The organism is Desulfatibacillum aliphaticivorans DSM 15576 (assembly GCF_000429905.1).
GTDB lineage: Bacteria > Desulfobacterota > Desulfobacteria > Desulfobacterales > Desulfatibacillaceae > Desulfatibacillum > Desulfatibacillum aliphaticivorans.
In genome coordinates this window covers 396,851-454,521 of the sequence record NZ_AUCT01000001.1, presented here as the reverse complement: position 1 = coordinate 454,521, position 57,671 = coordinate 396,851, and the positions used below count along the sequence as shown (strand labels likewise).

The following is a 57,671-nucleotide window of genomic DNA, read 5'->3' as shown; positions in this document are numbered from 1 at the left end:
TACATTTTATTCGTGGGGTTCCGGTTCTATAAGGTTGGGCCGAAAAAAAAGGCCAGGTTCCTGGCTCTGGCGCTTTTCATAATGTTTTCGTGCGTGACCAGCGATATCTTTGTGTCCCTTGGCATGTCCCCGCTTCCGTACACCTTGGAGTATGGATTTCTGGCCATTACTGCCTTCATGACCGGCTATGCGGTGGATCAGGTCGTAAAGGCCTCCTTCGCCCAGGAGCAGCTCAAGCAAAACGAGGAAAGATATCAGGTGCTGGCGGATAACGCAGGCTTTATCATGTGGACGGCGGACCTGGACCTGCGCCTCACCCACATCAGCCCTTCCGTTGAAACCTTGACGGGCTTTACGCCGGAAGAGGCTTTGGCCATGGGCTTTGATGAAATTCTCACGCCGGATTCAGCGTCCCTGGGCATGACCGTTTTGAGAACCCAGCAAGCCCTGGATTTGGAAGATCCGGGAAAAACTCCCGCCTCCGTTCAGTTTGAAGTGCAGATCAAACGCAAAAACGGGCCTCCTTTTTGGGCGGAAAACACCGGCGCTTTTCTGCGCGACGGTTCCGGCGTCCCTATAGGCGTTGTGGGCCTGACCCGGGACATTTCCTCGCAAAAGGCCGCTGAGGAGGAACGCCTTTTTATCCAGAGGGCCGTGGAAAGCTCTTCCGACGCCATCGCCATGTGCGATGCAAAATTCGTCCATTTTTATCACAACGAGGCCTTTGCCAATCTTTTCGGATACCGCTGGCCAAAGGACCTGGTGGAGGCCGGGGGGCTGCTATCGGTTTTTGCGGAACCCAGGCAGGGCGATGAAGTGGCGTCCGGCCTGATAGAACAAGGCTCCTGGACCGGAGAAGTCATGACCCGCTCCAATAAGGGCCGGCACATTCTGACGGACTTGCGCGCCAATGTGGTCTCCGACAAGTTCGGAAACCTTCTGGGCCTGATCGGCATTTATACGGACATCACCGAGAAAATCGCTGTAACCAAGGCCCTGAAAGGCAGCGAGGAGCGTTACCGGCTGGTGGCCGAAAACACCAACGACGTTATCTGGACCACGGACCTGAACCTAAAATGGACCTATGTCAGCCCCTCCGTTTTTCGCATGCGCGGTTACACGCCCGAAGAAGTTCTGCAGCAGGATTTTTCCGAAGTCCTTACCCGGGAGTCCACCCAGGACGTCCTGCATATTTTTACGGAGGAGTTGGAAAAAGAACTGACGGACCCGGAGCCTGAACCCAGGAGCATCGTCCTGGACATGGAGTTTCTGAAAAGAGACGGCGGAACGGTCTGGAGTGAGTCCGCATGCTCTTTTATGCGGGACGACGACGGCCAGGTTTTCGGCATCCTGGGCATCTCCCGCGATATTACCGAACGCCGCAAGGCCGAGGAGGACAGGCTCAAGCTGGAAGAGCGCCTGCAACAGGCCCAAAAGCTGGAGGCCATGGGCACCCTGGCCGGGGGCGTGGCCCATGATTTCAATAACCTGCTCATGGGCATCCAGGGCAACCTGAGCCTTATGCTCCTTAAACTGGAGCCCTCCAACCCCTTGTACGGCCGCATCAAGAACATCGAGCAGCACATAAAAAACGCCACGGGCCTGACAAGGCAGCTGCTCGGATTCGCCCGAAGCGGCAAATACCAGGTCACGGCCGCCAATCTGAACGACCTGGTGTCCCGCACTTCCTCCATGTTCGGCAGGACGCGCAAGGAAATCCGCATCAAGGAGAATCTCCAGGCTGACGCCTGGCCCGTTGAGGTGGACCACGGCCAGATAGAGCAGGTTCTGCTTAACCTTTTGGTTAACGCGTGGCAGGCCATGTCCGGCGGAGGCATTATTTACATCCGTTCCGAAAACGTGGTCCTGGACCAAAGATTCGCCTCATCCTACGGCATACCGCCTGGAAAATACGTCAGGCTTTCGGTCACGGACACTGGCTCCGGGATGAGCCCTGAGGTCCGGAAAAGGGTTTTCGACCCCTTCTTCACCACCAAGGAAATTTCCCGGGGAACCGGGCTGGGCCTGGCCTCGGCTTACGGCATCATTCAAAACCACGTCGGGATCATTAACGTATACAGCCAGGAAGGGCAGGGCGCCACATTCAACATCTATCTGCCCGCGTCCTCCAAGGATGTGATGGAGGAAATCGAGCCGGAAGCCAAGGTGGTCCACGGGACGGAAACCATCCTTCTGATAGACGATGAGGAAGTCATCATAACAACCGGGGAGGAAATCCTCCGCGCCTTGGGATACCAGGTGTTTGTCGCCCGGTCCCCCCATGAAGCCCTTGAAATTTTTCGGGATCAAGCCCCAAAAATCGACCTGGTCATCATGGATATGATCATGCCCGAAATGCAGGGCATTGAACTATACGACCACTTAACGGAAATCCGGCCAGACGTCAGGGTTTTGCTTTCCAGCGGCTATTCGCTCAACGGTCAGGCCTCATCCATCATAGAAAAGGGCTGCGACGGCTTTATCCAAAAACCGTTCAACCTGGAAGAACTTTCGCAAAAAATCAGAGAAATCCTGGATTAGGAATTCAATGAACCGGTATATCCGATTCGTGCTGAATCATCGATTGATTGTGGTTTTGCTCTTTGCGCTGGTTACTGCGTTTTTGGGACGGCATCTCTTTGACGCAGCCATTTCCTCCAGCGTGGGGGAGCTTTTTTTCTCCCACAATCCCCACTATGAACGGTATATCCAAAAAAATCTGGAATTCGGCGGGGACAACCTCATCCTGGCCGCCTACGCCGAAAAGGACGCCCTGACTCCGGCCGGCATTGCCAGGCTGCGCAAGGCCGTGGCTGACATAGAGTCCCAGCCAGGCGTCGTAAAAGTGGACAGCATCATCTCCGCCCAGCACATTGAATCGGTTGGGGACGATTTGATTATCGAGGATTACGCCGATTTGATGGAGGAGCACCCGGAAAGGCTGCAAGAGGTCGTCCTTACCCTGATCAACGATCCCATTACCAAGGACTGGCTGCTGAGCCGCGACGCCGGAACCGTGCTGGTTGTTGTGGAGTTCGCCTCGGAGGACCAGGGCCTTGAAAAAGCCCCTCAAATGTTTCATGGGGTTATGGACGCTTTTGAAAAACAGGGCTTTGGCGTGGAAAATTTTCACCGCGGCGGCCTGATGGCGGTTTTTTCCTATATCTATGAGGAATCCCTGTTTTCCGTCCGGACCATCCTTCCTTTTTCAGCTCTCATCCTCCTTTTTTTCGTGTATCTTATGTTCCGGCGTTTGTGGCCCGTCTGCATCACTCTGGCCATTACCTTTTTATCCATTATCTGGACCATGGGGCTGGCCGTTCGCCTTTACGGACACTTGAACATCTTCACCACCATGGTTCCCACCCTGGTGCTCATAACCTGTTTTGGAGACGTCGTTCACCTGTGCAGCGCCTATTTGCTGGAATTGGCAAAGGGCCTGGACAAAAACGAAGCCATTTTGCGCTCCGGCGAGGAAGTGGGCGTGGCCTGCGCCTATACCTCCGGCACCACCTTTCTGGGCTTTGCGTCCATGACCCTGGTTCCTTCCCCGGTGTTCAAGCAGGTGGGGCTGCTCATGGGCTTTGGCGTGGCAGCCGCCCTGTTTACGGCGCTGACCCTGGTTCCCATCTTTTTTTCCATAATCCCCCGGCCCAAGGAATGGAGAAAAGGCTCCGTCTCAAAGGTGCAAGGCCTGCTGGACGGCGCCCTGGACGCCTGCTTTTTGGTGAGCACGCGGTATTCCCGCTCGGTGGTGTTTGCGTTTTTTGTGCTCATGGCCGTTTCCGTTTACGGACTCACCCAGGTTCATTTCGAAACCCAGTTTTCCAAACGCTTTTCCAAAGACCATCCTCTGCAAACCTCGCTAAGATATTTTGAGGAAAAATTTCCTGGGGTGATTCCCTTGAACATCTATGTGGAAACCGATGAGGCGGAAGGGCTTTTGAACCCGGAGACCTTCGCCGAAATCGCCGGCTTTGAGATCTGGATCGAAAACCTGGAGCCTGTGAACAACGTGGTTTCCGTGGTGGATCTGGTGAGAAAGCTGTACCGGGAGATAAACCCCGAAATGGCGGCGGAGCATCCCCTGCCTCCCACCAGGGAGGGGCTGGCGCAATTGCTTTTGCTGTTTGAAATGCAAGGCGGACGGGATCTGGAACGATTCATCAACTACGAACACACAAGCATGGTCCTTAAAGCGCGATTGGCGGACAACGGGGTTATCGCCGCGTCGGAGACGGGCCGGGCCATCGCCCGCGAAGGAAAGGCCCGTTTCGGCGATAGTCTGACAGTGGATCCTCTGGGCCTGGATTTTCTCCTGGGCGACTGGGTGGACGACATCCTGGCCGGCCAGAGAAAAGGCCTGGCTTTCGCCCTGGGGACTATTGCCGTCATGATGGTTCTGGCCCTGAGAAAAATCGGCGCAGGCCTCCTGTCCATGCTCCCGAATATCTTGCCTTTACTAGTCCTGCTCGGGTACGTGGGCCTTTTCTGGGATATAGTAGACACGGATACTCTCAGCGTGTTAATGGTTGCTCTAGGCATTGGAGTAGACGACACCATACATTTCTTGTTGCGTTTACGTTTGGAAGCCGTTAAAATGGCTAATCCCCTGGAAGCAATAAGAAATACTTTGCATTATTCCGGCCGGGCCATCATCATGTCATCGGTGATTTTGGCGGCCGGTTTCTCGGTTTTTTCTTTCGCAAGCTATTTCAGCGTGCAGATTTTCGGAACCCTGCTGCCTTTGTGCCTGATCGCGGCCCTGGCGGCAGACGTCCTGCTCGTTCCTGCAATGGTCAACTTAGGTTGGTTTCGTTTTTTTAAGGCAGTATAATTTGGTTGTCTCCGGGCATCAGCCAGGCCAAGGAGAAAAACATGCCGGGTAAGCCGACTTACGAAGAACTGGAAGCCCAGGTTCAAAGCCTGCAGCAGCAAGTTGCAGACCTGGAGGACGAACTTCACCGGGCCCAATGGGACGGGGAGTTTTTTTCCAGAAGCATGCTGGAAAATCTTCCGTTTGATTTCTGGGTGCAGGATCTCCAGGACCAGATCATCCTGCAAAGCAATCTTTCCAGAAGGCATTGGGGCGAAGCCTTGAAAGGCTCGGACATCACCAAAGGACTTCCCGAGTCCGGCGTAAAGCTGCTTAAAGAAAATAAATCCAAGGTTGTCAAAGGCCAGACCGTCGCCTGGGAGATGCAAACCGGGGATGGGGATTTGGACGCAAGGATTTTTTACAATATCCTGTCCCCCGTGTACTCCCGCGGCGTACTCAGGGGGATGCTGGGCATCTTTTTTGACGTGACCGACCAAAGGATAGCCCAGGAAGCCCTTAACGATTCCCGGCTTCGCCTGCGCGTCCTGTTGGCGCAAATGCCCGGCGCCATGATGTGGACCACGGACGTGAATCTGCGCAACACCCTGTCCCTGGGCGCCGCCTTGGGCAGTATAGGCCTGGAATCCACCCAGACGCCCGGTATGAGCCTGGAGGATTTTTTCGCTATTTCCACTCCCGATTTTCCCCCCATCAGGGCCCACCAGGCGGCCCTGAAAGGCATATCCAGCGCTTACGAAATCGTCTGGTCCCAAAGGACTTTTCAGGCCCATACGGAGCCCCTCAGAAAGCAAAACGGAGAAATTGCCGGCGTGATCAGCGTGGCCATTGACGTCACCGAACGCAAGAATATAGAAACCGCCCTGCGTGAAAGCAACGAAATGGCCCGGGCTCTGCTTAACGCCTCCACGGATTCGGTGGTGCTTTTGGACCGGCAGGGGGCCATCCTGGCCCTTAATCAGACCTGCGCATCCAATTTACGGAGCTCCGTGGACGACGCTTTAAGCGAATGCGTTTGGGACCTGCCTCAAAAATACATGCCCAGTCTGGAGCAGGCGCAAATTCAGGCGGTTTTGGATACAGGCAAATCCCTCCGCTACTCGGATGAAAGAAACAACCGGTTTTACGACGTTTTGGTTTACCCCATACACGACCAGGAAGACCATGTGGACCGCGTGGCCGTGTTCGCCAGGGACGTCACCGCCCAAAAACAGGCGGAAGAGGAAAAGCTCCGCCTGGAGTCCCAATTGCAGCAGGCCCAAAAAGCGGAGGCCATCGGCACCCTGGCAAGCGGCATAGCCCACGATTTCAATAATATCCTTTCGGCCATCATGGGATACACGGAAATGTGCACCATGGAAATCCCGGAAGGCTCCATGGCCCACAACAACCTGCTGCAGGTCCTGAAAGCCTCGCATCGGGCCAAGGATCTTGTGGGACAGATTTTGACCTTCTCCCGTCAAAAGGGGCAGGAGCAAAAACCCGTCCAAATGGATCTGGTGGTCAACGAGGCCCTCAAGCTCCTGCGCGCCTCCCTGCCTTCCACCATTACCTTCCGCCGTTACATAAAAAAGGAGATGGGCAAGGTGCTGGCCGACCCCACGGCCCTGCACCAAGTGCTCATGAACCTTTGCACCAACGCCTTTCACGCCATGCGCAACGCCGGCGGCGTTTTGGAAGTGCGCTTGGAAAACAAAGCCTTCGAGCCGGATGAGCCTCTGCCGGACCCGGGAATGGCCCCTGGACGGTATTTGCGCCTGACCGTATCGGATACCGGACATGGCATGGACGCCCAAACCATGGAACGGATTTTCGACCCTTATTTTACCACCAAGGGAATGGGCGAGGGCGCCGGCCTGGGCCTGGCCGTGGTCCAGGGGATCGTCAATAGCCATGGAGGCGTTATTACAGTAAAAAGCACGCTGGGCGAGGGCTCCTCCTTTCGGGTCTATTTGCCGGAAACCGATACTTGCGACGTGGATGACCAAGACGAAATCCTTCCTGCGCCCCGCGGCCAGGAACGCATTCTTTTCGTCGACGACGAGCCCGACCTCCTTCAGTTGGGCAAGCAAATGCTGGAGCACCTGGGGTATCAAGTCGTCACCTTTCTCAATCCCAACGAAGCCCTGCAGGAGTTCACACAAAACCCCGGCGCCTTTGATTGCGTCGTCACGGATCAGACCATGCCTTATATGACGGGCGGCGTGTTGGCCCAAAAGATTTTGGAAATAAAACCCGATACCCCCATTGTGCTTTGCACCGGATACAGCGAGATCATATCCGAGGAAAAGGCGAAAACGCTGGGCATCCGGGGGTATATGATGAAACCGCTTGAATTGTTTCGTTTTTCCAGCATCGTCAGGGAAGCCTTGGACGCCTCGGTTTAATCCCGCATAAAAGCAATTATTTACCCCGTAAGTTAAAAAACCTCTTTACCCGGCCTTGAACAGCGGTTGCGACCGTGATAAAGCTCCTTGCCAGATTTACCCGGTGTCGCATTTTGTCAAAAGGGAGACGTCATGGAACAGGAAAAATTGAAGCCCGCGGTTCATGAAACCGCGTTTATAGCAGACGGGGCCAGATTGCGGGGAGACGTGGTTATCGCCCAGGGCTCCGGGGTGTGGTACAATGCGGTGATGCGCGGCGACGAAGGCCGGATTTCCGTGGGCGAAGGAACCAATATCCAGGACTGCGTGGTGGTTCATTCCGATCTCGGCATGGGAGCTGATATTGGAAACGGCTGCACCGTCGGCCACGGCGCCGTCATCCGGGGCGCCAAAATCGGCGATAACGTCATGGTCGGCATGAACTCCACCATAATGACGGGAGTTGAAATCGGCCGGGACAGCATCGTTGCAGCCAATGCTTTGGTTTCCTACAATAAAAAGTTCCCGCCCAGATCCCTGATACAAGGCGTGCCTGCGCGGTTCGTCCGGGAGTTGACGGATGATGAGGTGGAATCCAACGTCATGGCCGCCAAACTGTATATTGAATTGGCAAGACGCTACTCCTCCGGCCAGGTCGCCGGACTGGAAGACTGAAAGGAATAAAAAAATGAGTCAGTGCCCCTGCGGGTCCGAAAAAGAATATGCACAATGCTGCGAGCCCTTTATCAAGGGCGGCGATTATGCAAAAACCGCCGAGCAATTGATGCGCTCCAGATATACGGCCTACACCCTGGCTGAAATAGACTACATCAGGGACACCATCGACCCTGATAACAACGATGACTTTGACGAGAACAGCGCCAGGGATTGGGCTGAAAACTCCGAATGGCACAGCCTGGAAATCGTCTCCACCTTCAAGGGCGGCGAAGACGACGAAGCCGGCCAGGTGGAGTTTATCGCCGATTACAGCCAGAAAAACGCCAGGACGAAACACCACGAACTGGCTGACTTCCGCAAGATTGACGGCAAATGGTATTTTGTGGACGGCGAGGCCGTGGCGCCCAAGCCGGTCAAGCGGGATAAGCCCAAGGTCGGCCGCAACGATCCCTGCCCTTGCGGAAGCGGAAAAAAATATAAAAAATGCTGCGGATAAGCCGGAGTATACCGGATCACCCAATCATCGGAGGCACAAATAATGAGCGATCAAGGCTTGGACATCGATTTCACTGTAGACGAAAGCAACCTGTACCGGGAAGAGTCCATTACGGACATGAAGGTGGCGTCTATCAGGAGATTGGTCCCTATTAAAACGGACGGGTCCGAAGACCCGGACAGGAAAACCATCTTCATCGGCCACACCCAGCTTATGTCTTCCCAGGGCCCTGTGCCCATCCAGGAAACCCTGGAAGTGGAAACCCTGGAAGAGGCCATCAAGGCCTTTCCCGCCGCCATGGAAAAGTCCCTCAAAGAAATGGTGGACAGAATTCAGCAAATGCAGCGCGAGCAGGAAATCATGCAGCGCGAGGAATCCCGGATTATCGTTCCCGGCCGTTAATTATTCGGCTGTCTGCAAATCTGCGCCGCTTTTCCGGCCCCTGGTGAAAACCAGGGCGCCGGCGAGCGCGGTGAACGGCGCCACCGTAATCAGTCCAAAACTGCCCACCAGGGTGTTTAAAATCTCCGCAGACACATAGTTCAGGTTAAACAGGTTTCCCAAGGCGACGCCCTGGGCCATGAACACCATCAACAGGGTGATGTATCCCCCCGAATAGGCGAAAAGCAGGGTGGTGGTCATGGTTCCCACAACAGCCCTGCCCACGGCCAGGCCTGATCTGAGGGATTCCCAAAAGTCCATGTCCGGCCTTTTGAGGGCCAGCTCGTTCATGGCCGAAGCCACGTCCATGGCCAGATCCATGACCGCTCCGGACGAGGCGATAAACACGGAAGCCAGAAAAACCTGGGTAAGGGATATATCGGCGAAGCCGCAATAAAGGAGGGTTTCGCTGAACGGCCTCACCGCGCCGTGCAGCTTAAAGGCGCCTCCGAAAGCCAGGGCCAGCACACAGGTGGTGACCACTCCGGCCACAGCCCCGGCAAAAGCGACAAATCCCTGCTTGCTCAATCCCCCCACAAGAAAAATCACCGCCGCGCTCACCACCGTCACCACGGCCACGGCCGTCACAATGGGATTGTAACCCTTGAGGAACATGGGGACCATGATCTGCCAGATGACCGCCGCTGAAAAGATAAACGATAATATGGCCTTGGCGCCGGTCCAGCCTCCGAACAATATCAGCAGCAAAAAAAACAAGGATAAAAGCACCAACTCCACGTCCAGCCGGTAGTGGTCCATGGCATTGGCGTAGGCCACGGCCCCGTCCTTAGTCGTCAAGACCATGTAGGCTTTGTCGCCGGGCAGGAAAATTTTGTCGATGTCCATCTTGCCGGTCACATGATTTTCAGCGGAAACGATTTCCCCCTTAAACGGCCCGTTCAAGAGCTCGACCTCCAGGGATTGGGCGCCCATGCGCACGATGCCGTATTGGCGCAGCAGGGAGTTGTCCGTCTCAAGCACTTTCCCTTTGCACCGGACCGCCTTGGCGTCTCCCCGGTCCGAAAATCCCGTGGGCAAAGCCATGACAACCAGGGTCATGACCACGAAAAACAGGGTGAGAATCAGGTCTCGTTTCACAAAAGCCCCCTCATTTGGCAGATGGTAATTTATGAGCTTATAATAAAACCGCCGGGAAAGGCGCATCATCGCCCAACCCGGCGGATTTGTAAAGAAGCCGCTGCCTCAAATCAGTACGGGACTATGCGCCCCGCACTGAAATTTATACTTCGTCCCAATTAGAGCTCCACACCCATGATGGAGGCGATTTTCTTGGGAATGTCCGTGTTGTCGTAAAAGCCGTTGAAGATTTCGCATCCAAGGCCCATGGCGGAGGTGGTGATGGGCACGCCGGTATGGGAGTAGGACGTCCAGCCGATGCCGGCTTTCTGGTTCAGGATGTGGGTGACCTTCATGGTCAGGGGATCGTAGGAGCCGTAAAGCAGGTATTCCTGGGTTCCGGCCTTGATCTTGTCGCCCTTCATGGTCTGCTGGAAAGCCTTATTCAGTTCCGCCAGTTCGAAATCCTTGAGGACCATGGGGCCTTCGCCCTGGGTTTCCAGGCCGAAGTAGTAGCTCAACATGGGAACGATGTCGTTGAAGTCGCCGCCGTCTTTGGCGTGTTCTTTCTTGTATTTGTCCACAATGTGATCGGTGAAAGCCTGGAAGGACAAGCGCTGCTTGCTCAGCACGTCAAACTGGGTGGAGTACACGGTTCCTGCAAAGCCCAGGGTCATGCCGCCGCACTCATGGTCGCCGGTGACGATGATCAGGGTGTTTTTGGGGTGTTCCTTGTAGAAGTCCAGGGCGGCTTTGATGGAGTTGTCAAAAGCCAAGGTGTCTTGAATTGCGGAAACCGCGTCGTTGGCGTGGCAGGCCCAGTCGATTTTGCCGCCTTCCACCATCAGGAAAAATCCATTTTTGTTCTTGCTCAGGATGTCGATGCCTTTTTGGGTGAATTCCTCCAGGTTGATGTCCAGGGCGGAGTTGTCAATGGCGTAGGGCAGGGCCTTTCCGTCAGGAAGCCTGTTATTGTAGGCAATCAGCTTGTCGCCGTCATAATTCATGAATTCAGTTTTGTCCGTGATGATGGTGTAGCCGCGCCTTTTGGCGATTTCCAGAGCGTCGCCCTGGGGGGCTTTGGATTTTTTTCCCGTGGGGTCTACAAATCCGCCGCCGCCGAAGTAATCAAAACCGCTCTCAGCCAGGTCCACGTCGATTTCGTGATACATCTTGCGGGTGGGCTGATGCGCGTAAAAAGCGGCCGGGGTGGCGTGGTCAATGGAAACGCTGGAGACGATGCCCACGGACATGCCTTTTTCCTTGGCGACTTCGGCGATGGTGGGGACGGGATTCAACTCAGGATCCACGCCGATGAAGTTGATGTTGGTCTTGACGCCGCATGCCATGGCGGTGGCGGAAGCCGCGGAGCCGGTGATGAAACGGTTGTTGGCGTGGGTGGTGGTGACGCCCTGGGCGGGAAATTGATTCATGGCCAGCAATTTCTGGCTTCCGCCGTTGGCTTCGTCGGAAAGATACACCTCAGCGGCCGAGCGCTGGGGCATGCCCATGCCGTCTCCGATGAACAGGAACACGTATTTCGCCTTTCTGAAGCCCTTGTACATCTCCGCTTCCGCGCAAACCGGGCCTGCAGCCATAATAAAAAGGGCCGCCGCCATAAGCAAACAGCCTGCAATTCTTCCAAATCCTGATCTTGGTTTCATCTCGTTCTCCTTAGCACATAATATGGTCGGGTTTTATTTGGAAAACGCCCAAAGGGCTGAGACGAGATTGCCTCAGTTGTGTTGGAATTATGTTTGGCTCTTGTTAAATTCGTATTGATTCGCCCCGCGCCGAAATTGTTCCTTCGTCTCTTTTAAAATTCCACGTTTATGGTGGAGGCGATTTTTTTTGGGGATGTCCGTGTTGTCGTATAAGCCTTTGAAGATTTCGCATCCCCCCCCCCCATGGCGGAGGCGGCGACGGGCACGCCGGTATGGGAGTAGGACGTCCAGCCGATGCCGATAAAAAGGAACACGCACCTGGCTTTTGGGGCGCCCTTACAAAGCTCCGACTGGGCGCCGGCGGGGCTTGCAGCCATGACAAACAAAATCGCCGCAACCAGCATGCAGCTGGCGATTTTCCCCAATACCGCGCTTGGTTTTATCTCGCTGCCCTCAAAGCAATACATGGTTAGGTACGGGCGGGAAAACCGGGAAAAAAAGAGGCTCTTGCCTATAGGATTGCTTTTTCCGGACTATGCTGGCAGAATAAGTTCTTTTATTTTGGACAAAAAAGGTCTTTCAGCATGTTTTTCCGCTTCGCCTTAGCCACATATTGCCGCTTTCTGCTCAACGTGTCACGGCGTTTCGCCTATCCATTCGCTCCGGTCCTGGCCAGAGGGCTGGGCGTCCCCCTGACTGCAATCAGCTCTATTTTGGCATTGAACCAGTTTACCACATTATCCGGCGTGGCCATAGGGCCGGCCGCGGATCGGGTCGGGTACAAGCCCATGATGCTGCTGGCCATGGGCATGCTGTCCCTGGTGCTTCTGGCCGGAGGCCTGGTTCCCCAATACGGCATGGTCATGGCCGCCCTGTTGCTGGTGGGCCTGGGAAAGAGCATTTTCGATCCTGCGCTGCAGGCTTATGTGGGCAAGCATATCCCCTTTGAAAAACGAGGCATGGTCGTGGGCCTGCTGGAGGTGGCCTGGGCCGCCAGCATGCTTATCGGCATACCACTCATAGGCTACGCCATTGAAAAATGGGGCTGGCGTTCTCCTTTCATTATTTTAGGCTGCCTGTGCCTGGGCGGGATGGTTCTGCTGTTTTTTTTCATCCCCGGAGAAAAAGCGCCGACTGCTTCCGGCAAGGGCGTGGGGTACAAGACCGCCTGGAAAGCCCTGGTGCGGGAGCGTTCATGCCTGGGCATCCTGGGCTTTTCGTTTTTCCTTTGCGCGGGCAACGATTGCCTGTTCATAGCCAGCGGCGCCTGGATGGAGGAATCCTTCGGCCTGGGAATCGCCGCCCTTGGCATGGGCGCGGGAATCATCGGACTGGCCGAGCTTTGCGGAGAAGGCCTGACCGCCAGCCTGTCCGACAAGATCGGGCTGCCCCGGGCCATCATGCTGGGCGGAATCTGCTGCGCAGCCAGCTACTGCCTGCTGCCGGTCCTCAGCTTTTCCCTGCCTTCGGCGTTATCCGGAATATTCCTGGTTTTCATGGCCTTTGAGTTCACCATCGTCTCCACCCTGGCCTTAAGCACTGAACTGCTGCCGGCCTACCGGGCCACGCTCATGAGCGGATTGTTGTCCTTTGCAGGCCTGGGCAGGTCCTTCGGCACCCTCATGGGCGGCTTTTTGTGGGAAAGGATGGGCATCCCGGGCATTGGCGTGTTTTCCGCGGTCATGACCCTCTCCGCGGTTTTGTTTCTGGCCTGGAGCCTCAAGGGCTGGAAAAAGGGATGATTTTTTAGGCGGCCTAAACCCGCATCGATCAAATAAAATGGCGCCAAAAACAATGTCCCGGCGCCATGCGGAATCTTTAAAAAATGATGAGTTTGCTCAATCCTGCCAAATCATGCGGTTTCGGCCGGATTCCTTGGCCTGATACATGGCTTCGTCCAGGCGGATGAAAAGATCGTTGGTGTCTTTATCCGCCTCCCTGACCTTGGTTCCTCCCACGGAAATGGTGACGTTCACCTTTTCCCCGTCGTAGACGAAGTTGGCCTTTTCCACTTTCTTGCGCAGCTTTTCTCCGGCCATGACCGCGCCTTCCCTGGTTGTGTCCGGCAGGATGATCACAAATTCCTCGCCGCCGAACCGGGCCAGAAAATCCGAACTGCGCAGGTTGGGCTTTAACAGGCTCACCACGCCCTGCAGGCAGGTGTCTCCCACGGCGTGGCCGAAGGTGTCGTTGATGCTTTTGAATCGGTCCAGGTCCACCATTAGCATGGAAAAAGCGCTGCCCGACCGCTGATAGCGGGACCACTCCTGGGCAAGCCTTTCTTCGTAAGCCCGGCGATTGGGAATTTCCGTCAAGGCGTCCACCATGGCCTGTTCTTCCAATATCCGCGCCCTGCTTTGGGCCTCGCCCACCTGCCTCATAAGGGACTTCAGGCTTTTTTTCAGCTTGGTCATGCGGCTGTTGGCGTTGTTGAGGCGCTTGACGTCCCTGGCATGCTTTTCCTCCAGGGCGGACTTGATAAGCTGCATCTTTTCCAGCAGGTTAACCCGGAACTCCGGCGAATCCGTCCCGGAAGACAATGTCTGGCTGACGTCTTTCACCTTGCCGTCCATTTCTCCGAAAAAGGCTTGATTGTCTTCATGGGATTGCTGATTTTCGGCATGGGTGTCAAGAACCTGACCTTCAATGGCGATAAGATTGTCATCCACGGCTTTTAAAAACTCGGCGTTTTGCTTGCGCTCGTCATGGACGATTTCCAGGCGCGACTCCACCAGATCCAAAATCCGGTCGGCCACACGGGAAAGCACTTCGCTGCTATCCGCCCTATGGGCTTCTTGGGCCAGGGCGTCCAATTCCTCCAGCTTGCCCAGGCCCATGTCCAGGCGGACTATGTTCAAAAAGGAGATCAGCAAAAAACGAAATCGCCGCGGGCAGACTTTCGCTTCCGAGGTTTCGTCCGCCTCTTCCACTCCCTGAACCAGAATTTCCTTTTTGTATTTGTTCAGCTTCTCCGCAAGGGAGTTCCGTTCGTCAGTGAGGGTTTGGATTTCGCTAAGCAGGATTTCCTGCTCAGTCAGGGAAACGCCGTCCGACTCCACCCTGTCCTGGATGGCTTTTTCCAGGGCTTCCTTGTAGTTAGGGTCCTCCATCAGCAATTCCGCGAGCATTTCCGGCGTCAAAGGCTCGCCGCGTTTGGAAATAAGCTGGAGAGTCTTGAACACCAAACCGGACATGGCGCTGGTGAATTCTTCCCGCGAGATTACAGCTTCGTTCTGTTCCTTGGTTTCCATGCTTTCGACTATCCTTGCTCTATGTGTATTACCCCTTGCCAAACGCCCCCGGTTATGAAAGGAAAATTCCTGTAAACCTTAAACCCAAAGCGCTGTTGGCATATGGAACCTGTTATAATCCCTATTACCGATGAGTTGGACCTGCATACCTTTCGTCCCGGCGAGGTCTCCGGCCTGCTTAAGGATTACCTGGAGGAATGCCGCAAAGCCGGTATCTTCTCCGTCCGGATCATCCATGGCAAAGGAACCGGAGTCCTGGCCAAAAGCGTTCATTCCTGTTTGTCAAAAAATCCCATGGTGCGCTCGTTTGGCATTGCGCCGCCTCAATCCGGGGGATGGGGCGCCACCGTGGTGGAGCTGGAGACAAAAAAATGACGCTCATCAAACCCGGAGACTCCCAATGGAAGGACCTGCTTTCCCAAGGCGCCAAAGCCCTGGGCCAGGCCCCGGATGAAAACGCCCTGGAAAAATGCGCCGCCTTCGCCCGCCTTTTGGCCCAAGCCAACAACCGGGTGAACCTGAGCTCCATCAGGGACCCGCGGGACATGGCCGTCAAGCATTTTGCCGATTCCCTGGCGCTTATTCCCTACATTCCTGAAGGCGCAAAAGTCGCCGATATCGGATCGGGCGCCGGATTTCCCGGACTGGTGCTGGCCATCTTCAGGCCGGACCTCCAACTGACGTCCATTGAAACCATCCGGAAAAAAGCCAATTTTCAAAGGCACGCAGCCCTGGAACTGGGACTCTCCAACGTGAAGATATACAATATCCGTGCCGAAAACTGGAAAACAGAGGGGGATAAAGGCCTTCTTTTTGACGCCGTGGTATGCCGGGCCCTGTCCGATCTTTCGGCCATCTTGAGCTGGGCCCGTCCCATGCTGGCGCCCAAAGGACAAATCATCGCCATGAAAGGCCCCAAAGGCGCCCAGGAACTTGAGGAACTGGATCAATCCTGTCTGAACGACCCGCCCCTGAAAGCCAGGGTGGCGGAATACTCCCTGCCCATCGAAAAAGCCAAACGCAGCCTGGTTATTTTTTCCTGAAAATCAAGGCAAACAACCCGAAAAGAGAAAAAAACCGCGCCAGCGACAAAAGGCGCGGCCTAGAAAGAATTCAAAAATTTGGGAAGATGGGCGGACGAACGGCGTTGATCGAATTCCTGCCTGCGAAGCCCAACAAAAAGCCGCCTGATCCCTTTCATAAAATCCGGCCTTGCCAGGGCTCAAAGGTCAAACATGGACTTGACCCTCATTTGAGAAATACGCATAGAATTTGTCTATGTTTCATCTTGAATTTGTCCGATATTTTCAATTTGACACAGGGCCGGGATTCGGCGTTAATCTCCCATGATTATAACCACGAGGTTTTAGGAGGTTTTCATGACCATAGAAATAGACGCCAAAGGATTGGCCTGTCCCGCGCCTGTATTACAAACGAAAAAAGCCGTTGAAGACGGCCGGCCGGAGACCATCAAGGTTTTGGTGGATAACGGCGCCGCCAAGGAAAATGTCACCCGTTTTCTGAAAAGCCAGGGGTATGAGTCCGCCGTGACAGAAAGCGGCGGGGTATTCACCATCAGCGCCTCCTCCACGGGCGAGCCTCCGGAACCGGGGCCCGAGCCCGATTATCTGGCCTGCGACATTCCGGGCGCCCACAAGAAAATCATGGTGCTTGCCGCCTCCGATTGCATGGGCCGGGGCGACGACGTCCTGGGCGAAAAGCTCATGATGAACTACATCGCCACCTTAAAGGAGATGGGGCCGGAGTTGTGGCGTCTGGTCCTGGTGAACAGCGGGGTGAAGATGGCCATTGAAGGCTCCCAGGTTTTGCCCCATATACTGGACCTGGAACAAGCCGGCGTAAGCGTGCTGGTTTGCGGCACCTGCCTGGATCATTTCGGAATTCTGGAGCAAAAACAGGTGGGCGAAACCACCAACATGCTGGACATTGTCACGTCCATGCAGTTGGCGGACAAGGTGATCAAAGTCTGATTCCTTTTACCCTCATTCCCGTCAATCATAATAACGCCTTGCGAAACGCGCCCTGTTTCACAAGGCGTTTTTTTGTTTTTCGCCTTGTTTTGTGTGTAAATCATCAAAATCATGATATAAATAAAGCCCTTATCTCCTTAGTGAAAAAAATTGCCAAAAAGAAAGCACTGTGTTAATCTTTTTTGGTTGACGGCCTAAATGGGGAGGAGGGAAAGTTTCAGGACTTTTTTGGGTGTTAGGGTTCGCAAGAGCGCAACGCCGGAAGAGCGTCGGGAGAATGCAGTTCTTCCCGTCCCGTGTTGCGTTTTTTTAATTTTCATACATAATCCTGAAAGGGCAAATAATAACAATGCGTTGGACTATTCGCGCCAAAATCAGCCTGGTTTTTCTTATCGTCATCACCGTGGTCATGCTGCTGTATGCTCGTGTTACTTATTCATTCGTCGACAGCCAGGTCAGAAGCTACCTCACGGAATTGGGGGAAAGCACCAAACTGCGTCTCGCCGAAAGCCTGTCAACCGCCGCGGCGACCAAAAACAAGGCGTTGATCCTGGAGATCACGGGTGCGGAAACCGTAGACAAACGCATCCATGCCGTGGTCGTCGAACTGGGGGAAAAGGACGGTAAATTCCGGACGTTGTATACAGGCGTCAGGACTTTGGGGAACGGCGAGTACGAAGAGGTTTCCTCCGTCGATGTGATCACCCAGGAATGCTACCAAAGGGAAGCTGAAATAAAGAAAGACGGCAAGGTGGTCGGCAGGGTCCGGGCCTACATCACCCAGGAATACATCAAGGGCCGGGTCCACAGCACCATGGCCGGCATGTTAGGAATGCTTCTGGGGCTTGCTCTGACTTTTTTTGTGGCGCTGAATTTTTCCATAGGCAGGGTGGTGGGAAAGCCTCTCAGGAAAGTCGCCTCTGTGTTGAAAAACATAGCTGAGGGGGAAGGAGATCTTACGGCCCGGATCGAAGTCACGGGCCAGGACGAAATCGCCCAGCTTGCCGCCAGCTATAATGTTTTTGTGGAGAAAATTCAGCATTTGGTGAGCAAAATCAAGGAGAACGCCGACATCCTGGCAACCTCCACCAGCCAGATTTCCGCCACGGCGTCCGAGCTTTCGGCCAGCGCCACGGAAAACTCCTCCACCATGAGCCAGGTTTCCACCACGGCCGAAGAAGTCAAGCAAACCAGCATGCTGGCTCATGAAAAAGCCGAACTGGTCGCCCGGCAGGCCGAGGACTCCGCCCAGATTTCCGAAGAAGGCGAGGCAGCCACCAGAGAAGCCGTGGAAGGCATGCAGCGCATCAAGGACGAAATGGAATACATTGCCGAAAGCATTGTCAAGCTGAGCGAACACTCCCAAAACATCGGAGAGATCATCGAAGCGGTCAACGAAATCGCCAACGAATCCAACCTGCTGTCCGTCAACGCCTCCATCGAGGCCTCCAAGGCCGGGGAATACGGCAAAGGCTTCGGCGTTGTGGCGCAGGAAGTCAAATCCCTGTCAGACCAGTCCAGGCAGGCCACGTCCCAGGTTAAGGCCATCCTCAACGATATCCAGACTTCCACCAGCGCCGCAGTCATGGCCATGGAGCGGGGCTCCAAGGCCGTGGAAACCGGCGTCAAGCTGGCCAGCCGTTCCGGCGAGGCCATTTCCGTGCTTGCCCAAAGCGTGGAAAACTCGGCCAAGTCCGCCGCCCAGATCGCTGCGTCCAACCAGCAGCAGATAGTAGGCTTTGACCAGTTGACCCAGGCCATGGAAAGCATTAGAATCGCCAGCGAGCAGAATACGGAAGGCGCGGTTCAACTGGAGGACGCCACCGCCCAGTTGCAGTCTCTTGGGCAAAGTCTCAAGGATCTTGCAGGCAGATTCAAGGTGGACTAAAAGCATCCCAGCGCGCAGAACAATTTCACAGCGCAAAAATACAAATGGATTTGATTTGTCATGCCGAGTAATCCACAGTACGCCTCCATGAACTTCGGTCCGGGACTCACCTCCCTGGGTAAGAAGATGCTCATCGCATACGCGGTGATCTACGTCCTGGAACTGGCAGCAACCCACTGGCTCAACCTGGGCATAGTCAGCCGCCTGGCCGTCTATCCCATAGGGAGCGGGCTTTTCGATTGGTGGCAGATCTTCACCCATCCCTTTGTGCACAACCCATACAGCCCCATCGGCTTTTTGCTCACCTGCCTGGTGTTCTTCTTTTTTTCCAACCACGTGGAGCAATATTTCGGCCCGCAAAGATTCCTGGCTTTCTTCTACATCTCCGCAGCAGGCGGGCTGGTTTGCGGCCTGCTTCTGGCCAATGTTCAGGCCTTTTCCCCACCCTTTATGGGCATGTCGCCCAGCATCCTGGCCATGGTGGTGGTTTTCGGATTTTTAAACCCCGAAGCGACTATCCTGCTCATGTTCGTCCTGCCCATCAAAGCCAAGTACATGAGCTATGCGACCATTATCGTCACCGCCGTGCTTTTTCTGGCCAAGTCCAACCCCGCAGGCGCCTACCACCTGGGAGGCATGGCCGCCGGTTACCTGTACTTTAAATTCGGCCAGGGGGTCTCCCCCATCCTGTGGATCAAGTCCCAATACTTCGCCTGGAAAATGAAACGCCTGAAAAAGCGCTTCACCGTCCTGGATGGCGGCAAGGGCAAGGACGACGACAAACCGACCTATCATTAACTCAACGTTTTTCAAATAAATCGGGCTCTTTTTCAAAGGTGTCGCCCCCAAGCCCGCTTGATTTTTTCCCTTGACTTCCCAGCGGTTATGTGAGCAATCTTCCTGTGTTCAAAAAATGAACACTAAGCGAGGGCCATACCCAAAAGCCTATGAAAAAAAAGAAAAATACATTCACGGTCATCAGAGACCTGACCACCGGATACCGCAAAATGGGCGTGTTCATCCTGGTGGTGATGGTCCTGGCGGCCTTCACCGAGGCCTTGGGTTTGGGCATGGTTCTTCCCGTGCTTTCCCACCTGATGACCCCCGAGGCGCCCCAAAGCGGATTCCTGAGCTTTTTCGATACATTGGCCGCACCCTTTCCCGAACAGTACCGGGCCTCGGTCCCCTTGTTTTTTTTATTGATCGCCTTTTGGCTGAAAAATGCATTGGCCGCCGCGCTTCGCGGCATGAACGCCCATTTTACCTTTAAGCTGCGCGAGATCTGGTCCGCCAAACTCCTGTTTCGGTATTTACGGCAGGATTACGCCCAGGTGTTGGAAACCAAACAGGGCATTTTACTGCAAAATGCCGTCACGGAGCCTCTTCGGGTAGCCAAATCCTTTATTATATTAATTAACCTTGTCGCCAAGCTGATCCTGGGCCTGGCTATAGCCGCTGTCTTGCTCAAGGTGGACTGGAAAGTCACCCTGATCATGAGCGCGGCGGCCCTTACCGCATTTGGGCTGATCAATAAGGTGCTTTACGCGTATTCCCTCCGATTCGGCAAAATGCGGCTCCGGATCGACCAGGAAGCCGCCTTCATCGGCGTGGAAGCCCTTGGCTCCATCAAGGAAGTCAAAGCCCTGGGCATGGAGGGCTATTATCGCGCGTTGCTGAAAACCCAGCTTGTGGCATCCCGGAAGATTTTTACGAAGTTTTCCATCATGAACCACATGCCCGAAAACCTGATCGAAGTCCTGGTGGTCACCTGTGTGGTTTCGGTAATCTTTTACGTCCAATACCTGGGCGGGGCCAACGCCGCAGGCCTGCTGGCCAAGATGGGCTTTTTCGTCATCGCCGGACAAAAAATGTTCAGTTGCGTGTCTTTTGTTTTGGCCCAGCGGATGAAGTTCGTTTCCGCCATACCCGGGATGATGCTCATTCACGAGGTCATCCACCAGCCCCAGGACATGGAGGAGTTGGAAGAGGGGCGGGCTTTTCAAAATCTTACCCAGGGAATCAAACTGGAAAACGTGGATTTTTCCTATCGGGCGGGCAAGCCCGTGCTGCAGAATTTTTCCATGGAAATTCCGGCCAATAAAATGATCGCCATCATCGGTCCTTCCGGGATCGGAAAGTCCACCATCGCCGATCTGCTTTTGGGGCTGTATCATCCCGTAAAGGGCAGGATTACGGTTGACGGTAAGAGCCTCACGGACTATTCCTTGAAATCATGGCGGGAAAAAGTGGGGTATGTGGGGCAGGAGCCGGTGATATTCAACGCCAGCATCCGTGGGAACATTTTGGCGGGCAGGCCCGATGCTACCGAGGATGAAATGATCCAGGCCGCCCGCACAGCCAGGATTCACGATTTTATAGCCGCCATGCCCAATGGCTACGACACTGTGGTGGGCGATAAAGGCGCCAAGCTCTCCGGTGGGCAGAGGCAGCGCGTGGTCATCGCACGGGTGATTATCCGCAACCCGGAGCTCTTCATTTTTGACGAGGCCACCAGCGCCCTGGACAAGGAAACCGAGGCGGAGATCACCGCCGCCATGGAGGATCTGGCTGGACGCAGAACCCTTGTCGTCATTGCTCACAGGCTGTCTACCATCAAAAAAGCGGATCATGTTTACGATCTTTCAGAGGCATAAACGCCGCTCCTTAACCGGGCGCACATGGAATAAACCGGACTTTCAGGAGAAAATGCTATGTTGCGGGTGGGAATAGTTGGCGCAGGCCGCGTTGTTGCAGGCCGGTACGCAGAGGTTTTCGCGAAAGAGTTGAAAAACGCAAAGGCTGTCATGATTTGCGACCTTGTCCCGGAACGGGCAGAAAAAATGGCCGCCCTCATGGGCTCCAAAGTCGTGGATTCGTACGATGACATCCTGTCTTCCCCGGACGTGGACGCGGTCCTGGTCTGCACCGAGTCGGGAAACCACACCGAGCACACCAGGCAGGCCATCATGGCGGGCAAGCACGTGATCGTGGAAAAACCCCCGGCCATGCTGCCCGGCGAGGTTTTGGAAATGGAAGCCCTGGCCAGGGAAAAAGGCGTGATGTACGCGCCGGTGTTCCAGAACCGCCTGAATCCCGCCGTTGTCAAGCTCAAGGAGACTGTGGACTCCGGGCGCTTCGGCAAAATTGTGCTGGCAACCATCCGCCTGCGCTGGTGCCGCTACCAGGACTATTATGAAGACGGCTGGCACGGCACCTGGAAAATGGACGGCGGCGTGATCAACCAGCAGGCCATCCACCATGTGGACGCCCTGGAATGGATTTGCGGCCCGGTGGCCAAAATCTGCGCGGCTCAGGCAAACGCCCTGAACAAGCTGGAAGCCGAAGACACCACCACGGCCGTGGTGCAGTTGGAAAGCGGCGCCATGGGCGTCATCGAAGCCACCACCGCGGCCAGGCCCGAAGACTTTGAGGCCTCCATTTCCGTGGTGGGCGAAAAAGGCATGGCGGTCATAGGCGGCATCGCGTTGAACCGCATCGATACATGGACCTTTGTGGAAAAAGATCCCGAAGACGACGCGGTTCCCGAAAAATATTCCCAGGACGTGCCCACCGGATACGGCCTGTCCCACGGCCCCCTCATGCAGGACATCGTGGACCGTTTGGCGGCCGGCAATCCGGAGCCGCCCATCTCGCCTGCTTCCGCGGCTAAGACAGTCAGCCTGGTGCACGCCATATACCGCAGCGTGGAAACCAACGGCTGGACCAGCCCCGGCGACGCTGTTTCGGAACGTTTGGGCAAGGGATAAAAAAAAATCGCATCAAGGAGGAAGAGCCACTATGACGCAGGTTACGGACTTGATCGAAAATAAGGGATTGGATCTGGACGCGACGGAAATGTACGCGGCCATTCTGGGCGAGTCGCCTTCCAAGGGGGCCAAGTCGCCTTCTTTATGGAACGCAGCCTTTGACGGTCTGAATATTTCCGGGTTCATGCACCCCATGGACGTGGTTCCCGAAAAGCTGGAGCAGGTGGCCGCCGCGCTGAAAGCGGACAAAAGATACATGGGCGGCGCCGTGACCATGCCCTATAAAATCACCCTGATTCCGTTTCTGGACAGGCTGGAGCCCGAAGCCGAAGCCATTGGCGCGGTCAATTGCATTTATCGCGACGGAGACGATCTGGTGGGGACCAACACGGACGGCGCCGGCGCCATCCATTGCCTGAAGGCGGATTACGGCGAAGACCTTGCCGGAAAAACCGTCCTTTTGATCGGGACCGGAGGCGCGGGCTACGCCGTGGCAGCCTATGTCGCCGCCGCCATAGGCGCGGGAGGCAGCCTGTACCTTGCCAATCGCAGCCCGGAACCCGCCGAGAAGCTGGCCGCCAAACTTTCCGTGCAGTGCAAGACCAAATCCGTACCCTTTCCTCTGGAAGCGGGCAGCTTTGGGGACGTGGACATCGTGATCAATTGTTCCAGCCTGGGCTTTGAAAGCTCCAAGCGGGACCGCCGGGGCGCATACTCCCATCTTCACTTCACGCCCCTGGGGCCGGTTGACGACTCCTTGCGCGTGCCCTTGGGAGAAAACGTCCAGGCCCGATTCCTGGAAGCCGCCAGGGAAGCCGTCTCCGCTAATTTTGCGGCCTCCGCTTCCCGTCTGGCGGGCATGGGCAAAGCCTACGTCATGGACATCATCTATCAGCCTCGCGAAACCTTGATGCTTTGGCTGGCCAAAAGCCTGGGTTTGAGAACCCAGAATGGAGTAGCCATGAACCTGGAGCAGGCGGTCATCGCCTTTGACAAAGCCACAGCCGCCGCAGGCCTTAGGGAGGCGGACTCCGCCCCGGTCAGGGAACTCATGGAAAAAGTCTGGTAAACGCTAAATAAAAGCAACCTGGTAGGAGAGCAGCCAAAGGAGCCTGAATCATGAAGGACATAACCCAAGCGGACCAGGAAAATAACATCCCTTTGTCCACGGCCAAGAATTATCAACGCAAGATCATGGCCGGCAATGTGCCAGTGGGCGGCAAGGACCTCACCATCATGGCAGGCCCCTGCACCGTGGAAAGCAAAACCCAGATTTTCGAGGCGGCCAAGGCCGTGAGCGAAGCGGGCGCCAAGATGATCCGGGGCGGCGTGTACAAGCCCCTGACCTTTCCCTACGGCGATCCCCTGGGGCAGCCTGATGCGGATTCCGGCCTGCCGGCCAACGAAAGAATGCGGGTGGTTCCCAGGTCCGAGCAGGATCAGGCGGCGGAAAAGCGCCTGGGATACATGAAGGAAGCGGCGGAAAAATACGGCCTGGCCGTGATTTCCGAAATCATGTACGCAGACACCATGGATATGATGAGCAAATACGTGGACATGTTCCAGGTGGGCTACCGCCACATGTTCAACATGGACCTGGTGGAAGCCCTGGCGACCAGCGACAAGCCTATTTTGCTGAAAAGGCATTACGGCGAAAGCCTGCGCTCCCTGTTGGGCGTATGCGAGCATTTTGACGCCCGCGGCAAGCATGATTACGCCATTTGCGAACGGGGCGTGACCGTGCCTCATACCCACAACGTCAACTCCCGGGCCATCCTGGACATCCAGGCCATCCCGGCCATGGCCGAATACGCGCCCAGCGTGCCGGTGATCATCGATCCCAGCCACGCCACATTCAAACGCTCCTACGTGGCCGCCATGTCCCGCGCCGCCATTGCAGCCGGGGCGCACGGCCTGCTGATCGAAGTGCATCCCGATCCTGAAAACGCATGGATCGATCCGCTTCAGGCCCTGGGCTTTTCCGACTTTGAAAAGCTCATGCGGGAAATCGAAGCCATCGCCAAGATCATCCGCTAGGCGAAAGGCGCAGGGGGCTAAATGGCATTGGTGACAATATTGGGAAGCAGCGGGTTTATCGGCGCCCATCTGGCGGAAAAAGCCAGGGCCATGGGGCATGAGTGCTTTTGTCCGGGCCGGGACGAAGATCTGGCAGGCAAAGACCTTGGCCATGTGGTTTACTCCATCGGCCTGACCGCTGACTTTCGCCAACGCCCCTTTGACACGGTCCAGGCTCATGTCTGCCGATTGGCGGAGATTTTGGCCCAGGCCCGGTTCGAGTCCTTTGTGTATTTGTCTTCCACCAGACTTTACGGCTCGGGAGCCGGAGAGGCCAAAGAGGAAGACGCGCTGACGGCCCGTCCTCTGGACCCGTCGGATTTGTACAATTTATCCAAGGCCATGGGCGAGTCCCTGTGCCTGAGAGTGTCCGAAAAAACCAAAGTGGCCCGATTGTCCAACGTATACGGCCCTGATTTCGGCTCCCGGAATTTTCTGACGGACATCATCGCTTCCGCCGTGGACACAAACGAAATAGTCCTGCAAAGCGCCCTGGACTCGGCCAAGGATTACATCAGCATCGAAGATGCAACGGATTTGCTGCTTGCCATGCTTCTTAACGGCAAGGAAAGAATATACAACGCGGCCAGCGGAAAGAACGTCTCCCACGGAGAAATCGTCCGGGCCATTGCGGACGCCGCGGGATGCCGGGTGGAAGTTGCGCCCGATTCTCCCGTGATCCGGTTTCCCAGGATTTCCACCGAAAGGGTGGATCAGGAGTTCGGCGGCGTACGCAAAAGCCTGTTGGATGAAATTCCGGCATTGGTCAAGGCTTATAAAATCGCGAAATGAGGATTGCATGAAACTTGTTGTGGAAGGGGATATCGTCAAGGTGATTGAAGGCGGCGAGGTCCGGGAAATGGGAATCGGGTCCGCCGAAGCCTTTGAGGTCATCAGCAAACTTTGGCTGAGGTCCGGCTGGGACGCCAAATACGTGTACGGCTTTTCCTGGATGGGCAGGCCCGTCATTCAATTGCCCGACGACATGATTCGCATCCAGGAGGTGGTGTATGCGGTCAAGCCGGACGTGATTGTGGAAACCGGCGTGGCCCACGGCGGCTCCCTGGTGTTTTACGCCTCTTTGCTCAAAGCCATGGAAAAGGGCAGGGTGATCGGCGTGGACGTGGAAATCCGGCCTCATAACCGCCAGGCCATCGAGGCGCACGAAATGTTTTCCCTTATTTCCCTTGTTGAGGGGGACTCCGTCGCTCCCGAGATTTTGGGCCAGGTGCAGGATCAGATCGCCCCGGGCGAAACCGTTTTGGTGCTGTTGGACTCCTGCCACACCAAGGAGCACGTCCTCAAGGAACTGGACGCCTATTCCCCTCTGGTCACGCCTGGCTCTTACATCGTGGCCATGGACGGCATCATGAAGGATCTTGTAGGCGCGCCCCGGTCCAATACGGATTGGGACTGGAACAATCCGTCCGACGCCGCTTTGGAATGGGTCGAGGCTCACGACGATTTCATCATAGAGGAGCCGGCTTTCCCCTTTAACGAAGGGGACGTGAAAAGCCGCGTAACCTATTGGCCCAACGCCTTTATCAAACGAGTAAAGTGAGGACTGCATGCAAGTTGTCATCCTGTGCGGCGGACTTGGAACCCGGTTAAGGGAGGAAACGGAATTCCGCCCTAAACCCATGGTGAACATCGGCGCCCGTCCCATCCTGTGGCATATCATGAAGATATATTCCCATTACGGCCTGAACGATTTCGTCCTGGCTTTGGGGTACAAGGGCGAAATGATCAAGGAATACTTTTGCCACTACGAATGGGTGAACAACGACGTCACCCTGGAGTTGGGCAAGCCCGAAAACATGCTCATCCATGACTGCCACGAAGAGGCGGGTTGGCGCATCACCCTGAGCAACACGGGCGCCAAAACCCTCAAGGGCGGCCGGATCAAGAAGATCCAAAAATACATCCAGGGGGATACGTTTATGCTCACCTACGGCGACGGCGTGAGCGATGTAAACATCAAGGACCTCCTGGACTTTCACAAAAGCCACGGCAAGGCCGTCACCCTGACCGGCGTAAGCCCGGCGAAACGCTTCGGCGAGTTGAAGCTGGACGGAAACCAGGTGGTTTCGTTCCAGGAAAAGCCCGACGCTTCCGAAGGCCTGATCAACGGCGGCTTTTTTGTGTGCAACCGCAAGGTCTTCGATTACCTGACCGCCGAAGACGACTGCGACTTTGAATACGGCCCCCTGGAGCGCCTGGCGGAAGAAGGCGAGCTCATGGTCTATCGCCACCCGGGATTCTGGGCCTGCATGGACACCCTGCGGGACATGGATTATCTTAATGGGCTTTGGGATCGCAACGAATCCCCTTGGAAGGTTTGGGACTGCGACCAAACTAAGGAAAACCCATGACGGATCGGTTTTATAAAAACAAACGCATATTCCTCACCGGACACACGGGCTTTAAAGGCGCGTGGCTAAGCCTTTGGCTCCTGGAGGCCGGGGCCCAGGTCATGGGCTACGCCCTGGCGCCGCCTACCGAGCCCAGCCTGTTTTCCCTGGCCGGGTTGGAAAACCGCATGCAATGCGTGACCGGCGACGTGCGGGATTTGGCCGCCCTGACAAAGAACATGAAGGAATTCCAGCCGGACATCGTCATTCACATGGCCGCCCAAAGCCTTGTGCGGGAGGGGTATTCCGATCCCGTAGGAACCTTTTCCACCAATGTCATGGGCACGGTCAACCTGCTGGAGGCCGTCAGAAGCGTAGACGCGGTCCGCGCCGTGGTCAACGTGACCACGGACAAGTGCTACGAAAACAAGGAATGGCATTGGGGATATCGCGAAAACGACCGCTTGGGCGGCCACGACCCTTACGCCGGGTCCAAGGCTTGCGCCGAACTGGTCAGCCAATCTTACGCCAAATCCTACTTTGACGCCCCGGGCGCCGCGGCTCTGGCCACGGTGCGGGCGGGCAACGTCATCGGCGGGGGCGACTTCGCCAAAGACCGGCTCATCCCCGACGCCGTGCGGGCGGCCCAGGCCCAGGCGCCCGTGGAAGTGCGCAGCCCGGGCGCGGTCAGGCCGTGGCAGCACGTTCTGGAGCCCTTGCGCGGCTATTTGATGCTGGCCCGGAATCTTTACGAGCAGGGCGCCCCATACACAGGCGCATGGAACTTCGGCCCCAGCCTGGAAGACTGCCAACCCGTGGCCTGGATTCTGAACCGCTTTCTGGACGCCATGGGGCATGAGCCCGGCTGGACCGGCAGCGAAGGCGGCCATCCCAGGGAAAGCATTTTTTTAAGGCTGGATTCCTCCAAAGCCAGGCTGGACCTCGGGTGGAAGCCCAGATTGGACATCAGCCAATCTTTGAAGCTGACCGCACAATGGTACGCAAATTTTCTGGCCGGGGATCAATCCCCGCTGGATTTTACAATCAAGCAGATCAGGGAATACGTCCAGGGCGAATTATGAAGTTTCATCCCACCCCCATAAACGGCCTGTGGGTCATTGAGCTGGAGCCCTTTGCGGACCATCGGGGCCGCTTTTCGCGCCTGTTCTGCAAAAAGGAGCTGGCCGAAATCGGCCTGCAGGACGAAATCGCGCAGGTGAATCATTCGGTCACGGTCAATAAAGGGGCGCTCCGGGGCCTGCATTTTCAAAACCCGCCTTATGGGGAGGATAAAATCATCCGCTGCCTGCGGGGCGAGGTTTTCGACGTGGCCGTGGACTTAAGGCAAGGCTCCGAAACCTTTTTGCAATGGTTCGGCCAAAGGCTCAGCCCGGAAAACAACCGGGCCATGTTTCTGCCCAAGGGCTTCGCCCACGGCTTTCAAACCCTGCGGCCGGAGAGCGAGTTGATCTACTTTCACACCCAGTTTTACGCGCCCGAATACGAAGGCGGCTTTCGCTACAACGACGAGTCCATCGGCGTAAACTGGCCCGAGGCGGTCACGGAAATTTCGGACAAGGACCTGGCCTTGCCGACCGTATCAAGCGATTTTAAGGGGATTTAAGGATACTGATTTTATGAAATGCCGTTTTTGTCAAACCCCTTTGGAGCATGAATTCATTGATCTGGGCGCCGCCCCTCCGTCCAACGCTTTTTTGACGGAAGAGCAGCTTAACATGCCCGAAACTTTTTTCCCGCTCAAGCTCTTTGTCTGCCATAACTGCTTTTTGGTTCAGATCGATGAGTACAAGGCCAGCGAAGAAATTTTCGACAGCGATTACGTCTACTTTTCGTCCTTTTCATCCACCTGGCTGGCCCACGCCCGGAATTACGCGGACATGATTACCAAGCGCCTGGGCCTAAACGCCGGCAGCCGCGTGGTGGAGGTCGCCTCCAACGACGGCTATCTGCTCCAGTATTTTGTGGAAAAGCAGATCCCTTGTTTGGGCATAGAGCCCACGGAAGGCACGGCCGCAGCAGCCAGGGAAAAAGGCGTTCCGGTTTTGTGCGAGTTTTTTGGCGAAAGTCTGGCCAAAGACCTGAAAGCCCAGGGCAAGCAGGCCGACCTGTTGCTTGGGAACAATGTCCTGGCCCATGTACCGGACATCAACGATTTTGTGGAAGGCCTCAAGATCGCCCTCAAGGATTCGGGAACCATCACCATGGAATTCCCGCACCTTATGCAGCTTGTGGCCCAGAATCAGTTCGACACTATTTATCACGAGCATTTTTCCTACCTGTCCTTCTACACGGTCCGGGAAATCTTCAAGGCCCACGGGCTGGTCCTGTACGATGTGGAGGAACTGCCCACCCACGGCGGCTCCCTCAGGATTTACGCAGGCCATGAAGGGGCGGGGCGTCCGATCTCCGAAAATGTGGAAAAACTGCTGGCCAGGGAAGAATCCGAGGGCATGCGGACCCTGGAATATTACACCCGGTTGCCAAAGGCTGCGGAAAACATCAAGCTGGATTTGCTGGAGTTCCTTGTCCAGGCCAAAAAACAAGGCAAGAAAGTCGCCGCTTACGGCGCGGCGGCCAAGGGCAACACCCTGCTGAACTTTTGCGGCGTCAAAAGCGACCTCATTGCCTTTGCGGCGGACGCCTCCCCGTACAAACAGGGGAAGCACCTGCCAGCCAGCCATATTCCGGTTGCAGCGCCCTCGTTCATCCAAGAGGAAAAACCGGACTATCTGATTGTATTGCCCTGGAACCTGGCTGCGGAAATCATGGAGCAGGAAAAGGGCATTCAGGCGTGGGGCGGACGATTCGTCCTGCCCATACCCCAGGTCAAGGTGGTGTAAGGAATAAGCGGCTTATGAAGATCATTCATGAAAGCGCAAAAATTTCCAGTCTGGCGGACATTGAGGATTCGGTCCGGGGAAGCCGCGTGGTCATCGGCGAAAGAACCATGATCGACTCCTTTGTGAAAATCAAGTTCGCCGGCGGCCTGGGCGACGTGGCGATAGGCGATGATTCCTACGTCAACTCCGGCGTGGTCGTGTATTCGGGCAATGGGGTTTCCATAGGAAGCCGCGTGCTGATCGCCGCCAATTGCACCCTGGCGGCCGCCAACCATGAATACAAAGACCCGGAAAGATGCATTGCGGATCAGGGATTCATGGAGTCCCGCGGCGGCGTCGTCATCGAAGACGACGTCTGGATCGGGGCCGGGTGCGTGATTCTGGACGGCGCCAGGATAGGCAAGGGCGCAGTGATCGGCGCCATGTCCCTGGTCCGGGGCGAAATCGAACCATACGGCATTTACGCCGGAAATCCCATCCAACGGATCGGGTCCAGGAAGTAGCGCATCTTTCGGGAATCAACTTTTTTGCACATATTCAAGAGATTGCAGTAAACTATGGAGAGTTAAACACCAAAGCCGACTGTTAAAAAGCGCCCTTCCCCCCGCCAGGGGGGAAGGGATGAAGAATCTCGGGCTCAGGTATATGGACAGATTTGAGCTCCATGCATAACTCCCTGAGTTCAATACAATATTTACAACTCCAAAAGATGAAGAAGTAATTGATATGCGGTCCCCGGCAAAATATGCGCACGGCAACCCAAACGGGTCAGGCATTATCTTGAAAGTGAAAGGGCGGGCATGAGGTTTTCCTTGATATTACCTACGTATAATCGTTGCGGAATTTTGGGCAATGCGCTCCGATCCGCGCTCAACCAGACCTTTGACGACTACGAAGTGGTGGTCAGCAATAACGGCTCCACGGACGATACCGAGAAGGTCGTCAAGAGCTTTGACGATCCCCGCATTCGCTACATCAAACGCGACGACACCTTGTGCATGAGCGACCATTGGGATTGGATTCTGGACCAGATAGAAAGCGATTGGGTGCTTTTTTTGGCCGATGACGACGCCGTGCTTTCATACTGCCTGGAATACCTGGACCAAGCCATTGACGCCCACCCGGACATTGATCTGTTTTCGTACAGGGTGGTCCACTATTTTTATGGCGGCAGGCTGGACGGCATGAAAAACGTGCTGGTTGCGCCGGAAAAACCCGTGAACTCCATCAGGATCTTGGACTCGCAAAAGCAGCTGGTGAATAACTTTCAGGCCTTTCGCCTGAGAAACCCCACCTTTCCCACGGCATGCATCAGCCGGTCATTCTTAAAGAAAATCCGGGCGAAATACGGCTGTAACTTTTTCATGTGGGCGCCCGACATATCCTCAGGGTTTGTGCATCTGGCCAACTCCCAAAAGTTCGCCAGAATCCTGACCCCCCTGGCTGTCAGCGGCAAGGGCGTGTACTCCTACGGCTCCGGCGGCAGGCAAAATCCCGACCGTTTGCGGGACTACCTGAACCAACTGCCCGAGTTCAAAGGCTCTTTTCACTACAGCCCTTATCCTGACCTCATTTTGGTCAACAACACCATTTTGGATACGATCCTGAAAGTGAAGCATGAATTGTTATCCGAAGAGCTTGACGGGATAGAAATGTCCAAGGAAGCCATAGGCGCCTCTCTGATGAAGGATCTGCGGACTTATCTCGGCCACGGACTCACGGAATACCAGGAGTACGCTGACAGGATTCAAAAGGAAATGCTCGGCGGCAAAACCGAAAGCGGAATTATTCCGCTGCTTCGCAAGATTACGCCAAAACCTTTGCTCCCCCTGGGCCGGAGGCTTTTGCACGGCAGGAGTATTAAAGGCGCCAAACCGGGCAAGGTCCGCGTGTCAGGGGCTGATGCGCCCATGCCCTTTGACGGCATCATGGGCGCGGCTGAATGCTACGAAAAGCATTACGGCCCCTTTGCAGGAGGCAAGCCCCTAAGCCTTCAACGCGAGGCCGAATAAAGCGGATAAGGAATTCCCATTAGTTTTCATGGAGCGGATATTTAGATGAGACCCAGAATTTTGGCTTTAATACCTGCAAGGGGAGGCTCCAAAGGCGTACCCCGGAAAAACATCCGGCTTTTAGGCGGCGCTCCATTAATTGCGCACGTGCATCAGGCGGCAAGCAAGTCCAAGTATATTGATAAGCTGATCTTGTCCACGGATGATGAGGAAATCGCCAAAGTGGGGCAGTCGCTGGGCATGGATGTTCCCTTTGTGCGTCCCGGCGAACTGGCCAGGGAATTCTCCCTGCTGCCCGGCGTTTCCAAACACGCCATGATGTTTTTCGACGATTTGGGCGATCGGTACGAGGGCATACTCTCCCTCCAGCCCACATGCCCTTTCCTGTCCACCGAGTCCATCGACAAGGCCGTGGAAACCTGGCTGGAGCACGGATGCGACAGCGTGACCTCGGTCTCGGAAATCACCAAGGGGCATCCCTACATCGCCAAACGGGTGAAAGAGGACTTGTCCCTGGAAAATTTCAGCCCCATCCCCGAAGGCGCCATCACCAGCCCCCGTCAAAAGCGGGAAAAGGCCTTTTTTCTCACCGGCGGCCTGTACATGCGCCATCGCCGCCTGCTGGACGCCCCCGAGTTAACGGGCCATTGCCTGGGCGCCGACTCCAGGGCCGTGGTTGTCAGCGAACTGGAAGCCGTGGATATCAACACGGAAATCGATTTTAAATTTGCAGAACTTTTAATGAGCCTGCAAGCAGAGGAAGCATGAAAGTAGCCATTTGCAATCCTATGAACGTCAGCGAGACAAAACACTCCCGCAAGGGCATGTACGTCCCGCTGGGCATCCTTTCAATCGCCACCCTGATCAAGCAGGAACTGAAGGACAGCGTGGAAATCGTCGTCCTGGACGAGGATGTGACTCCCATCGACCCGGCCGATCTGGCCGCCTACGACGTGGTGGGCTTTTACGCGACTACGTTCAACTACCCCACGTGCGTCACTTACGCCAAAGCCGCAAAAAAGCACGGCTGCACCACCATTTTGGGCGGCCCCCATCCTTCGGTGCTTGCCGAAAACATCGCCGCAAACCAGGATTGCTTTGACTACATTATCCGGTACGAAGCCGAATTTCCCTTCCTGGATCTGATCAAGCGGCTGGTGGAAAACAAGAACGGCGCGCCCGTTGACATCCCCAACCTGGTTTTCAGGCATGAGGGCGGCGTTTTCGTAAACAGTCAAATCAAGGAGAACACCCTGCAGGAGCTCCCTAATCCGTCCCGGGAGTTCATTGACTTTGACCTGTATATCAGAAATTTCCGCGAAGCCTATCCGGACAGGCCCAACATGCGCCAGGCTTCCATATACTCCTCCAAGGGCTGCTCCTGGCGGGATAAAACCGGCGGCTGCATCTTTTGCGCCCGGCTGGAAAAAGGGGTGCGGTTTCGCCCCATCAAGGCCATCTGGGAGGAGATCGAGGATCTTTACGACAACTACGGCGCCAATTGCATATGGGATATCAGCGACGACAACCTGAACAACTTTGCGTGGTTCAAGGAGTTTGTGGACTCCCGGCCCAAAAAACTGGATGACCTGGCCTTTTTCGTCTACAGCCGGGTTACGGGCATCAAGCCGGAGGTGTTGACCTACCTGAAAAAGCTGAACGTGGAGGAAGTGTTCCTGGGCGTGGAATCCGGAGACACGGAAATCCTGAAAAAATGCTTCAAAGGCCAGACTCCCAGGATTTCCCTGAACGCCGCCACCCTTCTTAAGGAAGCGGGCATCAAGTATTTCCCCAGCTTTATCCTGGGCCTGCCCGGCGAGACGGAAAAAAGCATGCAAGGGACTTACAACCTGGTTCAGCAAATGGCCGATCTGGGCGGGCTGGACCGCATCGGATGCACCATCCTCAAGCCCACGCCGGGGTCCCGCGCCTTTGAATTGCTTTTGGAAAATTCGGAGTTCGGACCCGAACTGGCCAAACAGGATAACATCGATTTGGCCGAACTGGGCAAGCATTGGGTGGACAGAATGACGGAGGTCGATCACGCCGCCGCCCTGGCCTGGCAGGCGAAAATCAACGGCCTCATGAAGGATTTCAAGGTGTTTGGAGGAAAGTAGGCGCCATGCAATCCGATCAACGACAATGGCTGTTTATAGCCGGCCCCGCCCGCAGCGGCACCACTCTGCTGGCCTCTTTGTTGGACGGCCATCCCGACGCCCTGGTCTGGCCCTTTGAATGGCGCTATTTCGCCGAGTTTTTCAACCGGATCGCCAATGATAACCAGACGGCCGGAAGCCGGCCTTTGCTGAAGGAGTTCACGCCCATCCTGGACCGCTTCGTCCACGATTCGTTCACCACCTATTATTCCTCCATCTCCACCCAGGGGCTGGTGGATCACGACGCCTTTTCAAGGGCGCTGCATGAAAATGCGACGGGCATGCTCACCGGCGAGGGCTTTTTAAACGCCGTGTTCCGGGGTTACGAGGCCGGGTTTACACCCGAAGGCCAAAGCCCCAGATATTACGCCCTCAAGTGCATGACAAAAGGCTTTGACTGGCGCGACAAGGATTTGATCGAAAGATCCAAGTTCATCTATCTGCTGCGTCCGGCTCAAACCCGGTACAGCTCCCAGCGGAACAAGTTCATCAAAAAGTTCCATTGCGGCGCGGTGGAAACCCAGGAGCGTTGCCGCAGGCTGTTCTGGGAAATCAAGCTGGCTCGGGAAGTTTTTGAAAAATACAACGGCCACCCGAACTTTTTGTTCATCGAACTGGCCGACATCAAGGCTATGCCCAAAGAGGCCATGAAGAAAATCGCCGATTTTCTGGACATGGAGTTCTCTGACCAGTTGCTGGCGCCCACCTTTCTGGGCAAGCCCTTTGAAGGCCATTTTCACGATCCCAAGCTGAACAAAGGCGCCATCCTTAATACCGAGTCCAAGCACACGCCCCTGACCTCCTACGAGGACCTGTTGGTGCAGCGCCTGGCTTCGGGGGAGAAAAACGGCCCGGCCCTGCTGGCGGCCGCCGCGCGGTCTTTGCTGATGGAAATCCGCAAGGTATACGGCCCCGCCAGCCTTGCGGACCATTTCAGGCTGGCGAAAATCTTTCTGGAGTATTACCGGGACGCGCTTCAGTACGAAAAGGCGGTCCTATCCAATATGAGTTTTTGTGAAAACCGGGTTAAATTCCCGCACATTGTGCAGTTTGCGTCCGATTTCAATGCATCGGACGTTCCCGCATAAGGCGCGCTGCGCGCCCGCGTGAGGCAATATGGTTTCTATTATAGTCAGGACGAAAAACGAGGAAAAGTGGATCGCTTCCTGTTTGAAAGCGGTCTTCGCCCAGACCTATCAGGATTTTGAAGTCATCGTCGTGGATAACAAGAGCGACGATAAAACCGTGGAAAAGGCCAAGGCCTTTGCCATCAAGTTGGTGGAGATCGACCGCTACCTGCCGGGGAAGGCCATCAACCGGGGCGTGGAGGCCAGCAAGGGCGACATCATCGTATGCCTTTCCGGCCATTGCATCCCCACAAACACATCCTGGCTGGAAAACCTCATCAAGCCCTTTGAAGAGGAAAACGTGGCAGGCGTTTACGGCAGGCAGGAGCCCATGACCTTCACCACGGATTGGGACAAACGCGACCTTCTGACCGTGTTCGGCCTGGATCGCAAGGTGCAAAAAAAGGACTCCTTTTTCCACAACGCCAATAGCGCCGTCAGGCGGGATCTCTGGGAAAAATATCCCTTTGACGAGGACGCCACCAATATCGAAGACCGCATCTGGGCCAAGCAGATAATCTCCCTGGGTTACTTTCTGGTCTACGAGCCCGCCGCCAGCGTGTTCCATTGGCACGGCATCCACCAGAACAGAAACCCGGAGCGCTGCCAGAACGTGGTGCAAATTCTCACCTCCCTGGAAAACGGCGAGGAGCAAAATCAAAAAAGCGCACCCCTCGACCTGCATAATTTAAACATTGTGGCCCTCATTCCGGTCAAGGACGACGTGCCGGATTGCGGCGGCAAGTCGCTCTTGGAATACACGGTTCAAAGGGCCTTACAGTCGCAATACATAAACCGGGTAGTGGTTTCGGCGGACAGCGAGGAGCTTGCAGCCAAGGCTAGAGAGGCGGGCGCCCAGACTCCGTTCATCCGGCCTGCGGATTTGTCCCTGGATCACGTGGACCTGAGCATGGTCCTGCAGTATTCGCTCCAGCAATTGGAAGACGCCGGGGAGATTCCCGACATCCTGGTCATCCTGGAAATCACCTATCCCTTCCGCCGGAAAGACTTCATCGACAAGATGATCGAAAAGCTGGTGAACGAAGGCCTGGACAGCGTGATTCCGGTCCGGGCCGAATACCGCACTTCCTGGCTGAAAGATAACCAGGACACCCGGTCCATCGGAGAGGGCTTCATGCCCCGCGTCCTGAAAAAATCCCCCTTGCTCATCAACCTAATGGGCCTGGGGTGCGTCACCTATCCCCATTTCGTGCGCAACGGCAGAAAGCTGGGCGAAAAAGTGGGCGTGGTGGAAGTCAAAAATATATACAGCCCCATCGAAGTGCGGGACGAGCAGTCCGTGGAATTCGCCTCCAAGCTCATCGGCGACTGGTGGGAGCAAAATCAGTAAAATGGGTTTTGAAAATAGTCCTATGATTTTATTTATAATACGCAGATTCAACGACATAGACCATTTCGCACCGCTCATCTACAAGTTCCAAAAAGAAGGCGGGCATGAGGTTATGGTTTTGTGTCAAAACCCGGATTACAACATCCACAAGGACTTGCGGCTGCTCTACCTGAAAAACCGCTGCAACGCCGACATCCGTTACATCTACGACGCATACAAACCCGGCCTGGCCCGCAAGGTCCTGGCCCGCGCCATTTGCGGAAGCCACCGCGCTCTCGCCGAGCCCCAACAGGGCAGGGCGGGCGCCGTCCTGAACAAGGCGGAGAAGGCTTACGAAAAATATCTGCACAATTATCTGTACAAAGACCTGTCCGTGCAAAAATATTTCAACCATGACTGGGCGCGGGGCCTTTTGAAACGCCTGAACGCCTCGGCCGTGGTGTTTGACTTCGCCAAGGAACGCCAATACATCACAGGCGCTTTGTTTTCCGCGGCCAAAGAGTTGGGAGTCCCCACCTTCGCCATCCCCCCCGGCGCCATGATGTACGCCGACCGGGTGGGCAAGATGAAGGATTTCAAGGATTACGAGTTCCCGGATTACGACCATTACTCCATGCAGCACGATTTGCGCCTGGACCTGACCGCCAAGATGGGCGGCCCCCGGGAAAAAATGGCGGCCATGGGCATTCCCCGGTTTTGCCGGGAATGGAAGCCGGTCCTGGACGAAATCGTCCCCCGCACCATTTCCCGGGAGAAAAAGGAGCCCGGCAAGCTGAACGTCCTGTATTTCGACCGGCCCATCACCTGGGGCATGGACGAGGATTTGACCGTTCAAACCATCAAGGGCGCGGCCAATCTTCCTTTTGTCAACCTTATCATCAAACCCCATACCCGAGCCAACCGCCTGGGCTACAAGCAACTGGCCAAACACGCCAGAGTGGTGACGGACGTGGACTCTCTAGAGCTTATCCGGTGGGCCGACGTGGCCTTCGGCACCACGTCCAGCATCCTCATCGACGTGTTTTTGCAGGGCAAAACCTTGTTGTTCCCCAAATATTTCTGCGAATACGACATGCTTGTGGAAGAGCACGGCGCCTGCTGGAGCGTTAATAATCCCCAGGAGCTTTTCGACGCGCTCAAAAAGTTGGCGGAAGATCCCCTCTCCAGGCCCTACACCGAAGAACACGTCAAAGCCCTGCTTGCGCGCCTTGTATACAACGGGGACTACGAGCGGGACGTCCTGGGCGACCACGTCCGGTTTATTACGGAAAACGCCCGGACAAGCGCGTTGTGATCCCTGCTTTCCAAGAAACCATTGCTCCTGCGCTTGCTCTGCACCCGGCGGACATCCATGCTTCGGCCGCAGGCGAGGACGGCGATTTGTCCGTCTTTCATTAACTAATCGTTTTTCATATAAATCTAAGGCTTTTCATAAAACCGGCGCTTCGGCCCCGTTTCACTTTTTTCCCTTGACTTCTCGCATGCGATGTGAACAATCTTCTTGTGTTCAAAAAATGAACACTAAGCGAGGGCGCCCCCGAAAGCATATGAAAACAAAGAAAAATACACTGGCGATCATCAATGATTTGACCGCCGGACACCGCAAAATGGGCTTTTTTATTCTGGTGGTGATGGTTCTGGCCGCCTTTTTCGAGGCCTTGGGCCTGGGAATGATCCTGCCGGTGCTATCCCATCTCATGAGCTCCGAGTCCTCCCAGAGCGGGGCCATGGGCGCGTTTGACAACGTTCTGGCTGTTTTCCCCCAGGAACACAAAATGATTATCCTCCTGGGGGCTTTGCTGGCTGCTTTTTGGTTCAAGAACATACTTGCCGCATACCTTCGGGGGCTGAACGCCCATTTTACGTTCAAGCTGCGGGAAATATGGTCCGCCAAACTGCTTTATCAATATCTTCGGATGCATTACTCCCAGGTCCTGGAGTCCAAGCAGGGGGTTATGTTGCATAACGCCATTGTCGAGCCCCGGCAAGTGGCTTTCTCATTTTTGATATTATTGCAGCTTGTCACCAAGCTAATCTTATGCATCGCCATCGCCCTGATACTTGTGGCGTCCGACTGGGTGGTCACCTTGTGGCTTGCCGTTGTTGTGGCAACCATTTTTGTCTCCATCAACAAACTGATCACGACCTATTCCATCCGATTTGGAAAAAAACGGCTGGAGCTTGACCAGAAAACCAATTCCATAGGCGTGGAAAGTCTTGGCGCCGTCAAAGAGGTTAAGGCCCTTGGCATGGAAGAGCGGTATAAATCCTTGTTAAAGGAAATAATGGCCCGATACCGCCGCATTAATACGGCATTCGCCGTCGTGAATCACCTGCCTGAAAACATTATTGAAATACTGGCGGTCACCGGCGTGGTGTCCGTGTTCGGATACGTTCATTTAACCGGTGCGACTCAGACCACGGAAGTGCTGGCGAAGATGGGTTTCTTTGTCATTGCCGGGCAAAAGATGTTCAGTTGCGTTTCCTTTGTGCTGGCTCAAAGAATGAAGTTCGCCTCCATGATGCCCGGCATGTTTCTAATCCATGAAGCCATTCATCATCCGGAGGAAATGGAGGTGCTGGTCCGGGGAGAATCCTTCCGGAGTCTGGAACAAGGAATTAAGCTGGAGCGTGTGGGCTTTTCCTATCGGACCGGCAATCCGGTTTTAAAGGATTTTTCCATGGAAATTCCAAAGAATAAAATGACCGCCGTTATCGGGCCGTCCGGCGCCGGAAAATCCACCATCGCCGATTTGCTTTTGGGTCTCTATCACCCCCAGGAAGGACGGATTACGGTTGACGGTAAGGACTTGTCGGATTACTCCTTGAGTACATGGCGGGAAAGAGTAGGCTACGTAGGGCAGGAACCGGTGATCTTCAATGTGAGCATTCGGGAGAACATTCTTGCCGGCCGTCCGGGGGCCTCTAAAGATGAGGTTATCCAGGCCGCTCGGGTTGCTCGAATCCATGATTTTATAACCACTTTGCCGCAAGGCTACGACACAATAGTAGGCGACCGGGGCGCAAAATTATCGGGCGGACAGAAGCAGCGCGTTGTCATCGCAAGGGTGATCATCCGCAATCCGGATTTGTTCATCTTTGACGAAGCCACCAGCGCTCTGGACGGAGAAACCGAGGCGGAAATCACCGCTGCTATGGAGGACCTTGCAGGGCATAGAACACTGTTGGTCATCGCCCACAGGTTGTCTACCATCAAAAAAGCGGATCATGTTTATGATCTCTCAACTGCGGCGGCGTGAGGGACATGACCACCAGGGATCTCCCGGATTTTCCCTTTAATGAAGGGGATGTGAAAAACCGCGTCACGTGCCGGCCCAATGCATTTTTGAAGAGAGCGGCCCGAGGAGGGCAATATCTTGAGTAGTGCAAACAGGTTAAGGAATGATGCACACCCCTTGGTTTCCGTTGGCGTTCCCGTTTATAACGCCGTCAAAACCATCGGCAGGACCCTTGATTCCTTGATTAATCAGGATTATGACAATTTGGAAATCATTGTTTCCGACAATTGCTCTGACGATGGAACCTATGAACTGTGCAAGGAGTACGCACAGAAGGACGAACGCATCCGGATTTTTCGGAACGACGTCAATGTCGGCGCCAGTGAAAATTTTCGCTTGGTGTGCAACAGGGCGACCGGGGTCTTTTTTTTCTGGGCCGCAAGTGATGACCACTATTTTCCGGAGTTTGCGTCTGTACTTGTCAAAGATTTGGAAAACAAGCCGGACGCAGTGGTAAGCTTGCCAAGCGTCGTTCGGGAGTCCGTGGAAGGAAAACGGCTGGCCGTCCAGGATTTTACGGGGCGGAAAGCCCCTTATAACCTGTCCAGACGAGAACTTGTGTATCGTATTATCGCGTTTCAGCCGAAGTATAAACGCCTCAAGTACAATTTTTTTATTCTTGGCTTATGGCGCAGAGAGTGGATAGCGGATTTGAACTTGCGTTATTCATTCACCCGGAATATGGAGAGGCCCTTTTTAGCCATTTTGGCCATGAAATATCGCTTTTCGTCCGTTGATAGAGAACTCATGTATAAATGCTGGCAAAATGAATCTTTTAAAACGAGGAACCCGGATGACCCCATTGCGACGACCCATAGAAAATTCGGGCTGTGGGGCCGTTACGGGCACATTGCGAAAATCATGTTGAAAGACCCCCTGGTTTCAAGCGCCGGACAGTATTTCACCATGCTCCTTTTGGCTTGCGACTTGACGCCAAGGCTTGCGGTAAACTCAGCGCGCTCACGCCTTGGAGATCTTTACCGGAAAGTAAAAGGAAAAATTCAATACACCTTAAACAAAGGCCCCAAAAAGCCGGTGTATACAGTGGAGGAAAAAGGCGCCGCCCTGAAAGCGCTGCTCCAAAGAACAACGGACATGGATCTGATGTTGCGGGTCTTGGAAACCCGCAGGTTTATCCGGCCCATCAAGACGGATTTTGTCAGATGCCCGGAAGGCGACCGGCTTCTTTTTATTGCTCCTCACCAGGATGATGCGATTATTGGATGCGGGGGGCTGATTTTGCATGCCCAGGAAGACGGCAAGACTTTGATTCCCATTTATGTTTCCGACGGCATGAATTTTTCTCCGGGAATAAAGCCGGAAGACGTCCCCGCCGTAAGAAAACAAGAAGCCTGCAAGGTCTGGAAGACGGTTGGGAATATTGATCCCATTTTTTGGGATATCCCCAACAAGGAGTATCCGATCACACCGGAGCTGGCGCAAAAACTCTATGACGCCATCCATGAACATAAACCCGACTGCCTGTTTATCCCTTTTTTCCTGGAGGATCCTGATTCGCATCGAAAGACCAACCAATTATTATACATGGCCGGCCAGTTGGGGCCTCTGCCTGAATTGGAGGTTTGGGCATATCAGGTGACTTCCATGATATGCCCCAATGTGGGCGTCGAGATTTCCGATGTCATTGAAAAGAAACAACATCTTATGGGGATGTGGAAGTCCCAGAACGCCGTGTTTGATTATCAGCACTATTCTTATGGATTGAATGTGCGCAACAGCCTCTTCTACAGGCTTGGAGACAAGCCAAAACCCCATGTGGAGCTGTTTTTTGTGGTTCCCATGCGTGAATACCAGGAATTGCTCCACGGATATTACGGCTCGGGAGACGAGGAGACCATTTATGGGCGAAAATAGCGCTGGCAGCCAATTGATGTTGGCCAGAAGTTTTTTAAGCAAGGCCAGGCAAAAGGCCTTAAAAAATGCCCAAAGCGTAAAAAACAAGGTGGACAGGCGTCTTTACCCTGATCAATGGACTTCAGCCGTACCGCCGGATTTCTTAATAATAGGACTGCAAAAAAGCGGGACTAGCTGGGTGACGAATTTGCTTAACCGCCATCCGCAAGTCGCGGTCGCCCCCAGTCATCCAGGGGTTTCTAAAGGGGTTCATGAAGGCCATTTTTTTGACATGCTGTCATGGAAGGAAACCGATCACGATAGATTTGTCAGAGTGCTCAAGAACAAGCACGACGGCTATTTTGATGATTTTGTCGGAAAAGAGGGCGGCTTGGCCGAAGACGCGTTCCTGGCGCAAATATCCCAAAGGTATAATTCTTTCATCGCCAGGATGAGAACGTCCCCCAATAATCTGGCCGGCGATAAAACCACGGAATATGTGTTTCATCTGGATCTTGTGGATAAACTCTATCCGGGCATAAAAAAAATTTGCATCCTGAGAGACCCTCGCGACAGGACCATGTCGTTTCATTTTCATCAAATAAGAAAAGGACGCAGGGATAACGACGAACCCGCCCTGGAACAAATAGAATCTTATTGCGACCGCCTGGAAAGCGAACTCCGCTGCCTCCTTTCGTATCAGGATGAGATTCATTTTTTGACGTACGAGGAATTGTCGAAGAACACTTCCGTCGTGGTAAGCAGTTTTTTGACTTATGTCGGAATCAAGGCGGATGAGGCCTTGATCGATCAACTGGTGGAGGCGGCCAGTTTTGAACGGGTTTCCGGCAGAAAACAAGGCCAGGCGGATGCTAAAAGCCATTATCGAAAAGGCGTGGTGGGAGACTGGAAACACTTTTTCAAGGAGGAGCACCTGGCGATTTACGCGCGAAGAATCAATCCTTTGGTGGAAAGGCTAATGGCGGAGAAAAACTTGGACTTAAAGTCTTATTTGTCATGATTCGAAGGGATGGCTTTCGTCCAATGTATACTGTTTAACTATCCGGTTTATTAAGGAAAACACCCGGAAAAGCGCAATATTAGGTTATTGATATGAATTACGCGGCTGTCAGATACAGAGCCATAGAAAAAATATCCAGCCCCATCCTCACAGCAATGGCCCGCATGAACATGGCCAGGGCCGCGGCGATGTTTATCGGCGCCCACATGGAGACCGAACAAAGGGCCGAGGGCGCCAACCCGGTCAACATCGTGTACCTTCCCAAGGCGGGCCATACCGAAGACATCATGGCCTGTTTCAAAGGGTATGAGCGCTACGGCATCCTTACCCTGGACCGCAAGCTGGTCAAGGCAGTGTTTGCGGCTTTTCTGCCCAAGACCATGGACGACAACAACTACAAAACGGCCGACGCAAAGGCCAACGCCGCCAAGCTGAGACTCCGGGCCTTTTGGGGGGAGGTGCTTAAATATCTGCGTCCCTCCCTGAATTTTCATGCGCTGTTTACCGGCAATTTTTCCTACGCCTCCGAACAGGAACTGGCCGCCGCCTGCACCGAATCGGGCCTCCCCTTTATCGCCCTCCACAAGGAGTGCATGAAAACCCCGGGCCTGCGCCCCTTTTATGTGGACGTTTACAAAACCCGCAAGATTCCTTTCCAGGGAACGGCCATCTGCAATTACAACGAGATGGAAACGGGCATCCAGGCCGAAGCCGGCGTGTTCGACCCGGACAGGATAAAGATCGTGGGCATGCCCCGCTTGAGCCGGGTGCACTGGCGCCGGGAGGACCTTGTCCGCGCGGGAAAAAAGGCCGACGCTCCCACAATCCTGTTTTTCTCCTTCAATTCCAAGGCGGGGCTTCCGGTTTTGGGCCGCAAAATTCCCGGCTCCTACGAAACCCTGCAGGCTGGATTGGAAAAGCTCAATGTGGAAAAAGCCTCCAACGCCTGCCATCACGCCCTGGTGAATCTGGCCAGGGAAAACCCCGGAATCAAGGTCATCATAAAAACCAAGGGCGACCAGAACGCCAAACGCTTTATGACGCGTTTGTTCGGCGAAAACCCGGACTTTCCGCCCAATCTGCATTTGGCCGAGGGCGGAGACCTTCTGGACATGCTGAGCCAGGCGTCCGTTGTCGCCAGCTTCAATTCCACCACCCTGTTCGAGGCCCTGGCCCTGGATAAGCCCGTGGTGGTTCCCTGGTTTTATGAAATTACCGACCCCGCCCTCAAGCCTTATATCCTGGACATGGATGACGCGGTGCTTTACGCCCATTCCGAGGAGGAATTCTGCTCCATGCTGAAGGATCTGGCTGTAAGGTCTCATGAGGAAGGGCGGGAGCTTCCCCAAACCTCGCAGCGTCTTTTGGAAAAGTGGTGCGGCAACCCGGACGGCAGGACAGGGGACAGGATAAGGCGCGTGCTTGATTCCCTGTTGTCGGAATCCGATTAACGATCAATTTACGGATAGAAAAAACTTATGAGCCTGGATAATGACAAACCGGTTTTGGTCTACTACACCATGTTGAACTACGCCCCGGCGGCGGAAAAACTCATGACCGACAATTTTCGGGTGATCATCCTGGAAAACCCGGAGGAACTCAAGCCTGTGGTCATGGATCGCGCCGAGGTGCTTCTCGCCCCCTTGGGCTATTACCTGGGCAAGGAGATCATGGACGCCTGCCCCAAACTCAGGGCCATCGGCTCCAACACCACGGGCCACCCCCACATTGACGTGGACTATGCCCGGGAAAAAGGCGTCAAGGTGGTGACCCTCAAGGACCATCAGGACTTTCTGGACACCATCACCCCCACGGCCGAGCTTACCTGGGGCCTGATCATCGCCCTGACCCGCAACATCGTCCCCGGCTTCAAGTCCGTGCTGGACGGCCAGTGGGCCAGGTGGCCCTTCGGCGGCAAGGCCATGCTCTCCCGCATGAGCCTGGGCGTGGCCGGTCTGGGCAGGCTGGGCAAGCTGACGGCTTCCTACGGCGTGGCCTTCGGCATGGACGTCAAATACTACGATCCCTTTGTTGAAAAATCCCCGGTGGACGGGATAACAAAACTCTCCTCCTTGGAAGAGCTTGTGGAGAGCAGCGACATCGTGACCATCCACATCCCCCACGAGCCGGAAACCGAAAACCTGTTCTCCGCCGAGATGTTCGAAAAATTCAAGGACGGCGCCTTTTTCGTCAACACCTCCCGGGGCGAGTTGGTGGATCACGACGCCTTGCTGAAGGCCCTGGAGTCCGGCAAACTGGCCGGCGCGGCCGTGGACGTCCTGGACGGCGAGTTCGATCCGGATTTTGGCTCCAAGGTTCTGGATCAACCCCTGGTGAAATACGCCCAGGAGCATGACAACCTGATCATCACGCCCCATATCGGCGGGTCCACCCTGGACGCATGGAGCCTGACCCAGGAGTACACTATTGCCAAGATCATCGAGGGGCTGGGGCTGTAAATTGAGCCCAATGAAATTAATGGATTGAAAGAAAGCGGCGAGGATATTTACATATGAGTGAAGATTACGAGATTCTCGGACTCATCCCGGCGCGGGGCGGTTCCAAGTCCTTGCATAAAAAGAATATTGCATTATTGGGCGGCCACCCCCTTTTGACCTGGGTGGCCCGGGCCGGAAAGCAGTCCCAAAGCCTGTCGCGCATCCTGTGCTCCACGGACGACGAGGATATCGCTTCCGTCTGCCGTGAGCACGATATAGAAGTGGCCGACCGTCCCCCGGAACTGGGCCAGGACGACACCCACATCGTGGACGTGATGGTGGATCTGGTCAAAACCCTGGAGGAAAGGGAGGGCTATCGCCCCAGGGCCGTGGCTTTGCTTCAGCCCACCTCGCCTTTTTTGCTGGCTGAGCATGTGGACGAATGCTGCCGGGCGCTCATGGCCGACCCCAAGGCCCATTCGGCCCAGACCATCAGCCGTTTTCCCTCCATTTTCCACGCCTTCAACCAAAGGATTATTGAAGACGAAGGCTATGTGCGGTTCCGGTATCTGGAGGAGCGCAAGGTTTGCTACAACAAGCAGCGCAAGCCCGAGCATTTCATCCTGGGCAATTTCATCGTCACCACCACCGAGGCTTTGATTAACGAACGGGAAGTCTTCGCACTGCCTTCCGTACCCGTGGAAGTGCCGTATTCCTACGCCCTGGACGTGGACGGCCCCGAGGATTTTGAAACCGCTGAGTGGTATCTCAAAAGCGGCAAGGTAAAAGGTTTTGATCTATAAATTATAAGGCGGATCGCGTCTTTACCCATACGAAAGAATGAGGCGTTTCATGAAAGAAACGGATAAACAAAGCGCAAGCACTTACGATTTTGTGCAGCAAACCGGCCGGGACAAGTATTTTGCCGCCAGGGACAGGGAGATCGCCCTGCTTTCCGACGGCGCCGACGGCATCAAGCCCGAGTTCGCCGAGCCCCTGGATAAATGCCCGGTCTGCGGCTGCGGCCAAAGCGAGCTATGGTTCAAAAAGCAGGGCTTTGAGTTCAGGCGCTGCAAAAACACCTCGGTCTGCGGCCATATTTTCGGCAATCCCCAGATCAACGAAGACGCCCTGAACGATTGTTATCGCGGCGCGGGCGAAGGCGGCGAATGCGCCGAGGTTTCCGCCAACGACCTCTGGATCGAGGTTCTGCTTTCCCAGGCCAACGCGTCTTACGACAAAGGCAAGTACCAGCGCGGCATCGACGCCATGCAAGCAGCCCTTGGGACGGACAAGCCCGGCCGGGTTCTGGACATCGGCTGCTCCATCGGCCATTTTCTGGCCCTGGCCAAGGAAGCCGGTTGGGACGCCGTGGGCCTGGAACTGAACGAAAAGGCCGTGGCTTACGCAACCAAAGAGCTTGGCCTGGATGTGCGGCCCCGGTTGCTGGACGAGGCCGGCTTTCCGCCCGAATCCTTTGATGTGGTCACCTTGTGGGGCGTTATCGAGCACTTGAAACGGCCGGTGGAGGTAATCAGCCAGATCGCCGAAATCCTCAAGCCCGGCGGAATCCTCCTGACCTTCTGCCCCAACGGCGCCAGCATGGTCTGCCGGGTGCTCCGGGAGCACGCAGCCACGTTCGACGGCCGGAATCATCCCTCGTATTTTACGCCCCAAAGCATCAAGTACGTGATGAAGCAATCCGGGCTGGAAAATATAGCCATTTCCTTTCACCAGCCGGATTTGGACGCGGTGTTGAATTACCTGGAGGGCAGGGATCCTTACTTGCGGGATGAGCAGGAAAAAGGCCCCTTGCACGCCTTTTTTTCGGGCGAAAACAGGCCCAAGGCAGAGGATTTCATCCGGGAAAACGGATACGGCTACAAGATGATGACCTTAAACAGAAAGCCGGTATAAGAGGGCGCTATGGCCTTTGAATTTGCAAAGCAATTTGAGATTGACGGACGTCCCGTGGGCGCCGGATGCCCGGTGTACATCATTGCCGAGGCGGGCGTGGCCCATTTCGGCAGTTTGAAAAAGGCCTATGACCTGGTGGACCTTGCCGTGGAAGCCGGAGCGGACGCCATCAAGTTCCAGGTGTTTCAGGCTCGTAAGCTCATATCCACCGCCTCTCAGGAATGGATCGACCGTTTGGCCTCCCGGGAATTGCCCTACGACTCCTTTAAAAAAATTGCGGAGTATTGCCGGGAAAAATGCATCACCTTTTTCGCCACGGCCCACGACGAGCCCAGCCTGGACTTTCTGGATTCCCTGGATACGCCTGTATACAAAATCGGGTCGGGCGAGGTGGAAAACTGGCCCTTTATCCGCAAGGTCGCCCAAAAGGGCAAGCCGGTTATTTTATCCACAGGCATGTATACGGAAGAGCAAATTCAGGAAGCCGTGGATATTTTTGTAAAGGCGGGCAACCCCCAACTGGCCGTGCTTCATTGCGTCACGGCCTATCCCACGGCGCCCCGGCTGATCAACCTCCGCGCCATCAAAGCCCTTCAAGACATGGGCGTGATCGCCGGATATTCGGACCACACCATGGGGTATCACATCCCCCTGGCGGCCGTTGCCATGGGCGCGGCCGTCATTGAAAAGCACATCACCCTGGATTTTGAGGTGCCCAACGCCCAGGACTGGAAAGTCTCTTGCGGCCCGGACGACCTGTATCTTTTTGTGGAGCAGGTCCGGGAGGTGGAGGAAAGCCTGGGAAGCGGAGTCAAAAGCCCCAACAAGGCCGAAAAGCAAAGCCTGGCCTGGGCGCGCAAAAGCATCGTCTCAGCCTGCGCCATTAGCGCAGGCCAGTGCATTACCGAAGACATGCTGGTGTGCAAAAGGCCCGGAACCGGCATTTCCCCCGCTGAAATGGATAAGGTTCTGGGCAGGGAGGCGGCCGTTGACATCCGGGAAGACGAATTGATTACATGGGAGCAATTGCGTTGAAAATGAAACTATGCCTGGTCATCACTACGAGAGGCAATTACGCCAAGGTCAAGTCCATCATACAGGCCGCGGAAAACGACCCGGACGTGGAACTGCAGATCATCGTGGGGGGCGGCGCCATCCTGGCCAAGTACGGCAACATAGCCGATTCCCTCACAACCATGGGCGTGAATGTGGACCGGCGCATCCATTTTCTGGTGGAAGGCGAAACCCCGGTCACCATGGCGAAAAGCGCGGGCCTGGCCGTCAGCGAGTTCACCACGGCCTTTGAGAACCTGCAGCCGGACGTGGTCATGGTCATCGCCGACCGGTTCGAATGCCTTTCCATCGCCATGACAGCCTCGTACATGAACATCCCCGTGGCGCACATGGAAGGCGGCGAGGTTTCCGGCTCCATTGACGAAAGCATTCGCCACGCCATCACCAAACTCGCCCATGTGCATTTTCCCGCCACCCAGGAAGCCGCGGATCGCATTATTCGAATGGGCGAAGCGCCCGAAACCGTGTTCCCGGTGGGCGCCACCAGCCTGGATGTCATCGCCGGGCTGGATCTGGACAACCTGCAGCCGATTATGGAAAAGCAGGCTTCCGCGGGCGTGGGCGCCCGGGTGGACCTTACCCAGCCTTATTTGACGGTCATCCAGCATCCGGTCACCACCGAGTACGCCGAAAATCTGGAGCACGTCAATCAGACCCTGAACGCCATCCACGAGCTGGGCATGGGAACCATCTGGATCTGGCCCAACATGGACGCGGGGTCCGACGGCATATCCAAAGGCATCCGGATTTTTCGCGAGAAGCACGTGGACGCGCCCATGCATTTTTTCAAAAGCCTGCCCATCGAGCATTACGCGCCCCTGCTTAAAAACGCCCAGGCCATTGTGGGCAACTCCTCAAGCGGCATTCGCGAGGCCGCCTTTTTGGGAACCCCCTGCGTGAACATCGGCTCCCGCCAGTCTGGCCGGGACCGGAGCGTCAACATCATCGACGTGGGCTACGACAAAGCCGAGATCAAAGCCGCCATCCAAAAGCAGTTGAACCACGGCCGGTACGAAGAAAACCACATGTGGGGAGACGGCAAGGCCGGCCCGAAGATTTTGGACGTTCTGAAAACCTTCGATTTTACCATCCAAAAACGGATTTGCTATTAGGAGTCTTGTTGCAATATGTCCAGGCGTCCTCTTTTACTTGTGCCCATCGAAACCCAGGTGCGCGAAATGCACGCAAAAATCCTGTTGGCGTGCTTCGCCGCCGAAGCCGGCTTCTCCGTGCTGATCGGCATGCAGTCGGAATTGCTCAGAAGGGCCAAATATCTGCCTCGGGGAATTTACGTGGAAAAGGGCGTGGCCCCTCCCAAACTCCCCGGAACCAGCCTGTTGAAGGATCTGGGCTACAAAGTCACGGCCTGGTGCGAGGAAGGCCTGGTGATAGTGGATCAGGAAACCTACGCCCGGGACCGGGTTTCGGCGGAAGTTTTCTCCATGCTGGACGCCTTTTACGCCTGGGGCAAGGTTCAGGCCGGCGCCATCGCCATGAAGATGGGGGATCAGGCCAAAAAGACCGTCATAGCCGGCAACCCCAGGTTCGACCTCCTGCGCGAGCCTTATCAAAGCATCTTTCATAAGGAGGCGGACGCTCTGCGCAAGGCCCACGGCCGTTTTATTCTGGTCAACACCAATTTCGGCCTGTACAACAACTTTTACGGCCCCAAATATTTTATTGAACACATCATGCGGGATAACGGCCGCATCATCAACGAGGTCCATGAAAAATTCCTCCAGGATTGGGTGGATCACGTGGGCGCGGTCTACGAGAGCTTTAAGGACTTGCTGCCCGAACTCAGCAAGGCCTTCCCAAAGCATAAAATCGTGCTGCGGCCCCATCCATCGGAAAACCACGAAAACTGGCACGAGGCCGTCCGCGGCCTGAATAACGTGGAGGTCATCCACAAAGGCAACGTCATACCCTGGCTGCTGGCTTCCGAGGCCCTCATCCACAACTCCTGCACCACCGGAGTGGAGGCCCACGTTCTGGGCAAGCCCGTTGTGGCCTACAGGCCCGTGCTGTCCGACATATATGAGTACGAATTGCCCAGGGTGGTCAGCATTTCCGCCTTTACTCCCCAGGAAACCGTGGACGTGGTTTCCCGCATCCTGAAAGGCGAGGAAATGGCCGCGCCTGAATCCTCTCTCGGCAAGGATTACGCCGCGAATATCGACGGCCCGTTCGCATGCCGCACCATTACGGATTCCCTGGCCCGTCTGCTGCTGGACTCTCCTTTTGAGAAGCGGTCCCCGGTCAAGGCCCTGGGCGCCATGCTGCGGTGGAAGGTCAAGGATTCGGTTTACGACTTCAAGGTCGCTGTAAACAAGATCCTGAACCGCAAGCAGAGCGATGCGGAATACATGAAGCAAAAGGTTCCGGGGATCACCCTGGACGACGTCCGGAGCGCCGTGGCGGATCTGCAGGAATGCAGCGGCGATTTTTGCAGGGTGCAGGTGGAGCGCCTGGAAAAAACCGATTACTGCTTTCGCATTTCCCGCAAAGACTAAAGCCCGGGGGAGGCCATGGAAAAAACAGGAAAAATCCGCCTTATGCTTTTGGCCAGCGCCCTGGACGCCGGAGGCGCCGAACGGCAACTGGTCGCTTTGGCCAAGGCCCTGGACAAAGACGCCTTTGACGTGACCGTGGGCCTTTTTTACGAACGCGGCCCCTTGCTTAAGGATTTGGAAAACCAGCCGGGAGTCGACCTTTTTTTGCTGAACAAAAAAGGAAGGTGGGACCTGTTTTCCGCCTGCGCCAGACTCATCAAGGAGCTTCGCCGCCGCCGCATCCAAGCGGTGTACTCCTTTTTGCCCGGCCCCAACATCTACGCAATCCCCTGCGCCATGCTGGCCGGCGGAGTCAAGGTGATTTGGAGCGTTCGCGCTTCGGACAAGGATTTGAACAGCGCAGGCTGGTTTGCCCGCATGTTTTATTTTTTGGAGAAAAGCCTGTCCGGATTTCCCCATCTGATCGTCTCCAACTCCCGGGCCGGAGCGGCCGACGTCATCGCCCGGGGATTCCCCCAATCCAAGGTGGAGGTGATCCACAACGGCATTGATACGGCCCGGTTCGTTAAACACGTACAAAAGGGCAGGGTGCTGAGGGAAAAATGGGGCGTTGCGGAAGGCTGTACGGTTTACGGCGTGGTCGCCTCACTACGGCCCATGAAAGGCCATAGATATTTCTTGGAGGCGGCCCAAATCGTCTCGCAGAAGGAAAAAAACGTGCGCTTTGTGTGCGTGGGCCCCAAGCCCGGCCCGGCGCGGCGGGAGTTAGAAGAACTGGCGGCCCAGCTGGGCGTGGCTGACAAAGTCATCTGGGCCGGCCCTCACACCGACATGCCGGCCGTCTACGGCGCTTTGGACGTTTTGGTTTCGTCCTCGGTGGAGCACGAGGGCTTTTCCAATTCCGTTGGCGAGGCCATGAGCTGCTCGCTCCCTTGCGTGGCCACGGACGTGGGCGACTCCGCCCTTATCGTGGGGGATTGCGGGATCGCGGTTCCGCCCAGGGACTCGGAAAAACTGGCCCAAGGCATGCTGGAAATCAGGAAGCGCATTGCAATTGAACCCGATTTATGTCAAAAAAACAGGTCAAGAATTCAGGAAAATTTCGATGTGAACTTACTGGCCGACAGGACCGCCCGGGCCGTTCGCAAAATCCTGGGCAAGGACGATAGCCGGTAAGAAAGGGAAGTTGCATGGAGTCATTCCTTAAAGGAAAGAGGGTGTTGGTCACCGGGGCCTGCGGCACGGTGGGGTCGGAGCTGGTGCGCCAGTTGCTGGAAGAGCATCAGGTGGAGGAGCTGATCGGCCTGGACAACAACGAAAGCGAGTTGTTTTTTCTGGAGCAGCGCTTTCAGAAGAATGCCAACGGCCGTTTTTTTCTGGCCGACGTCCGGGACGAACACAAGCTGGCCCGCAAGATGCGGGGCGTCCACGCGGTTTTTCATGCTGCGGCCTTCAAACACGTGATCCTTTGCGAAAAATCCCCCTTTGAAGCGGTCCGCACCAATATCATGGGCGTGCAGAACATCATCACCGCCGCGGCCGACAACAAGGTGGAACGCGTTATTTTCACCAGTTCGGACAAAGCCGTAAACCCCACCAATGTCATGGGCACTTCCAAGCTCATGGGCGAGCGCCTTATGACCGCTGCGGACTCCAATTCCCGGGACGGCGGCCCCATTTACGCGTCCACCCGTTTCGGCAATGTCTTGGGCTCCCGGGGATCGGTCATCCCCATATTCCGGGAGCAAATCCGCAAGGGCGGCCCCGTCACCCTGACCGATCCGGGCATGACCCGCTTTATCATGAGCCTGCCCCAGGCCGTGCAACTGGTGATCGACTCGGCCTCTCTGGCTTGCGGCGGCGAGGTCTTCGTCACCAAAATGCCGTCCATCAAAATCAGCGATCTGGCTCAGGTGATGATCGATGAACTGGCGGAAGAATTCGGCCGCGACCCCAAGTCCATCGAGATAGAAAACATAGGCATCAAGCCCGGCGAGAAAATGTATGAGGAATTGATGAGCCATGAGGAAACCCGCAGGGTGTGGGAGCTTCCCAAGTACTTCGCCGTGCTGCCGGCCTTCACCTCCTTGTATCGCGAGGTGACCTACGACTATCCCCAGGTGGCGGGCAAAACGGTGGACAACCCGTATAACTCAGGCATCGAGGAAAACATGAGCCGGGAAGCCCTGGCCTCCTTTTTAAAGGAAAACAACCTGCTTTTTGAAGGCGATAAGGGTAAGGAGCACCCGAGCCAGCGTTATTTTCCCTAACAGACATCTATATAAAGATTGAATATACGGAGCGACTCATGCGCGTTTTGATTTTAGGAGGAGACGGATATCTTGGATGGCCTACGGCCATGCAGCTTTCGGCCCTGGGCCACGAAGTGGCGGTGGTGGACAACTACCTGCGCCGGAACATCTGCCGCGAGATGGACGTCCGCCCCTTGTTTGAAGTCCCCTCCCTGGACGAACGGGCCGCAATCTGGAAGGAAAAATCCGGCAAGGACGTAAAGGTCTACATCGGCGACCTCATGGATTGGAGCTTTACGGCCGAGGTGTTTGAAAAAACCAGGCCCGAAGCGGTTATCCATTACGCCGAGCAGCCTTCCGCCCCCTATTCCATGGCCAGCCGCCGGGCAGCAACCCTGACCCTGAAAAACAACCTGGAGGCCACGGCCAACACCATTTTTGCGGTGCGCGAGTTCGCCCGGGACGCCCACATCGTCAAGATCGGCACCATGGGCGAGTACGGCACGCCCAATATCGACATTGAAGAAGGCTGGATCGACATCGAGCACAAAGGCCGGTCCCAGAAGTTTTTGTATCCCCGCCAGGCCAGCAGCCTGTACCACACCACCAAGATCATGGACACGGACATGCTCTGGTTTTACGTGCGCATGTGGGGCCTCAAGGTGACGGACCTCATGCAAGGGCCGGTCTACGGCCTGATCACGGACGAAAGCCAGGACGACGAGCGGCTGTTTCCGTTTTTTAACTACGACGAGTTATTCGGCACGGTCCTCAACCGGTTCATCGTACAGGCCGTGGTGGGCTATCCCCTGACCGTGTACGGCTCCGGCGGCCAGACAAGAGGCTATTTGAACATCAAGGACACCCTGAACTGCGTCCGGCTGTCTTTGGAAAACCCGCCCGAAAAACCGGATCTGCGCATCTTCAATCAGTTTACGGAGACCTTTTCGGTGAATGAACTGGCGGAAAAAGTGCAGCGGGCCGGCAAGACCCTGGGGCTGGACGTGGAGGTTAAATCCGTGCCCAATCCGCGCAAGGAAGCGGAGGAGCATTATTATAATCCGGCGCACACGGGGCTTTTGGATTTGGGCCTTGAGCCAAATTTTTTAACAGATGATGTCATGGCGAAAATGATGGAAGTTGTCATGAAACACAAACACAACATATACCGCGATTCCATTTTCCGGGGCGTCAAATGGGATTAATTTCAGGCCCCTGGATGTGCAAATCTTCTTGACAAGATGATTTTTCAACGGTATCGTTGATCCATCGTTGGACAAATGCTTGATAATTTTTGATAAACCAAGAGTATTGCGTTAACGGGAGCACCTTGCCAATGGCACTCACTAAAGCTCAGATAGTGGAGGAAATCCACAACCAGTTAGGTCTTCCAGCAAAACAATGCGCCACCATGGTAGAGGACCTCCTTGAAATCATCAAGTCTTCCCTGGAAAACGGTGACGATGTGTTGATTTCCGGTTTCGGAAAGTTTCGCGTGCGCGACAAATCGCAACGCCGGGGAAGGAATCCTGCCACAGGCGACAGCATAATCCTTGATGCCAGGAAGGTCGTTACTTTCACCTGCTCCGGGGTTCTTCGGGACCGCATTAATTCCAACGAAAAGGGGTAGTCTTCCCCGGGCAGGGCCTGTCATTTAGTCTCCGCTCGATTTTATTACGTGATTATGAATCTGCCCAAGAAAGTTTTGGTCACTGGCGGAGCCGGGTTTCTAGGGTCCCACCTGTGCGAGCGTTTACTGGACGCCTCCTGTGAAGTCCTGTGCGTGGACAATTTTTTCACGGGGTCCCGGCAAAACGTCCAGCATTTGACGGACAACCCCCGCTTCGAGTTGTTGCGCCACGATATTACCTTTCCTTTATACGTGCATGTGGATGAGATCTATAACCTGGCCTGTCCGGCCTCGCCCATCCATTATCAAAACGACCCGGTCATGACCACCCGGGTGAACGTGCACGGCGCCATCAACATGCTGGGGCTGGCCAAACGGGTTTCCGCAAAAATATTTCAGGCGTCCACCTCCGAGGTTTACGGCGATCCGGAAATCCATCCCCAGCCCGAGTCTTATTGGGGCCACGTCCATTGCGTGGGGCCCCGTTCGTGCTATGACGAAGGGAAACGCTGCGCCGAAACCCTGTTTTTCGACTATTACAGAGAGCACGGCCTGAAGATCAAGGTGGCCCGCATCTTCAACACCTATGGCCCCCATATGCATCCTCATGACGGCAGGGTGGTGTCCAACTTCATCATCCAAGCTTTGCAAAACGAGCCTATCACCGTGTACGGCGACGGCTCTCAAACCCGTTCGTTCTGCTATGTGGACGACCTGGTGGAAGGCTTCATCCGCCTTATGAATTCCCCCGATGAAGTGACGGGCCCCATGAACCTGGGCAACCCCGGGGAGTTCACCATTCTGGAACTGGCGGAAAAGGTCATCTCCATCATTGGCTCCTCCTCCAAAATTTCCTTTTTGGACCTGCCTGCGGACGATCCGAAACAGCGCAAGCCGGACATCACCCAGGCGAAGGACGTTCTTGGCTGGGAGCCCAAAATTCGCCTGGAGCAGGGCTTGCTCAAGACCATTGCCTATTTTGACAATCTGCTTTCCAGTTCCTGATTCTTTTATAAAAATATGAATAAAAAAAGCCGGCCCTGTTTTCAAGGCCGGCTTTCTGAATTTTGCTGATGATATTCCAGCGCGTCTGAATACAGCTATGCGCCGGCCCTTCTCCTGCGTCTGGCCATCAGCGCAAGGCATCCGGCGAGAAAAAGAGCGGCCGCGCCCAGGGCGGCCCGGGTTTTTACAGGCTGTTTTTCAAGGGAGTCCACAAAGCAGCCCCATAATTCATAGCGCTCAAATTCAGCCCACTTGTAAGATCCCGCTCCCTTGTAGGTGGTTCCTTCCGACCCGCCGATTCCGTAATAGGAAAAGCTGTCGGCCTTAAAGGTGACCCATCCGGTCTCACCATCGCCCAGGTAGTCAATGGCCAGGATGTCCGAGAGGGGCAGGTCATAGGCGTATGACGTGGCCAGGTCGGTTCGGCTGACGCCCCTGCGCACGTAATAAATTCCCGATTCAAAATCTCCGATTTCCACGGTCAGCAGGTCAAAGGGGAGCGTCATGACGGCCCCGTGTTCCCCTACGATCTCGGAATTGCCATTGCCGTTGATGTCCGAAGCCGTGTTAACGATGGCTTCCAGCAGCCTCAAAGAGCCGTTTGCGTACTCGGTATAGCCGTCTAAATAGCCGGTAATATCATTGGTCAAGGGCGTTTCTTCGGAGGCCATGGATATTTTCACAGTGCTCGTTGCGGTCAGCACAGAGGTGTCCGTGAACCCAGGACGCATGTCCGCCTGAAAACGCAGTTCGTCGTCCGAGTTTCTGATTTCAAAAGCCACTCCGCCCAAGTACGTGGGGGCGGCCAGCACTTGGGGCGCTGCGCCTGATGTCTGGGCGATGGGCTCCAATTCCGCCCCTGCCACTTTATATTCCAACGGGGTTGCAGTTCCGTCCACGATGGCCGTAGGCGGCAGATACTCCTGCATGTCCATATCCATCTGGAAGGGAAGCTGGAGCCCGTCGGCGGGAAGCTCGGCAATGCGGAAGATCTGGGTGGCCGAGTAATTTTGCGTATAGGCGATTAGCGCATAGCTTTGGCCAAGCGGCGCATCGCCGGGAATGTCCAGGCGATAGGCTTGCGTACCCAGCTTGTTGGCGTAAACCACCTTGGTCTCGGCGATCACCTCTGCAGGGCTTTGATTGTAATCCACCAGCGAAACGGTCGCAATGGACCCGTCCTCCAGGTTGCCGGTTCCCGGCGTGTAATCCAGGCTTCCATGGATGTAGTTTTGCGCGTCCGCCGCTTCCAGGGTTATGCTTCCCCCTTCGTTATCAAAGGACGTGGAGGTGAACAGCTTGGAGGCGAATCCGGGCGCGTCGGCCTGAAAGTAGTATTTTTGCCCTTTAAGAAGGCTGAAGTTGAAGGCTCCGTCCGCTCCGGTGACATATTGGGCCTGGTATTGCTCGGGCGCAATCAGCAGGATATTCGCGCCGCTTATGGGATTTTTATTTTCATCCACAATCACGCCGTTAATATCCGACTTGAGGCGGATGGTGATGGGGCCCAGCCATACGTCGTAAATATTGGTTTCGTAATTTCCGACGCTGTATATCAGTTCCTCGCTGGCGTTGCCCCGAATCCAGAAGCTGTTGGCCGAAGTGGGCGCCGTGGGCGGATGATAGGTGATAACCAGGGAGCCGGATATGGGGGCGTTTCCGTTATCCAGGGTGATGCGTCCGTATTCCGCGGGCAATCCTGTATACTCGGTGGAGCTTTCCGTGTTTTCAGCCATGATCTTGAAGGAATAGGTCATGGTGATGGGGGCGCCCGTGTCCGGATCGCGGAGATAGTCGCCCGTCTCCGGATCGATGGGATGGGTGGGGGCGCCGGTTAGGGTGTAGGTGACCGGCGCGCTGTCTTCCTCCAGAAAAAAGTGCTCGCCGTCCAGCCACGCGAACTCGTAAAGCTCCACATTGTCCCGGCCTTCCGCCTCTTCCAGGTCCGCGCCGGTCAGGGAGTCGTCGATCACGCGTTTAAGCTGGTCGGAAACCCAGGCAGTATGGATGCCCGCAAATTCTCCGGTGGAAGGCGCCACAAATTCAAAGGGATTTCCCGCAACAACATTGGTGATGACCGATTCAATCTGCAAATCAGGGCCGATGACCGTCCAGGTGTAGGGAGGCAGGCCGCCTGAAGCGGTCATCTCCTCGGTCAGGCCCGGGTAGTAAATCAGCCCGATTTCCTCCTTGTCCACCAATTCCACATGCTGGTAGACGTTTACAGGCTCCGTGCTTTGCGTCCCGGACCCGTCCGCCGCCGTCCAGACAATAATGT

Annotated in this window: 50 protein-coding genes (2 of these 50 running past the window's edge); 45 read left to right on the top strand and 5 right to left on the bottom strand. The window is 55.3% G+C overall.

The features are described from left to right. The 6 genes from G491_RS33235 to G491_RS0101985 form a co-directional block, all read left to right on the top strand. On the top strand, positions 1-2,541 hold the 3' portion of the coding sequence (locus G491_RS33235) for a PAS domain S-box protein (RefSeq protein ID WP_345917589.1). It extends 294 nt beyond the left edge of the window; only the last 2,541 of its 2,835 coding nucleotides appear in the window; the start codon falls outside the window, past its left edge; the stop codon is at positions 2,539-2,541. A 7-nt stretch (positions 2,542-2,548) separates the two neighbouring features. Further along, the gene (locus G491_RS0102005) at positions 2,549-4,837 is read left to right on the top strand and encodes an efflux RND transporter permease subunit (RefSeq protein ID WP_012610819.1); all 2,289 of its coding nucleotides are present in this window, start codon (positions 2,549-2,551) and stop codon (positions 4,835-4,837) included. Positions 4,838-4,878: 41 nt separating this feature from the next. Continuing rightward, positions 4,879-7,224, top strand: coding sequence for a PAS domain-containing hybrid sensor histidine kinase/response regulator (locus G491_RS33230; protein ID WP_157467910.1), 2,346 nt, complete (start codon positions 4,879-4,881; stop codon positions 7,222-7,224). A gap of 132 nt (positions 7,225-7,356) precedes the next feature. Beyond that, positions 7,357-7,878 (top strand): gamma carbonic anhydrase family protein, encoded by a 522-nt coding sequence (locus G491_RS0101995; RefSeq protein ID WP_028313392.1) that lies wholly within the window; start codon positions 7,357-7,359, stop codon positions 7,876-7,878. A 13-nt stretch (positions 7,879-7,891) separates the two neighbouring features. Further along, positions 7,892-8,377, top strand: coding sequence for a YchJ family protein (locus tag G491_RS0101990; RefSeq protein ID WP_012610816.1), 486 nt, complete (start codon positions 7,892-7,894; stop codon positions 8,375-8,377). Positions 8,378-8,419: 42 nt separating this feature from the next. Then, positions 8,420-8,779, top strand: coding sequence for a DUF255 domain-containing protein (locus tag G491_RS0101985; RefSeq protein ID WP_012610815.1), 360 nt, complete (start codon positions 8,420-8,422; stop codon positions 8,777-8,779). Here G491_RS0101985 and G491_RS0101980 read toward each other — a convergent pair whose 3' ends face one another. The 3 genes from G491_RS0101980 to G491_RS35830 form a co-directional block, all read right to left on the bottom strand. Next, the gene (locus tag G491_RS0101980; RefSeq protein ID WP_211239126.1) at positions 8,780-9,916 is read right to left on the bottom strand and encodes a YibE/F family protein; all 1,137 of its coding nucleotides are present in this window, start codon (positions 9,914-9,916) and stop codon (positions 8,780-8,782) included. A 158-nt stretch (positions 9,917-10,074) separates the two neighbouring features. Continuing rightward, positions 10,075-11,559, bottom strand: coding sequence for an alkaline phosphatase (locus G491_RS0101975; RefSeq protein ID WP_028313390.1), 1,485 nt, complete (start codon positions 11,557-11,559; stop codon positions 10,075-10,077). A gap of 152 nt (positions 11,560-11,711) precedes the next feature. Then, positions 11,712-11,936, bottom strand: coding sequence for a hypothetical protein (locus G491_RS35830; protein WP_028313389.1), 225 nt, complete (start codon positions 11,934-11,936; stop codon positions 11,712-11,714). Here G491_RS35830 and G491_RS0101965 point away from each other — a divergent pair. Further along, a complete protein-coding gene (locus G491_RS0101965) occupies positions 11,935-12,165 on the top strand; it encodes a hypothetical protein (RefSeq protein ID WP_028313388.1) in 231 nt (76 codons plus the stop codon). The two genes, G491_RS35830 and G491_RS0101965, sit on opposite strands and share 2 nt — an antisense overlap. Further along, the gene (locus G491_RS0101960) at positions 12,144-13,301 is read left to right on the top strand and encodes an MFS transporter (protein WP_028313387.1); all 1,158 of its coding nucleotides are present in this window, start codon (positions 12,144-12,146) and stop codon (positions 13,299-13,301) included. The genes G491_RS0101965 and G491_RS0101960 overlap by 22 nt, the downstream gene beginning before the upstream one ends. A 96-nt stretch (positions 13,302-13,397) precedes the next feature. Here the strand turns inward: G491_RS0101960 and G491_RS33225 are convergent, their stop codons facing one another. Beyond that, complete coding sequence (locus G491_RS33225) at positions 13,398-14,810, bottom strand: GGDEF domain-containing protein (protein WP_012610813.1); 1,413 nt, start codon at positions 14,808-14,810, stop codon at positions 13,398-13,400. Between the two features lie 102 nt (positions 14,811-14,912). Between G491_RS33225 and G491_RS0101950 the strand changes: the two genes are divergently transcribed. From G491_RS0101950 to G491_RS0101765, 37 genes are all read left to right on the top strand, one after another. Beyond that, on the top strand, positions 14,913-15,185 hold the full coding sequence (locus G491_RS0101950; RefSeq protein WP_028313386.1) for a Smr/MutS family protein: 273 nt from the start codon (positions 14,913-14,915) through the stop codon (positions 15,183-15,185). Beyond that, positions 15,182-15,853 (top strand): 16S rRNA (guanine(527)-N(7))-methyltransferase RsmG, encoded by a 672-nt coding sequence (rsmG, locus tag G491_RS29080; RefSeq protein ID WP_051326967.1) that lies wholly within the window; start codon positions 15,182-15,184, stop codon positions 15,851-15,853. The genes G491_RS0101950 and rsmG overlap by 4 nt, the downstream gene beginning before the upstream one ends. A gap of 336 nt (positions 15,854-16,189) precedes the next feature. Continuing rightward, positions 16,190-16,801, top strand: a complete 612-nt coding sequence (gene yedF / locus G491_RS0101940) for a sulfurtransferase-like selenium metabolism protein YedF (RefSeq protein WP_028313385.1) — start codon at positions 16,190-16,192, stop codon at positions 16,799-16,801. A 349-nt stretch (positions 16,802-17,150) separates the two neighbouring features. Next, positions 17,151-18,689: a methyl-accepting chemotaxis protein gene (locus G491_RS29075; RefSeq protein ID WP_051326966.1), complete on the top strand. Its 1,539-nt coding sequence runs from the start codon at positions 17,151-17,153 to the stop codon at positions 18,687-18,689. Between the two features lie 60 nt (positions 18,690-18,749). Beyond that, the gene (locus G491_RS0101930; protein WP_012610808.1) at positions 18,750-19,487 is read left to right on the top strand and encodes a rhomboid family intramembrane serine protease; all 738 of its coding nucleotides are present in this window, start codon (positions 18,750-18,752) and stop codon (positions 19,485-19,487) included. Positions 19,488-19,636: 149 nt separating this feature from the next. Further along, a complete protein-coding gene (locus tag G491_RS0101925) occupies positions 19,637-21,343 on the top strand; it encodes an ABC transporter ATP-binding protein (RefSeq protein WP_028313383.1) in 1,707 nt (568 codons plus the stop codon). A 57-nt stretch (positions 21,344-21,400) separates the two neighbouring features. Beyond that, positions 21,401-22,456, top strand: coding sequence for a Gfo/Idh/MocA family protein (locus tag G491_RS29070; protein ID WP_012610806.1), 1,056 nt, complete (start codon positions 21,401-21,403; stop codon positions 22,454-22,456). 31 nt (positions 22,457-22,487) lie between these two features. After that, a complete protein-coding gene (locus tag G491_RS0101915; protein WP_028313382.1) occupies positions 22,488-23,525 on the top strand; it encodes a shikimate dehydrogenase family protein in 1,038 nt (345 codons plus the stop codon). Positions 23,526-23,575: 50 nt separating this feature from the next. Further along, positions 23,576-24,493, top strand: a complete 918-nt coding sequence (locus G491_RS29065; RefSeq protein ID WP_035217304.1) for a hypothetical protein — start codon at positions 23,576-23,578, stop codon at positions 24,491-24,493. A 21-nt stretch (positions 24,494-24,514) separates the two neighbouring features. Continuing rightward, on the top strand, positions 24,515-25,324 hold the full coding sequence (locus G491_RS0101905) for an NAD-dependent epimerase/dehydratase family protein (protein ID WP_035217301.1): 810 nt from the start codon (positions 24,515-24,517) through the stop codon (positions 25,322-25,324). Positions 25,325-25,331: 7 nt separating this feature from the next. Continuing rightward, positions 25,332-26,093 (top strand): cephalosporin hydroxylase family protein, encoded by a 762-nt coding sequence (locus G491_RS0101900; RefSeq protein ID WP_028313380.1) that lies wholly within the window; start codon positions 25,332-25,334, stop codon positions 26,091-26,093. Between the two features lie 7 nt (positions 26,094-26,100). Next, positions 26,101-26,904, top strand: a complete 804-nt coding sequence (rfbF, locus tag G491_RS0101895) for a glucose-1-phosphate cytidylyltransferase (RefSeq protein WP_028313379.1) — start codon at positions 26,101-26,103, stop codon at positions 26,902-26,904. Then, positions 26,901-27,965 (top strand): CDP-glucose 4,6-dehydratase, encoded by a 1,065-nt coding sequence (rfbG, locus tag G491_RS0101890; protein ID WP_028313378.1) that lies wholly within the window; start codon positions 26,901-26,903, stop codon positions 27,963-27,965. The genes rfbF and rfbG overlap by 4 nt, the downstream gene beginning before the upstream one ends. Further along, positions 27,962-28,507: a dTDP-4-dehydrorhamnose 3,5-epimerase gene (gene rfbC, locus G491_RS0101885; RefSeq protein ID WP_028313377.1), complete on the top strand. Its 546-nt coding sequence runs from the start codon at positions 27,962-27,964 to the stop codon at positions 28,505-28,507. The genes rfbG and rfbC overlap by 4 nt, the downstream gene beginning before the upstream one ends. A 13-nt stretch (positions 28,508-28,520) precedes the next feature. Then, complete coding sequence (locus tag G491_RS0101880; RefSeq protein WP_028313376.1) at positions 28,521-29,744, top strand: class I SAM-dependent methyltransferase; 1,224 nt, start codon at positions 28,521-28,523, stop codon at positions 29,742-29,744. Positions 29,745-29,758: 14 nt separating this feature from the next. Further along, positions 29,759-30,247, top strand: coding sequence for an acyltransferase (locus G491_RS0101875; RefSeq protein ID WP_028313375.1), 489 nt, complete (start codon positions 29,759-29,761; stop codon positions 30,245-30,247). Between the two features lie 309 nt (positions 30,248-30,556). Next, positions 30,557-31,756, top strand: coding sequence for a glycosyltransferase family A protein (locus tag G491_RS0101870; protein WP_169829376.1), 1,200 nt, complete (start codon positions 30,557-30,559; stop codon positions 31,754-31,756). A 45-nt stretch (positions 31,757-31,801) separates the two neighbouring features. Further along, entirely contained in the window at positions 31,802-32,524 is a 723-nt protein-coding gene (locus G491_RS0101865) for an acylneuraminate cytidylyltransferase family protein (protein ID WP_028313373.1), read from the top strand. Next, positions 32,521-33,873, top strand: coding sequence for a B12-binding domain-containing radical SAM protein (locus G491_RS0101860; protein WP_028313372.1), 1,353 nt, complete (start codon positions 32,521-32,523; stop codon positions 33,871-33,873). The genes G491_RS0101865 and G491_RS0101860 overlap by 4 nt, the downstream gene beginning before the upstream one ends. A 5-nt stretch (positions 33,874-33,878) precedes the next feature. After that, positions 33,879-35,000 carry a sulfotransferase gene (locus G491_RS0101855; RefSeq protein ID WP_028313371.1) on the top strand — a complete coding sequence of 374 codons (1,122 nt, stop codon included), beginning with the start codon at positions 33,879-33,881 and terminating at the stop codon, positions 34,998-35,000. Positions 35,001-35,028: 28 nt separating this feature from the next. After that, on the top strand, positions 35,029-36,390 hold the full coding sequence (locus tag G491_RS29060) for a glycosyltransferase family 2 protein (RefSeq protein ID WP_051326965.1): 1,362 nt from the start codon (positions 35,029-35,031) through the stop codon (positions 36,388-36,390). A gap of 22 nt (positions 36,391-36,412) precedes the next feature. Then, positions 36,413-37,684 (top strand): hypothetical protein, encoded by a 1,272-nt coding sequence (locus G491_RS0101845; protein WP_028313370.1) that lies wholly within the window; start codon positions 36,413-36,415, stop codon positions 37,682-37,684. Between the two features lie 253 nt (positions 37,685-37,937). Then, complete coding sequence (locus tag G491_RS0101840; protein WP_028313369.1) at positions 37,938-39,650, top strand: ABC transporter ATP-binding protein; 1,713 nt, start codon at positions 37,938-37,940, stop codon at positions 39,648-39,650. 117 nt (positions 39,651-39,767) lie between these two features. Next, on the top strand, positions 39,768-41,564 hold the full coding sequence (locus tag G491_RS33220; protein WP_084511232.1) for a glycosyltransferase: 1,797 nt from the start codon (positions 39,768-39,770) through the stop codon (positions 41,562-41,564). Beyond that, positions 41,551-42,564: a sulfotransferase domain-containing protein gene (locus tag G491_RS0101825; RefSeq protein WP_028313368.1), complete on the top strand. Its 1,014-nt coding sequence runs from the start codon at positions 41,551-41,553 to the stop codon at positions 42,562-42,564. Before G491_RS33220 ends, G491_RS0101825 begins: the two co-directional genes overlap by 14 nt. Before the next feature lie 92 nt (positions 42,565-42,656). Further along, positions 42,657-44,015 (top strand): capsular polysaccharide export protein, LipB/KpsS family, encoded by a 1,359-nt coding sequence (locus G491_RS0101820; RefSeq protein ID WP_028313367.1) that lies wholly within the window; start codon positions 42,657-42,659, stop codon positions 44,013-44,015. Between the two features lie 27 nt (positions 44,016-44,042). Continuing rightward, positions 44,043-45,023, top strand: a complete 981-nt coding sequence (locus G491_RS0101815) for an NAD(P)-dependent oxidoreductase (RefSeq protein ID WP_028313366.1) — start codon at positions 44,043-44,045, stop codon at positions 45,021-45,023. Between the two features lie 53 nt (positions 45,024-45,076). Further along, positions 45,077-45,805, top strand: a complete 729-nt coding sequence (locus G491_RS0101810; protein WP_028313365.1) for an acylneuraminate cytidylyltransferase family protein — start codon at positions 45,077-45,079, stop codon at positions 45,803-45,805. 49 nt (positions 45,806-45,854) lie between these two features. Continuing rightward, positions 45,855-46,919, top strand: coding sequence for a class I SAM-dependent methyltransferase (locus tag G491_RS0101805; RefSeq protein WP_028313364.1), 1,065 nt, complete (start codon positions 45,855-45,857; stop codon positions 46,917-46,919). Positions 46,920-46,928: 9 nt separating this feature from the next. Continuing rightward, on the top strand, positions 46,929-47,954 hold the full coding sequence (locus G491_RS0101800; protein ID WP_051326963.1) for an N-acetylneuraminate synthase family protein: 1,026 nt from the start codon (positions 46,929-46,931) through the stop codon (positions 47,952-47,954). A 2-nt stretch (positions 47,955-47,956) separates the two neighbouring features. Further along, a complete protein-coding gene (gene neuC / locus G491_RS0101795) occupies positions 47,957-49,105 on the top strand; it encodes a UDP-N-acetylglucosamine 2-epimerase (RefSeq protein WP_035217463.1) in 1,149 nt (382 codons plus the stop codon). Positions 49,106-49,120: 15 nt separating this feature from the next. Further along, positions 49,121-50,506 carry a surface carbohydrate biosynthesis protein gene (locus G491_RS0101790; RefSeq protein WP_028313361.1) on the top strand — a complete coding sequence of 462 codons (1,386 nt, stop codon included), beginning with the start codon at positions 49,121-49,123 and terminating at the stop codon, positions 50,504-50,506. A 15-nt stretch (positions 50,507-50,521) separates the two neighbouring features. Continuing rightward, entirely contained in the window at positions 50,522-51,682 is a 1,161-nt protein-coding gene (locus G491_RS0101785) for a glycosyltransferase (protein ID WP_051326962.1), read from the top strand. A 14-nt stretch (positions 51,683-51,696) separates the two neighbouring features. Next, positions 51,697-52,776, top strand: a complete 1,080-nt coding sequence (locus G491_RS0101780) for a polysaccharide biosynthesis protein (RefSeq protein WP_028313359.1) — start codon at positions 51,697-51,699, stop codon at positions 52,774-52,776. Positions 52,777-52,814: 38 nt separating this feature from the next. Further along, positions 52,815-53,963 carry an NAD-dependent epimerase/dehydratase family protein gene (locus G491_RS0101775; protein ID WP_028313358.1) on the top strand — a complete coding sequence of 383 codons (1,149 nt, stop codon included), beginning with the start codon at positions 52,815-52,817 and terminating at the stop codon, positions 53,961-53,963. A 131-nt stretch (positions 53,964-54,094) separates the two neighbouring features. Beyond that, the gene (locus G491_RS0101770; RefSeq protein WP_012610787.1) at positions 54,095-54,388 is read left to right on the top strand and encodes an integration host factor subunit alpha; all 294 of its coding nucleotides are present in this window, start codon (positions 54,095-54,097) and stop codon (positions 54,386-54,388) included. Positions 54,389-54,442: 54 nt separating this feature from the next. Continuing rightward, positions 54,443-55,393 (top strand): UDP-glucuronic acid decarboxylase family protein, encoded by a 951-nt coding sequence (locus G491_RS0101765; RefSeq protein WP_012610786.1) that lies wholly within the window; start codon positions 54,443-54,445, stop codon positions 55,391-55,393. Between the two features lie 95 nt (positions 55,394-55,488). Here G491_RS0101765 and G491_RS0101760 read toward each other — a convergent pair whose 3' ends face one another. After that, on the bottom strand, positions 55,489-57,671 hold the 3' portion of the coding sequence (locus tag G491_RS0101760) for a carboxypeptidase-like regulatory domain-containing protein (RefSeq protein ID WP_028313357.1). Its footprint extends 280 nt past the window's final position; the window shows 2,183 of its 2,463 coding nt (coding positions 281-2,463); its start codon lies off the right edge, out of view — the gene reads right to left on this strand; its stop codon occupies positions 55,489-55,491.

Bases quoted from the DNA above. Each gene is read 5' to 3' on its own strand.
- rsmG (WP_051326967.1), top strand. From the start codon at position 15,182: ATGACGCTCATCAAACCCGGAGACTCCCAATGGAAGGACCTGCTTTCC.
- G491_RS0101820 (WP_028313367.1), top strand. From the start codon at position 42,657: ATGAATTACGCGGCTGTCAGATACAGAGCCATAGAAAAAATATCCAGC.
- G491_RS0101950 (WP_028313386.1), top strand. From the start codon at position 14,913: ATGGAACCTGTTATAATCCCTATTACCGATGAGTTGGACCTGCATACC.
- G491_RS29070 (WP_012610806.1), top strand. From the start codon at position 21,401: ATGTTGCGGGTGGGAATAGTTGGCGCAGGCCGCGTTGTTGCAGGCCGG.
- G491_RS0101825 (WP_028313368.1), top strand. From the start codon at position 41,551: ATGGGCGAAAATAGCGCTGGCAGCCAATTGATGTTGGCCAGAAGTTTT.
- G491_RS0101960 (WP_028313387.1), top strand. From the start codon at position 12,144: ATGTTTTTCCGCTTCGCCTTAGCCACATATTGCCGCTTTCTGCTCAAC.
- G491_RS0101805 (WP_028313364.1), top strand. From the start codon at position 45,855: ATGAAAGAAACGGATAAACAAAGCGCAAGCACTTACGATTTTGTGCAG.
- G491_RS33230 (WP_157467910.1), top strand. From the start codon at position 4,879: ATGCCGGGTAAGCCGACTTACGAAGAACTGGAAGCCCAGGTTCAAAGC.
- G491_RS0101985 (WP_012610815.1), top strand. From the start codon at position 8,420: ATGAGCGATCAAGGCTTGGACATCGATTTCACTGTAGACGAAAGCAAC.
- G491_RS0101990 (WP_012610816.1), top strand. From the start codon at position 7,892: ATGAGTCAGTGCCCCTGCGGGTCCGAAAAAGAATATGCACAATGCTGC.
- G491_RS0101975 (WP_028313390.1), bottom strand. From the start codon at position 11,559: ATGAAACCAAGATCAGGATTTGGAAGAATTGCAGGCTGTTTGCTTATG.
- G491_RS0101915 (WP_028313382.1), top strand. From the start codon at position 22,488: ATGACGCAGGTTACGGACTTGATCGAAAATAAGGGATTGGATCTGGAC.
- G491_RS0101815 (WP_028313366.1), top strand. From the start codon at position 44,043: ATGAGCCTGGATAATGACAAACCGGTTTTGGTCTACTACACCATGTTG.
- G491_RS0102005 (WP_012610819.1), top strand. From the start codon at position 2,549: ATGAACCGGTATATCCGATTCGTGCTGAATCATCGATTGATTGTGGTT.
- G491_RS0101855 (WP_028313371.1), top strand. From the start codon at position 33,879: ATGCAATCCGATCAACGACAATGGCTGTTTATAGCCGGCCCCGCCCGC.
- G491_RS0101840 (WP_028313369.1), top strand. From the start codon at position 37,938: ATGAAAACAAAGAAAAATACACTGGCGATCATCAATGATTTGACCGCC.
- neuC (WP_035217463.1), top strand. From the start codon at position 47,957: ATGAAACTATGCCTGGTCATCACTACGAGAGGCAATTACGCCAAGGTC.
- G491_RS0101860 (WP_028313372.1), top strand. From the start codon at position 32,521: ATGAAAGTAGCCATTTGCAATCCTATGAACGTCAGCGAGACAAAACAC.
- G491_RS0101775 (WP_028313358.1), top strand. From the start codon at position 52,815: ATGCGCGTTTTGATTTTAGGAGGAGACGGATATCTTGGATGGCCTACG.
- rfbC (WP_028313377.1), top strand. From the start codon at position 27,962: ATGAAGTTTCATCCCACCCCCATAAACGGCCTGTGGGTCATTGAGCTG.
- G491_RS0101810 (WP_028313365.1), top strand. From the start codon at position 45,077: ATGAGTGAAGATTACGAGATTCTCGGACTCATCCCGGCGCGGGGCGGT.
- G491_RS0101785 (WP_051326962.1), top strand. From the start codon at position 50,522: ATGGAAAAAACAGGAAAAATCCGCCTTATGCTTTTGGCCAGCGCCCTG.
- G491_RS29065 (WP_035217304.1), top strand. From the start codon at position 23,576: ATGAAGGACATAACCCAAGCGGACCAGGAAAATAACATCCCTTTGTCC.
- G491_RS0101880 (WP_028313376.1), top strand. From the start codon at position 28,521: ATGAAATGCCGTTTTTGTCAAACCCCTTTGGAGCATGAATTCATTGAT.
- G491_RS0101995 (WP_028313392.1), top strand. From the start codon at position 7,357: ATGGAACAGGAAAAATTGAAGCCCGCGGTTCATGAAACCGCGTTTATA.
- G491_RS0101905 (WP_035217301.1), top strand. From the start codon at position 24,515: ATGGCATTGGTGACAATATTGGGAAGCAGCGGGTTTATCGGCGCCCAT.
- G491_RS0101765 (WP_012610786.1), top strand. From the start codon at position 54,443: ATGAATCTGCCCAAGAAAGTTTTGGTCACTGGCGGAGCCGGGTTTCTA.
- G491_RS0101780 (WP_028313359.1), top strand. From the start codon at position 51,697: ATGGAGTCATTCCTTAAAGGAAAGAGGGTGTTGGTCACCGGGGCCTGC.
- G491_RS0101875 (WP_028313375.1), top strand. From the start codon at position 29,759: ATGAAGATCATTCATGAAAGCGCAAAAATTTCCAGTCTGGCGGACATT.
- rfbG (WP_028313378.1), top strand. From the start codon at position 26,901: ATGACGGATCGGTTTTATAAAAACAAACGCATATTCCTCACCGGACAC.
- rfbF (WP_028313379.1), top strand. From the start codon at position 26,101: ATGCAAGTTGTCATCCTGTGCGGCGGACTTGGAACCCGGTTAAGGGAG.
- yedF (WP_028313385.1), top strand. From the start codon at position 16,190: ATGACCATAGAAATAGACGCCAAAGGATTGGCCTGTCCCGCGCCTGTA.
- G491_RS29060 (WP_051326965.1), top strand. From the start codon at position 35,029: ATGGTTTCTATTATAGTCAGGACGAAAAACGAGGAAAAGTGGATCGCT.
- G491_RS0101925 (WP_028313383.1), top strand. From the start codon at position 19,637: ATGAAAAAAAAGAAAAATACATTCACGGTCATCAGAGACCTGACCACC.
- G491_RS29075 (WP_051326966.1), top strand. From the start codon at position 17,151: ATGCGTTGGACTATTCGCGCCAAAATCAGCCTGGTTTTTCTTATCGTC.
- G491_RS0101800 (WP_051326963.1), top strand. From the start codon at position 46,929: ATGGCCTTTGAATTTGCAAAGCAATTTGAGATTGACGGACGTCCCGTG.
- G491_RS0101790 (WP_028313361.1), top strand. From the start codon at position 49,121: ATGTCCAGGCGTCCTCTTTTACTTGTGCCCATCGAAACCCAGGTGCGC.
- G491_RS0101900 (WP_028313380.1), top strand. From the start codon at position 25,332: ATGAAACTTGTTGTGGAAGGGGATATCGTCAAGGTGATTGAAGGCGGC.
- G491_RS35830 (WP_028313389.1), bottom strand. From the start codon at position 11,936: ATGGCTGCAAGCCCCGCCGGCGCCCAGTCGGAGCTTTGTAAGGGCGCC.
- G491_RS0101770 (WP_012610787.1), top strand. From the start codon at position 54,095: ATGGCACTCACTAAAGCTCAGATAGTGGAGGAAATCCACAACCAGTTA.
- G491_RS0101965 (WP_028313388.1), top strand. From the start codon at position 11,935: ATGACAAACAAAATCGCCGCAACCAGCATGCAGCTGGCGATTTTCCCC.
- G491_RS0101930 (WP_012610808.1), top strand. From the start codon at position 18,750: ATGCCGAGTAATCCACAGTACGCCTCCATGAACTTCGGTCCGGGACTC.
- G491_RS0101865 (WP_028313373.1), top strand. From the start codon at position 31,802: ATGAGACCCAGAATTTTGGCTTTAATACCTGCAAGGGGAGGCTCCAAA.
- G491_RS0101845 (WP_028313370.1), top strand. From the start codon at position 36,413: ATGATTTTATTTATAATACGCAGATTCAACGACATAGACCATTTCGCA.
- G491_RS33225 (WP_012610813.1), bottom strand. From the start codon at position 14,810: ATGGAAACCAAGGAACAGAACGAAGCTGTAATCTCGCGGGAAGAATTC.